Below are 55,792 nucleotides of genomic sequence, written 5' to 3' on the forward strand. Positions count from 1 at the left end.
CTCGTCCGCCGTCAGCGACCCCAGGTGATAGCGGGCGATCACGCGCTGCGCCAGCTGTTCGAGTTCGGGACGGGCCAGCATGGCGCGCAATTCCGGCTGGCCGATCAGTATGATCTGCAGCAACTTGCGCTCGCTCGTCTCCAGGTTGGTCAGCAAGCGCAGCTGCTCCAGCACGGCGGCGGACAGGTTTTGCGCTTCGTCAATGATCAGCACATTATTCTTGCCTTGCGCATGGCTGGCCAGCAAGTGCGCATTGATGGCGTCGACATAGCCTTTCACGCTGGCCACGCCGGGCGCCAGGGCGATGCGGAATTCCTCGCAGATCGACAGCAGCAATTCCTCGACGGACAGTTTCGGATTGAAGATGTAGGCGAGCTGGCAATTTTCCGGAATCTGTTCCATGAAGCAGCGGCACACGGTGGTCTTGCCGGCGCCGATTTCTCCCGTCAGCAGCACGAAGCCGCCGCCGCTGCCCACGCCATACAGCAGGTGCGCCAGCGCTTCGCGGTGGCGTTCGCTCATGAACAGGTAGCGCGGATCGGGGGCGATCGAAAACGGCGATTGCTTGAGCTGGAAATAATGCGTGTACATGGAGACCCTGCGGATGAAACGATCAAAATGCGCGGCGGCAAGCCGAACCCCTCATCGGGTGCGGGCGGGCGGCAACGGCTTGTATTTGGCGCAATACACTTTCGCCTTGCTGCGGAAGTAGACGATTTTACTGCCAGGCACGGAACCACGGACAGGAAAGGCGGAATTGTCGAGCTTATTGAAGCGCAGGCCCGAGACGCCGCGAATGGCCGGTTCCAGCTTTTCCGGCGTCGCGTCCGCCACCACGCCCATGAAGACGAGGGGACTGGTGTCGTCGCTGACGATCACGTCGGTAATCGGCGCGCCCCACAAGGTGGCGTCCGTGCGGAACCAGTAGGCGCCCCCTTCATGCTTGTAGGCGGGGCCGAAGGCCGTCAGCAGATACGCATAGAAGGCCTTGTTGTCGATCTGGTCGATGCACAGCACGGCATTGCCCACCACTTGCCCGAACGTGGATGGCGGCGGCTTTTGCTGCGCCAGCACGCCGGACACGGGCGTGCCCACGGCCAGCAGGGCGAACGCCGCCAGCAGGGCCGGCGCACGCCACGGGCGCGACAGTAGGCGACGCAGGCGCATGATCAGCGCTTGCGCTCTTCTTTCTTGACCTTCTTGGCTTCCTTCTTTTCCTTCATGGTCTTGGCCGGTTCCTTCTTGGCTTCCTTCTTGCTGTCCTGTGCCTTGCTCATTATCTACTCCATACCTGGGCGGAAATGCCTGGGCCATTATGACACTCCCCCATGAAAATGCCACCCGAAAAGCAAAACGGCCGCACAAGGCGGCCGTTCCAGTCGCGCGTCAGCGCACCATCAGTGCAGGCACAGGCGGCGGCGCGTCTTTTCGATCAGCGCCGCATCGTAGGGATACAGGTTCTCGATGAAGAACAATTCCGTTTCCGCTTCGTCTTCCAGGCACATTTCGATCATGACCGGGCCATCGCTTTCGCGGCCCAGGAAATCCTTCGGCCAGCGGTTCTTGCGGTGCGTGCGCATCATTTCCATGCCCAGCGCAGCCAGCGGCGCCGACACGCCAGCGGCCAGCGCCTCTTGCTGCCAGTCGTCCCAGTAATCGCTCTTTGCTGCCTTGTCGTTCATCATGCTCTTCCAACTCAGGTGTAAAAGGCGGACTTTACTCTTCATGGCGTCCCTTGCCAAGCATGCGCGGAAGCAACACTACCGCGCGCGGCGCAGACCAGTCTGAAAAAATTGGCATTAAACAAGGCCAATTTCAATACCATTCAGCAAGCACAAAAATCCCTTTATTAACAATCACTTGCAATCACGCCCTCGGGCATGCGGCGACAGCGCGCAACGCATTTGTTAATACCACTTAAATACCTGTTGACAAGCCATCGGGGCGACAATATAGTGCCTTCAGCTTTTTCGCCGCCCGACAAATAAAAGAACCGAGACAGGCGCAATCAACCAAACGCGGGACTGCACAACATGATCGAATACATAATCGGCGTCGACGGCGGGGGTAGCGGAACCCGCGTACGCCTGGCGCGCCTCGACGGCCAGGAACTGGCGCAGGGACAAAGCGGCCCATCCGGCCTGGGACTGGGCATCGAACGGGCCTGGACGTCCGTGGCGCATGCCGTCACTTTGGCCTTCCGCGCCGCCGGACTGGAACAGCCGCCGCTGCAGCGCATGGCCATCGGCCTGGGCCTGGCCGGCGTGCACAACAAGCAGTGGGCCGCCAGCTTCATCGAACACAATCCCGGCTATGCCGCCGTCGCGCTCGAATCGGATGCCCTGACCACCTTGCTGGGCGCGCATGCGGGCCAGCCGGGCGCCATCGTGGCCATCGGCACGGGCAGCGTGGGCGAAGTGCTGCACGCGGACGGCAGCCGCCATGAAGTGGGCGGCTGGGGCTTCCCGTCCGGCGACGAAGCGGGCGGCGCCTGGATCGGCATGCGCGCCATCAACCATGCGCAGCAGGTGGCCGACGGCCGCGTGCCCGGCAGCGCCTTCGCCACGGCCATCATCGATGCCTGCGGCGGCCAGCGCGACGCCATGCAAGTGTGGCTGGCGGCCGCCAGCCAGACCAATTTCGCGCAACTGGCGCGCCTGGTGCTCGAACACGCGGCCACCAATGCGGTGGCGCGCGCCATCCTGGTGGACGCGGGCCGGCAGATCGCCCTCATCGCCAGGGCCCTCGACCCGGCCGGCGCCTTGCCCGTGGCCCTGTGCGGCGGCCTGGCGGCGCCCTTGTCGGGCTACCTGCCGGCAGCACTGTTGCAACTGGTCGTGCCGGCACAGGGCGACTCGGCCGCAGGCGGCCTGCGCCTGATACGCAAGCACTTGCAGGAGCAATGACCATGCTGGCCAAACTGTCCGCCTTCAAACCCAATCCGGCCAGCGACACGCCGCTCTACATGCAGCTGGCGAACATGCTGTCGGACGGCATCGCCAGCGGCGACTGGCGCGCCAACCAGGCATTGCCTTCCGAGCGCGTGCTGTCGGACATCCTGGAAATCTCGCGCGTCACGGCGCGCAAGGCCATCGACATGCTGTGCGACCGGGGCATGCTGACGCGCAAGCGCGGCTCGGGCACCTACATCACGCCCAAGCTGGAACAGCCGCTGTCGCGCCTGACGAGCTTTTCGGAAGAATTGCGCCAGCGGGGCTTCACGGCCGGCTCGCGCTGGCTGCAGCGCGACATCGGCGCGGCCGCGCCGCTGGAACTGCTGTCGCTGGGACTGTCGCCGCACATGCCGGTGGCGCGTTTGCGCCGCCTGCGCACGGCCGACGAAGTGGTGATGGCGATCGAAACGACCACCATCCCCGCCCTGTACATGCCGGACCCGCAGCAGGTCACCGATTCGCTGTACGGCTACCTGGAGTCGCGCGGCACCATCCCGATGCGCGCGCTGCAGCATATCCGCGCCGTCAACGCCACGGCGGAACAGGCCAAGCTGGCCAATATCAAGACGGGTGAAGCCATGCTGCACATCACCCGTGTCAGTTATCTCGACAACGGCGCAGCGGTGGAACTGACCCACTCGTATTGCCGCAGTGATTATTATGAATTCGTAGCGGAGTCGCGCAGATGAGCAGCACTATCAAAGGCAATATCCTTACCCCCGGCGGCTGGATCCACGGCGCCATCGCCTTCGGCGAGCGGGTCGACAGCATCACGGGCGATTCGCTCCACCCGTCGGGCAACAGCGACGATTACATCCTGCCCGGCTTTATCGACCTGCACGTGCATGGCGGCGCAGGCAAGGACATCATGGAAGGCGGCGAAGCCGTCTACACCATCGCGGGCATCCACGCGCGCCACGGCACCACCAGCCTGCTGGCCACCACCATGACGGCGCCGCCGGAAGACATCGACATGGCCCTGACGGCCATCGGCATCGCCGCCAACCACCGCCGCCCGAACACGGCGCGCGTGCTGGGCGCCCACCTGGAAGGCCCGTACATCAATTCCGGCAAGCTGGGGGCGCAGCCGAACTACGCGCGCGCCGCCAACCTGGCTGAAATCGAGCGCCTGCAAACCCTGGCCAAGCTGCGCGTCATCACCGTGGCGCCGGAAATCGCCGGCCACCTGGACCTGGTGCGCGCCCTGGCCGACGCCGGCGTGCGCGTGCAGATCGGCCACACGCTCGGTTCGTACGAAGACGGCGTGGCCGCGCTGGAACACGGCGCCATGGGTTTCACGCATTTGTTCAACGCCATGAGCGGCCTGCATCACCGCGAGCCGGGCATGGTCGGCGCCGCCCTGGCGCACGCCGAATACGCGGAACTGATCCCCGACCTGCTGCACGTGCATCCGGGCGCTATCAAGGTGGCCCTGCGCGCCATCCCGCGCCTGTACTGCGTCACCGATTCCACCGCCGCCACCGGCATGCCGGACGGCGAATACATGCTGGGCCGCCACGCCGTGCAGAAATGCATGGGCGGCGTGCGCCTGCCCGACGGCACCCTGGCGGGCAGCACCCTGACCCTGGACCAGGCGCTGCGCAACCTGGTGGGACTGGGACTGGACCTGGCCGACGCGTCCAAGCGCGTGTCGACCAACGCCGCCGATTACCTGGGCCTGGAAGAACGCGGCCGGCTGGCCCCCGGTACTTACGCCGATCTGGTGGTACTCGATCGCGATCTCAAACTCAAAGCTGTGTATATAGAAGGAGAAATCTGTGACCTCAATGATGCTTAAAGAAGCCATTTCCGCCGCCGAATGCGTCGCCCTGCAACTGGCCAGCGACACGGAACGCTACGCGGAACTGGGCCGCAAATTGAGGAGCACCTCGTTCTCGACCGCGCTGACCATCGCGCGCGGCAGCTCGGACCACGCCTGCAACTACGTCGCCTACCTGATCATGGCGCGCCTGGGCCGTGTCGTCGCGTCCCTGCCGATGTCGCTGGTGACCCTGAACAAGTCGCCGCTGGTGACGCGCGACACGCTGGCCATCTCGATCTCGCAATCGGGCCAGAGCCCTGACGTGGTCGAGCCGATCCGCTACTTCCGCGACGGCGGCGCCACCACCGTGGCCCTCGTCAACGACATCGATTCGCCGCTGGCGCACGCCGCCGAGTGGGCCATGCCCCTGCGCGCCGGCAAGGAACAAAGCGTCGCCGCCACCAAGAGCTTCATCACCAGCCTGGTCGCCGGCGCGCGCATGGTGGCGCAGTGGCAGAACGACCCCGAGCTGCAGGCGGGCCTGGAAGCGCTGCCCGAAGCGCTGCTCGAAGCGACCCGCGTCGACTGGTCGCCCGCCATCGACGTGCTGGCGCCGGCCCGCAACATCATGGTCGTCGGCCGCGGCATCAGCTTCCCCGTGGCGCTGGAAGCGGCGCTGAAATTCAAGGAAACCTCGGCCCTGCAGGCGGAAGCCTTCAGCGGCGCCGAAATCAAGCACGGCCCGATGGCCCTGATCGAAGACGGCTACCCGCTGCTGATTTTCGCCACGCGCGGCCCGACGCAAGCCGGCCTGCTGCAGCTGGCAACCGAGATGCGCGGCCGCGGCGCCAAGGTCTTGCTGGCGGCCCCCGCCGACGTGGCCGAGCGCGACCTGACCCTCCCCGTGGCGGCCACGCCGGACCTCGATCCGATCGTCGCCATCCAGTCCTTCTACGTGATGGCGGCCAAACTGTCGGCCGCGCGCGGCATGGACCCGGATGCGCCGCGTCACCTGAGCAAGGTCACCAAAACCAATTAAGCAGCAAGCGGCAGCTGCGCCCCCGGCACGGGGCGCGGCTGCCGTCCGTAGCACCCGAATATAAGCGACGGCAAGGGCATGTACCCGCGCCGCGGACTCATGGACATTGGAGCCTCGCGCTCCAGGATAAAAATGACGATCAAGAGACTGTTGGCGGTTGTTGCCTGCGCGGGCCTGCTCGCGCCGCAGGCATGGGCTGCCGAGAAAATCGAATTCTGGACCTTCAGCATGAAGCCCAAGTTCACGCCGTATTTCAATGCGGTGGTGGCGCGCTATGAGGCGCAGAATCCCGGCGTCAAGATCGAATGGATCGACTTCCCGTGGGACGTCATCCAGACCAAGCTGGTCACGCGCATCGTGGCCGGCACGCCGCCCGCGCTGGTCAGCCTGAACGTGCCCTGGGCCGACGAATTCGCGCGCGACGGCTTGCTCACGCCCGTCGATGGCCTGATCGCAGAGGCGCGCGCCAGCTACATCCCCAGCGCCCTGGCGGACTTGCGCTTCAAGGGCGGCACCTACGGTTTTCCCATGTACAGCAATGTCGCGGTGATCGCCTTCAATACCGCCATTTTCAAGCAGGCGGGCCTCGTGCGCGGCCCCGCCAGCCTCGATGAACAGCTGGCGTTCGCGCGCCAGATCGCGCAACGCACGGGCAAGGCCGGCATCGCCCCCGCGCTGTCGAAAATCGATGGCCTGTTCATGCAGCAGGGCCTGGCCGTGATCACCGACAACCGGGCCGTCTTCAATTCGCCGCAGCACGTGGCGCTGGTGCAGAAGCTGGCCGACACCTATAAAGTCGGCGGCCTGCTGAAGGAAAGCCTGTTCGCCGAAGATAATTTTCCCGCCGTGATCGACGCCTACAAGGGCGGCCGCCTGGGCATGCTGCTGGCGCCGCCGACGGCCATGCAGCGCATCCGCGGCGACGCGAAAGACATCTACGCCATCACCGACGTGGCGCCCGCGCCGCTGGGCCCCACCGGCATCGCCGACGGCGGCTGGCTGGTGCACTTCGCCATTCCGAAAGGCGTGCCGGCGCGCCAGTTGCCATCGGTCGGCAAGTTCGCGCGCTTCCTGACGAACGACGAAAACCAGCTGGCGTTCGCGCGCCAGGCCAGCGTCTTCCCCACCACGGTGAAAGCGGCGGCCGATCCGTTTTTCCTCGCCACGCCGACCAACGCGGGCGCGGCCGAAAAAGCGGTCGCCGCCGGCGCCCTGTCGATGGGCCACTCGCGCACCCTGTACGTGGCCGGCATCGACGACTACGACGAGCTGCGCCGCTCGCTGGTAAAAGCCGTCGAGGCGGGCGTGACGGGCAAGCAGGACGTGAAGCAGGCGCTGGACCAGGCCGTCGCCATCTGGAACCGCAAGCTGGCCACCCTGCCGCGCCACTGAGGACACCATGACATTCTCCCACCGCCACACCCTGCAAGCCTGGCTGTTCCTGACCCCCGCCCTGCTGCTGCTGGCCGCCTTTTCCTTCTGGCCCGTCGGCTACGGCTCCGTGCTGGCCTTCACCGACTACAGCCTGATACGCGAGACGCGCTTCGTCGGCCTGGATAACTTCCGCTACATCTTCAACAACGAGATGTTCGTCTCGGGCCTGAAGAATTCGCTGATGTTCCTGCTGATGGTGCCCTTCGTGCAGGTGGGCGCCATCACCCTGGCGGTCTTGGTGAACAACCGCCTGCCCGGCATCCGCCTGTTCCGCGCCGCCTTCTACGTGCCCGTGGTGACGACCGTGTCCGTGGTCGGCATCATGTGGGGCTTCATGTTCCACGAGCAGGGCGCGCTGAACTACGTGATGCTGACCCTGAAACTCGTGAACGCACCCGTGGGCTGGCTGTCGAACGACAGCCTGGCCCTGTTTGCCGTCATGTTCGTCACCCTGTGGCGCGGCCTGGGCTGGTACATGGTGATGTACCTGGCGGCGCTGCAATCGATTCCGTCGGACATGCAGGAAGCGGCCATGCTCGATGGCGCCAACCGCTGGCAGCGCTTCTGGAAGATCACCGTGCCCATGCTGCGCCCCACCATCATGCTGTGCTCCATCCTGTCCGTGCTGGCGGCCCTGAAGGCGTACCAGGAAGTCGACGTGCTGACCCAGGGCGGCCCGATGAATTCCACCTTCACGGCGCTGTACTACGCGTACGACCAGGGCCTCAAGCACTTGAAACTGCCGCGCGCACTGGCCGCCAGCTTCGTCGTGTCCCTATTCTGCATCGGCATCGCCCTGCTGTGCCTGCGCTACCTCAAACCCAAGCACCGCTGACAGGGAATGACCATGCAAAAACGTTCCCGCCCCCTGAAAAACCGCCTGCAAATACTGGGCCACTATGCCGTGCTGTGCGCGATCGCCGTCGTCTGCGTCTTCCCCTTCTGGTGGACCCTGGTGACGGCCATTTCCACGGAGGGCAATATCTTCGCCTTCCCGCCCACCTTCTGGCCGAAGGCGCCGTCCTTCGACAACTTCATCGAAGTGTTCAGTGCGATCCCGATCTGGTCGTTCTTCAGGAACTCCGTGCTGATCGCCGTGTTCACCGTGTTCTGGAAACTGCTGCTGTGCTCACTGGCCGCGTATCCGCTGGCGCGCCTGAAATTCCGCGGCCGCAAACTGGTGTTCGGCCTGATCCTGGCCACGCTGGTGCTGCCGTCGGAAGTGAACTTCCTCGTCAACTTCATCACCATCACGCAAATGAGCCTGGTCGACACCTACACGGGCGTGATCCTGCCCAACGTGGTGACGGCCGTGGCCATCCTGCTGCTCAAGCAGGCGTTCGAGGAAGTGCCGCAAGACCTGATCGACGCGGCCAGGGTCGATGGCGCCTCCGAATGGGTGATCTTCAGCCGCATCATGCTGCCGCTGATTACGCCATGGCTGGCCACCGTCGGCATCCTGACGGCCGTCGAATCGTGGAATGAATACATCTGGCCGTCCATCGTCATGAGCAAGCCCGATGAATTCCCCCTGTCGGTGGGCGTGCTGTACTTGCGCGGCACCTTCGGCAGCAGCACGCGCGTGATTGCGGCCGGCACCCTGATCACCATCGTGCCGACCCTGCTCGCCTTCCTGTTTACCCAACGCTTCTTCATGCGCGGCATGGACGGCGCAGTCAAATGAAAACGTCTCTCGATAAGGAAGCCTCCATGCACGACAAGCGCACCAACATTGGCAAACGCAGCCCGATTTCCTGGGTGCCGACCTTGTACTTCGCCCAGGGCCTGCCGTTCTACGCCGTGGCCCTGGTGGCCGGCCTGATGTTCAAGAGCATGGGCGTGCCGAACGACCAGATCGCCCGCTGGACGGGCCTGATCGGCTTTGCCTGGGTCTTCAAGTCGCTGTGGAGCCCCTTCCTGGAACTGGCGTCGAGCAAGAAGACCATGGTGGTGCTGTTCCAGTTCGCCGGTGGCCTGAGCCTGGGCCTGATCGCGCTGGCCCTGCAAACGCCGCTGTGGTTTGCCGCCTGCATCGCCGTGCTGTTCGTCGCCGCGCTGGCCTCGTCGACGCACGACATCGTCTGCGACGGCCTGTATATCGCCAGCCTGTCGGACAAGCAGCAGGCGGCCTACGCGGGCTGGCAAGGCGCCTTCTTCAACGCGGGCAAATTCATCTCGCTGGGCGGCCTGGTGATCCTGGCCGGCTACCTGGAGAAAAAAATCGGCATCAAGCCGGCATGGTCGGTGATCTTCCTGATCATCGGCGCCATGATGCTGTCGCTGGCCGCGTACCACCTGTGGGCGCTGCCGCAGGTGCGCAATGCGGCCGTGGCCGACAAGAGCGTGGCCGGCATCAGCCGCACCCTGTGGGACGTACTGGTGGACTTCCTGAAAAAGCCTGGCATCTGGGGCATGATCGCCTTCATCATCCTGTTCCGCGCCGGCGAGGCGCAAGTGCAGACCATCGGCCCGCTGTTCCTGCGCGAAGCGCGCGAACTGGGCGGACTGGGCCTGTCGACGACGGAAGTGGGCGCCGTGTACGGCACGGCCGGCACCGTCGCATTCCTGCTGGGCAGCATCGGCGGCGGCTACTTCACGTCGTGGCTGGGCCTCAAGCGCGCCATGTTCTTCCTGATCCTGGCCATGAATTTGCCGAACCTGGTGTTTTATTACCTGAGCCACAGCATGCCCACCGATTTGACCCTGATCACGGCCGCGCTCAGCGTGGAGATGTTCGGCTATGGCTTCGGCTTCGTCGGCCTGATCCTGTTCATGATGCAGGTGGTCTCCGTCGGCAAGTACCAGACGGCCCACTATGCGTTCGCCACCGGCGTGATGCAGCTGGGCTTCGTGCTGTTCAAGATGATCAGCGGCGACATCCAGACGGCGCTCGGCTACAAGACTTTTTTCCTGTGGGTGCTGGTGTCGGCCGTGCCCGTATTGATCCTGTCGCGCTTCATGCGCATCGGACCGAAGGATGCCTCCGGCCAGACTGACACGGGCGCCACGTCCGCGCCGGCCAGCGCCAGCTAGGATAGAACCACTTCATGGCACATATCGCGTTAAAGAACATCGTCAAGCTGTACGACGACAAGCACCCGGTCATCCACGGCATCGACCTCGATATCCGCGACGGCGAATTCGTCGTCTTCGTGGGGCCGTCCGGTTGCGGTAAATCAACCCTGCTGCGCATGATCGCGGGGCTGGAAGACATCACGGACGGCGAACTGCATATCGGCGGCAAGCTGGCCAACGATATCGCGCCGGCCGAGCGGGGCCTGGCCATGGTTTTCCAGAGCTACGCCCTGTACCCGCACATGACGGTATTCGAAAACATGGCCTTCGCCCTCTCGCTGGCGGGGCACAAGAAGGCGGAGGTGCGCGCCGCCGTCGAGCGCGCGGCCGATATCCTGCAGATCACGCCACTGTTGAAACGCAAGCCGAAGGATCTGTCGGGCGGCCAGCGCCAGCGCGTGGCCATCGGCCGCGCCATCGTGCGCAAGCCGCAGGTATTCCTGTTCGACGAACCGCTGTCGAACCTCGACGCCTCGCTGCGCGTGCAGATGCGCGTGGAAATCTCGCGCCTGCACCAGGAATTGAAAACGACCATGATCTACGTCACGCACGACCAGGTCGAGGCGATGACCCTGGGCGAACGCATCGTCGTCTTCAACGGCGGGCGCATCGAGCAGGTGGGCAGTCCGCACGCGCTGTATAACAATCCCGGCAACCTGTTCGTGGCCGGCTTCCTCGGCGCGCCGAAGATGAACTTCATCGCCTGCACAGCCGTCGCCAGCGGCCCCGGTTCGGTGGCCGTGCGCCTGCCCGGCGGCGCCGTGATCGACGTCGAAGCGCAGGGCGGGAGCGTGGCGCCGGGCGACCAGCTGACCCTGGGCGTGCGCGCCGAGCACGTCGTCCTGCAGGACGGGGACGCTGCAGGCGAGAACGTCATCGACGCGGCCGTCAGCCATGTCGAATACCTGGGCGACGTGGCCATCGTTTACGCCAGCATGCCGGGCGTGACCGAGATGCTGGCCGTCAAGCTGCCGGCCGAGGAAGGCTTGCGCCAGGCGGGCGACGCCATGCGCCTGCATCTGCCGGCGCAGCGCTGCCTGCTGTTCGATGCCGCAGGGCAAGCCCTGGCGCGCACGTTTGCCGCACCCGCTCAGCCGTTTATGTGACAATAGCCGCTTCGTATCATGCCGCTTCTGTTTGACTTATGCAGGCAGACTGGCAGAATGTGTGTTTTTTCGAGCTTCCTTGCCCCTCTGGCAATGCCACTGCACGATGTTGCGGCTGCCAGTGCAGGTGCGTATTTTTGTTATTGATTGAAGGATTGACCATGTCCCAATTCCGTCTTGCCCGTCTTAGCCTGCTCCTGGCCGCCATCGGCCTGAATGTCCTGCCATCCCTGTCGCACGCGCAGGATGCCAAGCCAGCCGCTGCCGCTGCCGCTCCGGCCGACTCGGTGCGCCCTGAAGTGTTCAAGCTGCTCGATCCGACCGCCGTGAAGGCATCGATGGATGCCAAGAATTACGCCGACGTGCAAAGCCGCATCGACCAGGCTGCCGCCATGCCGGCCCTGACGCCGTATGAAACGTTCGTGCTGAACCGCCTGCGCGTGGCGCTGGCCTCGACCACCAACAATGCGCCTATGGCCATGACGGCACTGGAAGCGGTGATCGAATCGGGCAAGCTGGACAAGAAATCGGAAGGCGACTTCATCCAGGCGCTGGCGAACTATCACTACAACGCCAAGGATTACCCGAACGCCATCAAATGGTTTACCCGTTACCAGACGGCAACGGGCGACGTAGCCTCCGTGCGTCCCTACATCATCCGCGCGTATTACTTCAGCAATGATTTCGCGCGCGCCAAGCAGGAACTGATGGCCGACGTGACGGCCAAGCAGCAAGCGGGCAAGACGCCGACCATCGAAGAACTGCAATTGCTGGCCAACACGGGTTCGAAGAGCAAGGATCCGGCCACCTACCTGATCGCCATGGAAAACCTGGTGCGCTACTACCCGTCGGATGACTACTGGAGCGACCTGCTGGGCCGCCTGCAAGGCAAGGCCGGTTACTCCGACCGCTTCGCGCTGGACGTGCTGCGCCTGCAATTCAAGGCCGTCGACACCATGCCGCCACAGGACTACAGCGACATGGCTGAAATCGCCTTGCAAAACGCCTTCCCGACGGAAGCGAAAAAAGTCATCGACGCCGGCTTTGCCAAAGGCGTGCTGGGCACGGGCGCGAATGCTGCCAAGCACAAGAAACTGCGCGACCAGGCCAACAAGGCTGCCGCCGACGATGCGAAAAACATCGCCAGCGGCGAAGCGTCGGCCATGAAGAGCAAGGATGGCACGGGCTTGATCAACCTGGGCTACGCCTTCGTGACGATGGACCAATTCGACAAAGGTATCGACCTGATCCAGAAAGGCATCGCCAAGGGCGGCCTGAAACGTGCTGAAGACGCCAAGCTGCGCCTCGGCTACTCCTACGCCATGGCCGGCAAGAAAGACGACGCCATCAAGGTCCTGGAAACGGTCAAGGGCGGCGACGGCGTGGGCGACCTGGCCCGCTACTGGATCCTGTGGCTGAACCGTCCTGCCACGGCAGCGGCGGCGGCACCGGCAGCAGCGGCACAGTAATTCCTGCGCCCTCAAGCAGACGCAAGGCAGTTCCCGGCTCAGGCCGGGGCTGCTTTTTTTTTCGTCCATCCACCCAAGAATGGGTATCGCCGCCCTGGCCACGCGGCATGGGCTGACGTCAAGTTTCAGACCTTGATATAGATCTTGCGCTTGTCCATCGCGTAGGCGATCAGCCAGCACAGCAACATGAAGCTGACGGCAAACAGCATGGATCCCACGCGCGCCGGCGCCCAGCCCGTAAACCACTGCTGGTACAGCCACTGGTACAGGTTGACGCTGCCGATGCGCACGGTAAACGCGACAATCACCAGCACTTCCGACACCAGGTAGATGAACAGGGTGTTCTTGCCGAAGACTTCAAAGAAGTAGGTCCAGCCCGTCATTTGACGCACGTCAATGATGAACATCAGCAGCGCCAGCAGCAGCAAGTCCAGGCCGATGCCCAGCATCACGTAAGAGCTGGTCCACAGCTTCTTGTTAATCGGAAACACTTCATTCCAGCACAAAGCCACCGCCACGCAAATGGCGCCGGCCACGGCCAGCTGATACAAGCTGGAGCGCAGCCGCGCCGGCGCCGCCTGGCGCAGGAAACTGCCCGCCAGGTAGCCGGCGATCACATTGACAATCGAGGGCAAGGTGCCGAGGATGCCTTCCGGATCGAAGGCGATGCCTTCGCCGTGGTACAAATGGCTGTCGCCCAGCAGGATCAGGTCCAGCTTGGCCGGCGCGTTGCCGTGCAAGCTGTAGTCGCCAAAGCATGCCAGGATGGCCCAGTAGCCAAGCAAGGCGCAGGCGCTGAAGGCCAGCGCGCCCCGCGTCTTCCAGTAATGCAGGATCAGCGCGGCGGCCAGGTAGCATACGGCGATGCGCTGCAGCACGCCGGGGATGCGCGTGTGCGACAGGGGCGACCAGGCAAACTGGCCCGCGTCGTCGATCTTGAAGAAAGGGAACCAGTACAGCAGGAAGCCCAGTAAAAAGATCAGCGCGCTGCGCTTGCACAGCTTGGCCAGCACAGCGCCATGGCCCAGGTTTTCATACTTGCCCAACGCAAAGGCCAAGGCATTGCCGACGACAAACAAAAAGCTGGGAAAGACCAGGTCCGTCAGGGTAAAACCATGCCATTCGGCATGCAGGAACGGGGCATACACGCTGCCCCAGTCTCCAGGCGTATTGACGACGATCATCAGGGCCACGGTCAGGCCGCGCAAGACGTCGAGGGCGAGGTAGCGTTGAGGTGCAATAGTCATGATCAAACAAATCCAAATGAGAAAAACCGCCTTCCTGCTTGCGGCAAGGAGGCGGCAAAAAACCTTGCGCCGCAGGATACAAGCTTGGCGGCGCAAGTCATGCTGGCAACCGGCGGGGACAGCCCTGGCATGAACAAGCCAGAAGCCGCCCAGCCGGTGAGCGCAAAAAAAAAGCAAGCCCCTGAAGCAGGAACTTGCTTGAAAGACCGAGGAAGACCTGGCCTGACGCGGACGCATCAGGCCTGATCGTCTTGCTTACAGCTTGCCGCGCAAGCCCAGGTAGAAAGTACGGCCGTTGCTATAGAAAGCGCGTGGCTGTTCCTTGTTTTCGGCGTACATCTTGATGGTTTCATTGGTCAGGTTAAGCGCATCGAACGTGATCGTGAAGTGTTCGTTGATCTTGTAGTTGAGCGAACCGGCCAAAGAGCTGCTGTCGTCGACGTGCTGGCTGGCGCCACGGTCCACGCCGGCCTTGTAAGCCGAGCGATAGTTATAGGCCAGGCGCGCGCTAAAACCATGTGCTTCATAGAAAGCGGTCAGGTTATAGGTATTTTTTGATGCATTCAGCAGTTCACTGCCATCGTTCAACTTGCCATCGGCATAGGTGTAATTGGCCAGGACGCCGAAATCACCCAGCACCGGTTGCTGGTAGCTCAACTCGACACCCTTGTTCTTGCCCTTGGTATTGAAAGACTCGGTAATTTGATACAGGTTGTTAGCGCCGACCTTGGTGTTGAAATAGGTCGCATTGACGTTGCGCTGTGCCACGATCGAGTTCAAATCCATGTAGAAAATACCGGCCGACACCGCCGATTTCGGTGCGAAATACCACTCGGCACTGACTTCGGCATTATTCGAGCGCACCGGATTGAGATTCACATTCCCCTTGGTGCCGCTGATGGTATCGTCATTCAGCGCAACAGCGCCACCCAATGCGCTATAGTCGGGACGCGCAATGGTCTTTGCCAGGGCCGCGCGCACGACGATATCGCGGTTGACATCAAACTTGATGTTGGCGCTAGGCAGGAAGTCATTGTAGCTGCGCTCGTAGGTGTTTTGCGAGTAATCGCCAAATGCCGTGGAGAGCGGGCCACCGCTGGAGTTGACCGTCGTCGTTTGCTTGGTGTGCACGGCACGCACGCCGAAGTTACCACTCCAGTTATCGCCAGCCACATTGGCCATGCCATACACAGCCTGGGTTTTTTCTTGCAGTTTGAACTCATCCTTCCAGTTATGGCGCACCACGCGGTCTACGTTGCGGTTGCCTGGCACGGCACCCCAATTGGCCAGCGCCTGGCCATCGTACAGGAAGTAATTGTTTGGCACGTTTCCACCCAAATTGTTACCATAATTGCCTGGGAACATGGTGCCATTCCAGACGGGACCTGGATTGATAAAACCTAACTTGCCAGGGCCGGCTTCATACGGGTGCTCGGCGCTACGTTTATGATCAGTGAAGCGTGCGCCAAACTTGATGGAATCCCAGATGCCGCTCGACAGGCGCAATTCGCCATCGATCTGCGTGTAGAGTTCCTTGTCGACCGATTGCGATTCGCCGCCGCCGATCCAGCCGGTTCCCTGTGGCGAGGAAGTATTACCACCTGGATAGGAAACGGTCGCCGGGTTCATGCCGTTGAGTGCATACGCCATGCCGCCATTGACATTGTTTTGATAATAAACATCGTCGCGGTCGTAACCCACGCCGTGGGTCTTGCCCAGTTTCCCGGTAAAGGTCAGGTCCTTGCTCGCGCGGTACTTGAAATTGAAATCGAGATAGTACGTCTCGCCGCCGGCATCGGGACGGTAGGCATTGTCTACTTCCCCAGCATTGGAGGCGAACGTAGCGCCGACCAAGGTACCGTTCTTGACGGTGTAATTCGTCGGAACAAGGTTCGAACGATCCGCACGGACCGAATTGCCGGGCGCTGCCAGGAAATTGGTATTCTGGTTAGGCGCCTTCAACTGGGAGTAGAAGCCGTTAAAGTCCAGGGTCAAGTCTTTGTTGGGCTTGAATTCGACGTCAAACGCGCCGCCTTCACGCGTTTTCTTTTGGGTGAAATAGCTCGCGCCAATAAACGTAGGTACCCGCACGCCGACCAAGGACGGATCGGCCTTGGCCGCCGCGCTATCCGCAGTGATGCTGGTGTAGCCCAGGATTTCCTGGCCATCGCGGCGTACCGACGTCTTTTGCGAGAATCCCTGCAGCATGACGCCCAGGGTATTGGTATCATTTTTCCAGTTCACCAGACCGGAGAATTGCGGTTCTGTTTTGCTGGACAGGTCATTGTAGACAGCCTGTATCGAACCTTCGGCCGTGATCTGGTTCTTGAATTCCAACGGACGGCGCGTAATCACATCGATCGCACCGGACACGCCGCCTTCCACCAGATCAGCGGTGGCGCTCTTTTTCACCACTACCGAGCTCACCAGCTCGGACGGCAGCAAGGAGAAGCTGCTGCTGCGGCCCACGTTGCCACCGTATTGATTCAAGACAAACCAGTCGCCCGTGCTGATGGCATGGCCGTTGAACAGGGTTTGCTGCAGGCTGGGGCTGGTGCCGCGCAGGCTGACGCGGTCGTTTTCGCCGAAGCCGCCTTCGCCACCGGCCGACGATTGGGTATTCACACCTGGCAGGCGCTGGATCGCGTCAGCCACGTTACGGTCAGGCATCTTGCCGATATCTTCGGCCGTCACCACTTCCACCACGGAATCCGCATTGCGTTTTTGCTTCAGCGACTTTTCCAGCGAGGCACGCACGCCGGTCACGGTGACGGTCGTCACGTCGTCGGCGGGTGCTTCTTGCGCCTGCGCCGAAAAAGCCAGACCAGCGACCATCACGGCAACGGCCGCGGCGATCGGCGTACGGCTACGCGATCCGGATTTCACGACGGCAGCTGCAGGTGTCAAATTGCGTTTCATGTACTCCCCCTTGATTTAGGCTCCAGGATTGGAACCTTTTCATTTTTAACGTAGGTCTTCTTTCCAGCCCGCCCACTCTCGCCGGCATGCTGCAGACCCTTCGGCACAACCACTTACAAAACCAATTCAACGCCAATATACTACTATCCAATACCAGAACACTACCAGTTGCAACTTTTTTTTTATAACGTTGTTTGAATCACACAGACCACTTTATCTAAATCAATCCGTAGCCCGTATGCGCGGCTTAAATACGGGGGAAGCCAGGCATAAATTGTTGGCCTGATAATTCAAATTGGTTTTATAACGGCCTTTTTTGGTATTATCCAGCGACACAAAACAGATACAGAGCGCGTCTGCAACGCGCCGTAACGGAGACCCTCAGCGTATGACAACCCTCGCTCACATCATGCAAGGCCTGGGGCAGACGAGTAGCCTGCCCCTGTACCAGCAACTGCAGCGCGCGCTGCGCGAAGCGATCGACAAGCGCATCCTCGGCCCCGAGGAAGCCTTGCCGGCCGAACGCCAGCTGGCCAGCGACCTGTCCGTTTCGCGCATCACCGTGCGCAAGGCCATCGATGGGCTCGTCAACGAGGGCTTGCTGGTGCGGCGTCCCGGCTCGGGCAATTTCATCAATACGCGCATCGAGAAAAACTTCGCCAAGCTGACCTCGTTTTCCGAGGACATGCGCGCGCGCGGACGCACGCCCCGCAGCGTGTGGCTCAAGCGCGCAGAAGGCACCGTCACGCCGGAAGAAGCCTTGCGCCTGCGGCTGTCGCCGGGCGCGCCCGTGTACCGCTTCCACCGCATCCGCTATGCGGACGAGGTGCCGATGTGCCTGGAGTACGCGACCATCGTCGCCAGTTGCCTGCCGAACCTCGACGCCGTCGACGTGTCCATGTATGACGCGCTGGAACAGGCGGGCAACCGGCCCGTGCGCGCCTTGCAGCGCCTCAGCGCCTTGTTGTTGACGGGGGAGCAGGCCAGCCTGTTGCAGGCGGAGGAAGGCGACGCGGGCTTGTCGGTGGAAAGGCTGGGCTTTTTGCGCGATGGCCGCGCCGTGGAATTTTGCCGCTCCTACTTCCGCGGCGATATGTATGACTTCGTGGCCGAATTAAGTACCAATTAATACCGGATGCGCGAATTTCTCAATACCAGATAACACCACTTATTGCAGTGCAATATATATGCCGGTATCGCGCCTATATATGCACGGCAATGGTGCAATCATCGGCGGCGATTATGTGGCCGCCCGCGCAGAATATAAAAGAAAGTCGTGCAATACGGTTTTGCGCATTGCAGCAAAACGGGGCGTTATGCGTCAAACGGCGGGCGCGGCGCGGCGGCCCACGCCCAGCAGGATCACGCTTAGCGCCACGCACAGCCAGCCGAACAGCGGCCCCAGCCAACCGGCCCACGTGGCCACGGGCCGCGCCGCCGGCAGCGGCGCCAGCAAGGTGCTGCCCGGCATGGCGCTGCTGGCCCGCTCCGCCAGCACGTTCCCATACGCATCGCTGACCGTCAGCACGCCCTCGCGCGCCGCGCGCAGCACCGCATAACCGTTTTCCACGCCGCGCACCACGGTCATGCGCGCGCCCATCCAGGCGTCCAGCTGGAAATCCCAGGCCGGCACCAGCATCGCTTGCGCACCGACCGCGCCATACGCCTGCCCCAGGGGCGCAAAATGCATGTCCTTGCAGATGGCCAGCCCCATGGCCTGCCCCGCCACCGGCTGCACGGCATACGCGCTACCAGCAAGAAACTCGCGCTCGGGCGGCGCCAGATGATGCTTCTGATAGCTGACAGGCGCGGCGCCATCGGGCGCGAACAGCCAGGCCAGGTTGCGCCTGCCGGCAGCGTCCTGCACGCCGATACCCAGGATGATCCACGCGCCCGTGCTGCGCGCCAGCGCCTGGAAACGCTGCCGCACGGCATCCGCCTGCGCAGGGGCCAGCACGGCTATCTTTTCCGGCAACAGCACCAGCGTGGCGCCCTGCCCGGCCAGTTGCCCGACATGGCGCGCGTACTGGTCCCAGACGGCTTGCGCGCGTGCGGGCGGCGTGGCCGGACCGATAAAGTCATCGATGGCCACCAGTCCCGCCAGCGGCCCTGTCGGCGCCAAGGCCGGCGCGCCCTGCACGCGCCAGGCGCCGCCGGCGAACGCGGCCGCCAGCAGCAGCGCGGCCGCGCCAGCCGCTGGCGCATATGCGCGGCCGCCCGCCAGCAGCAAGGCCAGCGCGGATGGCGCCAGGCACAGCAAGAACAGCAGGCCGGGCACGCCCGCCAGGGCCGCCACCTGCAGCACGGCAAGATTATCCGCCTGCGAATACGCGAGGCTGCCCCAGTTACCGTCCGGCAGCAAAGCCGCCATCACCGTATCGATGGCCACCCACAGCACGGGATACGCCAGCACCGTCCAGCCGGAGCGGTAGCGCAGCACGAGGCGCCGCGTGGCCAGCACCACCAGCAGCCACAGCAGTGCCTTGACGAACATCACGGCCAGCATGGCCGGCAAGGGCATGAGCAGGCGAAAATAGGCAACGTTCGATGACAGGCCCAGCAGGGCGGCCAGGAACGTCATCCAGGCCGCATCGCGGCGCGACGAGCGCAGGGCCAGCCACAGCACGGGCAGCGGCGCGCACCAGGCCAGCCAGCCCAGCGGCTGCGGCCCCAGCACCCAGTACAGGGGCAGGCCCGCCGCCAGCGCGGCGGCGGTTTGCAACAGGCGCTGGCGCAGCGCGGTGCCGCCGGCAGCCGGCGCAGACAAGGTATGGAGCATGGTCATGCTTTCAAGGGAAGCCAGATTTCCACGCCGCCGCTGCCGCTGGCGGGATCGAAATGCTGGTCGTAGCGTTCAAAATCGGGCGCGTCGGCCACTTCCAGGCCGGACCCGGGCAGCCACTCGTTCCACACCGTGTGCCAGGTGGCGCGGATGGTGGAAATGTGGCCGCGGTGATGAAACACGGCATAGCGCCGCGGGGCGATGCGCAGCCGCGTCCAGCCGTCGGGGGCCTGGGAAAAGTCGTTCACGGGCATGGCGCACAGGTAATCGAAATTGCCCGCATCGTCATTGTTGCAGCACACGCCATACACGAGCTGGCCGGGCGCCGCATGGGGCAGGAAACGCTGCCACAGGGCGGGGATGCCGGCAGCCGTTTCTGCGCGATAACGTTCGACGAGGCCCGCCACCAGCAAGGCGGAGCCCTGCTCGAAACGGGGTGCTTCCAGCGCCACGCCAGGCTCCACATCCAGTTTGATGGCCTCCACCAGCGCGAGGTTGGCGACATGGCGCTGGGCCCGCACCATTTCCGGCGTGCGCTGGAACTGCTCACGGAAGGCCCGCGTAAACGCCTCGTGGGAACTGTAGCCAGCCTGCAGGGCGACGGCGAGGATGTCTTGCGCGCCCTGCGCCAGTACGCGCGCCGCCTCGCTGAGCCGGCGCGCCCGCACATAGCGCATCACGGAGTGGCCCGTGGCCAGGCCAAACGCGCGCGTCAGGTGACACGGCGAGGCGCCGCCCACGTGGGCGATGTCGCCGAGCGAGATATTCTCCGCATAATGCGATTCGATATACCAGAGTGCCTTGGCCAGATAGTGCATGGACGCTTCCCGTTGAACGAGCTGCGACTGTAGCATTTTCAAATCACGAGGATTTGACTGAAATTGCGCAATGCAGGCTTATTTGCGCGTGCGCTTTTCGTAAACCAGCTGGCCGCTGCTGATGCGCGCCAGTTCGGCCATTTCCTGGGCCAGGAAGGCAAGCAGGTCGTCGATGCTGACGACGCCGGAAAGCGCGCCTAGGCTGTTGACCACGGGCAAGCGGCGGATGCCGTTGACGCGCATGCGTTCGATGATGTCGTAGACGTCTTCGTCTTCGCTGGCCGTGAGCAGTTGCGCGCTCATGATGTCGCCCACCAGCAGGCTGGCGGGGTCGAGGCCCAGGGCGATGACGGAAATGACGATGTCGCGGTCGGTGAGGATGCCGATGGGGACGCGCTCGCCGTTCGGCTGTTCGGCCACGATCAGGTCGCCCACGTGGTGCTGGCGCATCAGCAGCGCCGCGTCTTGCACGCTGGTGTCACGCTGGCAATGGATGGTGTGCAGGGTACAGATGTCGCCGATGCGCATGTCGCCACTCCGTTTGAGGCAGAGTGTCCACGCTACGCCAGCCCGCCGTGGCGGGCTTGAGGCAAATCAATGGAGCGGTACTTACTTTTCTTCGGGGGGCGGCAGGAAGCAGGCTTCGACGATCTGCAGGTCGTTATCCTTGGCGAACTCGCGCACGAAGTGAAACGCCATCGGCTCGATTTCGCGCAGCTTGGTGTTGACGACCACCGACTTGACGCCGTTGACGACGGTCGGACGCACGTAGGGCGAATACTGGAGGTGCGCATTGCGCCCGCCGCCTTCGGGATTGAAACAGGACATCACTCCGCAAAGGCGCTCGGCCCAATCGCTGGGTCGGAATTGCTTGCCATTGCTGGTGAGACCAAGGATGAAGAACTCGTCTGAGAGTTCCCCTGTTTTTTGAGATAACTCGGCCATGTGGCTTGTCGGGACTGGATTGCGTGAATGGCCCCGGCGGGTAAGCCGGGCTGGTAATTCAACTACGTTTGCTGCGGTAAGCCAGTATTATATCTTATAGAAGACTTGGGTTCTACCTCGATCTGCCCTGACGATGCAAACAGGGGCCGGCACGCGTAACGCGCCAGCCCCTATTTTAACCTTGTTCCACGCGCCAGGCGCATGGATGGCGCGTGTGCGCCCGCGTCAGCCGAGGAAAACGGCGCCCGACATCAACAGCAGCAACAGCATCCACAGCAGCAAGGCGCGCCAGACCAGGCCCACCGTGCTCTGCAAGGCGCGTGCGCCCGGCTCTTCGCCCGGCAGGATATCGCTTTCGCTGTCGCTGTCATCGACGGCCATGTCGGGCGTGACGACCACGCGGGCCGCCGTTTCCGCCGGCGTGCCCAGGCGCACGCCCATGGCGCCGCCGCCGGCCGTCAGGATGATGCCGATGGCCTCGTCCTGCCAGCGCTGGGCGAAATTGCGCCAGGCGTAGATGGCATCCTCGAAATTGCCGACCACGGCAAACGCCACGGCCGTCAGGCGCACGGGAATCCAGTCGATCAGGTAAAAGGCGCGCGCGGCGAACTGGCCGAACGCTTCATTGCGCATGTGCTCGGGCTCGTTCCAGGCGCGCGCCAGGTATTCGGCCACGCGGTACATCACGGCGCAGGCAGGGCCCAGCGGCATGAGGAACCAGAAGAACACCCCAAACACATTGCGATGCGTGGTGATCAGGGCTTTTTCCACGGCGATGCGGGCGATTTCGCTCGCTTCCATGCCTACCGTGTCGAGCTTGGTCCATTCGGCCAGCAAGGTCCGCGCGGACGCCTCGTCGCCGGCGCTCAGGGCCAGCTGGATCGACGTGAAGTAATGGCTGTAATGGCGAAAACCCAATGTCAGGTAGACGATGAGGACATTCCAGACGAAGGCCAGGGGGGTCAGCTGGTAATGCCGCAAGAGCCAGTACACGCCGGCCGTCGGCACCATCAGCACGCCGATCATGAGGAACCAGCCCATGCGGCCGTGGTTGGCATGGCCGGCATTGAACCAGGTCTCCATGCGCATTGCCAGGCTCTTGATTTCGGCGTAGATCGGATTGTCCGCGCGCAAAGGTTTGAGCTGCTCGATCAGCAATGCGCAAAGTATGGAGAGAAATGTCATCAATGGTCCTTTTTGTCTTTTTCAGCAATACCGCAATGCCCGCTACGATAGCGCAGTGCAGTGCTGGAATCAAACTTATTACGTGCGGGGTGCCATTTTACGCGCGCAAGAGGTGAAACAGGTTGCGCAGCATGCCGGCGGTGGCGCCCCAGATGTAGAAGCGCTCGTAGGGCATGGCGTAGAACGAGCGCCGTCCGCCGGGCAATTCCACGGACAGGCGCTGGTGGTTGAGGCCATCCATGAGGAAGGCCAGCGGCACTTCGAAGATTTCCGCCACTTCCGACGGGTCGGCGCGCAGCTCGAACGGCGGCGTCACCAGGCCCACCACGGGCGTGACCTGGTAACCGGTGCCCGTCAGGTAGTCGGGCAGGCAGCCCAGCACTTCAATGTGTTCGCGCGCCAGGCCCACTTCTTCTTCCGTTTCGCGCAGGGCCGTGGCCACGGGCGAACCGTCGAACGGTTCGCTGCGCCCGCCCGGAAAGCTGACCTGGCCCGCATGGCTGCTCAGGTGGTCCGTGCGCATGGTCAGCAAGATGGTCAAGCCCTGTGGCCGTTGCACCAGCGGAATGAGCACGGCGGCGCGCACGGGCACGGCGCGGGCGGACAGGAAATCCTGGGTAATCTCGGGTTGCCAGTCCGGCTGTTCGGCCAGGCGCTGGCGCAGCCAGTCCGGCGTCAGGCGTTCGGCGTCCAGCGCCGCCTCGCCGGCGATCGAATCGATGGCGAGTTGTTTGGGATCAAATGCGACGGTGGCCATGGCAGCTTGCCTCAATAGCAATTCAGAATAAAAAAGGGGCGCCGAGAGGCACCCCTTTTCCCAACGCAGACGCTGATATTACGCGCTTGCTTTCGCCACAACGCGGCGATTTGGCAATTTTTCTTTGATACGCGCCGATTTACCCGAACGCTCACGCAGATAGTACAGCTTGGCGCGGCGAACATCACCACGGCGTTTCACTTCGATCGAAGCGATCAGCGGCGAGTACAGTTGGAACGTACGCTCAACGCCTTCGCCGGACGAGATCTTGCGAACGATGAAGTTCGAGTTCAGGCCACGGTTACGACGGGAGATAACGACGCCTTCGTAAGCCTGGGCGCGCTTGCGCGTACCTTCGACTACGTTGACGCTGACGATAACGGTATCGCCTGGTGCGAAGTCAGGAATCGATTTACCCAGACGGGCGATCTCTTCTTGCTCTAATTGTTGAATCAAGTCCATTTTTATAACTCCGAAAACCATCATGCCGGCGCACTGTGGATAGCGTGCTATCCGCCCGGTAGAGGATGGGTATTACCAATTTGGGCAACATGCCCGGCACTGCAAAGCCACCCTGCTGGCCGTCCGAGGACGGTTTACAGGCTGGCCAGGAATTTTTCGTCGGTCTTGCTGAGCAAGCCGGCGGCGCGCGCACTGACCAGCAGGTCAGGCCGCTTTGTCGCGGTCGCTTCCAGCATGCGCTGGCGGCGCCACTTGACGATCTCGGCATGATTGCCACCCATCAAGACGGGCGGCACGGCCATGCCTTCATAGCTTTCCGGCCGCGTGTAGTGCGGCGAATCGAGCAAGCCATTGACGAAGCTGTCCTCGATGGCCGATGCCTCGGTGTTCAAGACACCCGGCAACAGGCGGATCACCGCATCCATCAGCGCCATGGCGGGCAGTTCGCCGCCCGACAGGACGAAGTCGCCGACGCTGATTTCTTCGTCGACGCAACGGTCCAGCAAACGCTGGTCCACGGCTTCATAGCGGCCGCACAGGATCACCAAACCGGGTTCGGCTTTCAACTGCGTGACGCGCTCGTGCGTCAGCGGACGGCCTTGCGGCGACATGAACACCACGCGGGGCGCCGCCAGGCCGAGATCGGTCTGACGTTGCTTCGCGGCATTAATTGTCGCTTCGAGGGGACGGGCCATCATCACCATGCCGGGGCCGCCGCCATACGGGCGGTCATCCACGGTACGGTGATTGTCGGTGGTGAAATCGCGGGGATTCCACAGCGACAAGCCACATTTCCCCTGCTCGAAGGCGCGCCGGGTCACACCCGACTGCGTCAGCGCGGCAAACATTTCCGGGAACAGGGTCACGACATCAAATTGCATCGTTCACCATCCTGCAAAGTTTGCCCGGCGCAAAGTTAAGCGCAGGCGGTTTAATAATCGAGGCCCCAGTCGACCGTGATCTTGCTGGCAGCCTTGTCAACGTTAATGACAAACTGGCCAACAAACGGGATCAGGCGCTCAGGCGCCTTTTCAACGGTCTCATCGGCAGTGGCGACGGGCGTAACGCGCAAGATCGACTGCGGACCATTGCTCATCATGTCGTGCACTGTGCCGAGGCACTCGCCTTGCAAATTCTCGACTGTCAGTCCGATCAGATCGGACCAATAAAATTCATCGGCCGACAGCGTCGGGAAATGGCTACGCGGAATTTGCACAGAGACGCCTTTCAGCGCTTCTGCGGCATCCCGCCCGACCACACCCACCAGCTGGGCCACGACGTCGCCGCCGTGTAACTTCGCTTGCCTGACTTGAACATCATGCAAGGTCGGTTTATCAAACCACCAGGTTTTGACGCTTAATAATGCATCCGCGTCGTCGGAGAAAGGAGTGATCCTGACCCCGCCAGCAATGCCATAAGCACCGGAGACATAGCCTACCTGTACCAGGTCATCGGGGACTTTCACCCCGGATGCAGTCTTGACCGTCAAACCAGTGATCTAATTAAGCTGCTGCTTTGTTGTTGCTAGCTACCAGGCGAGCAACGGTTGGCGACAATTGTGCGCCAACGCCTTGCCAGTAGGCCAGACGGTCTGCGGTGATACGCAGTGGAACTTCGCCACCTTGCGCCATCGGGTTGTAAAAACCGATACGCTCAATGAAGCGACCATCGCGGCGATTGCGCGAGTCAGTAGCGACGATGTTGAAGAACGGGCGCTTCTTGGCGCCTCCACGAGCTAAACGAATAACGACCATAATATTTCCAAAAAGTGTGCTGAGGCGGAAAAAGCCGCAAATTATAGCGCGCTTTACCGCCAGGCAGCAAGCGTTATGATGACGGGCGTGTAATTTGGGCTAATCAAACATTATGACCAGTCATGGCCGAAGACGCAATAGGCGCGTGCGTCTATCGTGCCTGCCATGCCACGTCCAGGCGTTGATATTGCACGACAGCATCGCCTGAATGCCGCCTGAAAGTGCTATCGTTGCGGCAAGCAATGACCGATACTGGCAATCTTTACCGATGAGCAACTCTGGAGTCCCATGACCACCGCTACCATTTTGCAACAGTCGCACAAGAACAAGGCCTTCACGACACTGCTGGCCTTCCTGCTGGGCATGCTGGGCGCCCACCGCTTCTACCTGCACGGCGCCAAGGACCGCTGGGGCTGGCTGCACCTGGCCGCCCTGCCCGCCTCGCTGCTGCTGCGCCAGCTGTTTCCCGAAGCGGACTGGTTTTACCAGATATTGCCGCTGACCCTGTCCGCCCTGGGCGGCTTCCTGGAAGCGCTGGTGCTGGGCCTGATGCCGGACGACAAGTGGGACGCGCGCTACAACGCCTCCTCCAGCCGCCAGTCGGACACGGGCTGGCCCCTGGCCGTGGTGCTGGTCGCTACCTTGATGCTAGGCGCGGGCGTGCTGATCGCCACCATGGCGCGCCTGTTCGACTTGCTGTACACAGGCGGCGCCTACGGTTAATTTCCACCCGGAAATAGCATCGGATCGCGCCTGCCGCACGCACATGTAAGTGTTGGTAAGCAATCATGATTTTCCTCTATACTGCATTCACAATGCCGACATTACTGGCACATTCAACACCCCCTAGGAGAAGATCATGATTCGTCGCCCACTCATCCTCGCAGTCGCCGTCACGGCCCTGTTCAGCACCTCCGCCTTCGCGCAAAACCTGTCGCCGAAAGCGCAATACGCATACGACACCAAGCAAGCCAACACGCGCTATGCGGACGACAAGAAACTGTGCGCAGAAGAAACCAGCTCGAAAGCCCGCATGCAATGCCTGCGCGACGCCAAGGGCGAATACGACCAGGCCATCATCAATGCCAAGGCCGCGCAAAAGGCGGGCAATTCGTATGCGGGCCAGAACAGCAAACCAGCCCAGCAGCAGATCTGCGCCGAGTGCGGCAAGGTGCTGGCAGTCAACGTCGCTGAAAAAGCGGGCGAAGGCGGTGCACTGGGCATGATCGGCGGCGGCGTGGCCGGCGCCCTGCTGGGCCGCCAGGTTGGCGGCGGACGCGGCAAGGACCTGGCCACCCTGGCCGGCGCCGCCGGCGGCGCTTTCGCGGGCAAGCAAGTCGAAGGCCACATGAAAAACAGCAAGGTGTGGACCGTTACCGTGCAGTACGAAACGGGCGCCAAGGCCGACTTCGCGTTTGACCAGGACCCTGGCCTGGCCGCTGGCGACTTGGTACGCAATTCCGGCAACGGCATCGCCCGCCGTTAAGAACGCAGAGAAATCGCCCATGGCGGCGTTGCCTTGTCTTGCCGCACTAGCGTGCTGTCTGCGACAAGGCGCCTTGCCCTGAGCGCTTTCTCAGGCGTTCTTAATATAAAAAAGCGCTGGAGAGTGATCTCCAGCGCTTTTTTCCATTCAGCCGGCGGGCGCCGGCCAAGTTTCAACTTAAAACTGCTCTTCCGACAAGGCCATCACGCCGGCGCTGCCGTCGATGATGGTGGCGCGCAAGCCTGGCGCCTGTGACAGGATGTGGTCGACAAAGAAGCGCGCCGTGGCGATTTTTGCCTTGTAGAACGAAGCGTCGCCGCTGCCCTCACCCAGCTTTTGCTGCGCCACCACGGCCGCACGGGCCATTTGCCAGCCGCCCAGCACGATGCCGGCCAGTTTCAAATAGGGCACGCTGCCCGCGAACACGGCCTTGATGTCCGTCTTCATGTTCGCCACCACATACTCGACTACCGCTTCGAGGGCCGCGCTGCCTTCGGCCAGGTGGCGCTGCATGGCCTGGAAGTCGGCGCCGGACAGTTCGCCCAGCTGGGCTTCCGTGGCGCGCACCTGGGCGATGATGGCTTTCGCCACGGCGCCGCCGTCGCGCACCGTCTTGCGGCCCACGAGGTCGTTCGCCTGGATGGCCGTCGTGCCTTCGTAAATGGTGAGAATCTTGGCGTCGCGGTAATGCTGGGCGGCGCCTGTTTCTTCGATGAAACCCATGCCGCCATGCACTTGCACGCCGTCGCGCGTGACGTCTTGCGACATTTCCGTGGCCCAACCCTTGATGACGGGCACCAGGTATTCATACGTCGCCAGGCTTTCCGCGCGCACTTCCGCGTCCGGATGGTGGTGCGCCACGTCGCTGATGGCCGCGCCCACGTAGGCCAGCGCGCGCGCCGCCTCCGTTTGCGAGCGCATCGACATCAGCATGCGGCGCACGTCCGGGTGGTGGATGATGGAGACGGGACCAGGCGAACCGGCCAGGTCGCGCGACTGCACGCGGTCCTTGGCGAACGCCACGGCTTGCTGGTAGGCGCGCTCGGCCAGGCCGATGCCTTGCAAGCCCACGCCGAAGCGGGCCGCGTTCATCATGATGAACATGTATTCGAGGCCGCGGTTTTCCTCGCCCACCAGGGTGCCGATGGCGCCGCCGTGGTCGCCGAACTGCAATACCGCCGTCGGACTGGCCTTGATGCCCAGCTTGTGCTCGATGGAAACGCAATGGGCGTCGTTGCGCGCGCCCAGGCTGCCATCGGCGTTGACGAGGAATTTCGGCACGATGAACAGGGAAATGCCTTTCACGCCGGCGGGCGCGTCCGGCGTGCGGGCCAGCACCAGGTGGACGATGTTTTCCGCCATGTCGTGTTCGCCGTACGTGATGAAAATCTTCGTGCCGAAGACTTTATACGTGCCATCGTCCTGCGGCACGGCGCGCGTGCGCACGGCGGCCAGGTCGGAACCGGCCTGCGGCTCCGTCAGGTTCATCGTGCCCGTCCACTTGCCCGACACCAGGTTTTCCAGATACACCGCTTTTTGCTCGTCGCTGCCGGCCGTCAGCAGCGCTTCGATGGCGCCGTCCGACAGCAGGGCCACCAGGGCGAACGAGATGCTGGCCGAGTTGAGCATTTCGATGCACGGCGTGGCCAGCAGCTTGGGCAAGCCCTGGCCGCCGAATTCCGTCGGATGCTGCACGCCCTGCCAGCCCGCTTCGCCGTAGGCCTTGAACGCGTCCTTGAAGCCTTTCGACGTCGTGACTTGCCCGTCGTGCCAGAAGCTCGGTTCCTTGTCGCTGGGGCCGTTCAAGGGGGCCACCACGCCGCCGCAGAACTTGGCGTTCTCTTCCAGCACGGCTTCCGCCGTGTCGGGCGTGGCGTCTTCGCAGCCGGGTAAAGTGTGGATTTCGGCCAGGCCGGCCAGTTCGTTCATCACGAACAACATGTCTTTCAGCGGGGCTTGATAGCTCATCTTCTTTTCTCCAAGAAAAAAGCCACGCGCGGCTCGCCGTGTGGGGCGGGCCGGCGTGGCTTTGTCAGTAACAAAACCGGAAGGGGTGTGACTTAACCCAGTTCTTTGACCAGTTGCGGCACGATCTCGAACAGATCGCCCACGATGCCGTAGTCGGCCACGGCAAAGATCGGCGCTTCCGGATCCTTGTTGATGGCGACGATGGTCTTCGAATCTTTCATGCCGGCCAGATGCTGGATCGCGCCCGAGATACCGACGGCGATGTACAGCGATGGCGCGACGATCTTGCCCGTCTGGCCCACTTGCCAGTCGTTCGGCACGAAGCCGGCGTCGACGGCGGCGCGCGAAGCACCCATGGCGGCGCCCAGCTTGTCGGCCAGCGGTTCCAGGATGTGGAAGTTTTCCGCCGAACCCATGCCACGGCCGCCCGACACGATGATTTTCGCGGCGGTCAGTTCAGGGCGGTCGGACTTGGCCAGTTCGCGGCCCACGAAGGCGGACTTGCCCGCGTCGGCGACGGCGGCGACGGTTTCCGTGGCAGCCGAACCGCCGGTGGCGGCAGCGGCGTCAAAACCGGTGGTGCGCACGGTGATGACCTTGACCTTGTCGCCAGATTGCACGGTGGCAATGGCGTTACCGGCGTAGATCGGGCGCTCGAACGTGTCCGGCGAATCGACCTTGGTGATTTCCGAGATTTGCGCAACGTCCAGCTTGGCGGCCACGCGCGGCAGGATGTTCTTGCCGTAGGCGGTGGCTGGCGCCAGGATGTGGCTGTAGTTGCCGGCGATGGCCAGCACTTGCTCGGCCACGTTTTCGGCCAGGCCGTCAGCGAAATATGGCGCGTCGGCGACGATGACTTTCGTCACGCCGGCGATTTGCGCGGCGGCAGCGGCGGCAGCCGATGCGTTCGAGCCTGCGACGAGCACGTGCACGTCGCCGCCGCACTGGGCAGCCGCGGTCACGGTGTGGTGGGTGCTGCCCTTTAAGGTAGCGTTGTCGTGTTCAGCAATAACTAATGCGACCATGATATGTCCTGTAATTGTTCTGGGTAGACGGCAAAGCCGCTTAGATGACTTTGGCTTCGGTACGCAGCTTGGCGACCAGGGTAGCGACGTCCGGGACCTTGATGCCGGCCGAGCGCTTGGCTGGCTCGACGACTTTCAGGGTCTTCAGGCGTGGCGCAACATCGACGCCCAGGTCTTCCGGCTTGACGGTCTCGAGCGGCTTTTTCTTGGCCTTCATGATGTTCGGCAAGGTCACATAGCGTGGCTCGTTCAGGCGCAGGTCGGTGGTGATGATCGCTGGCAAGGTCAATGCCAGGGTTTCCAGGCCGCCATCGACTTCGCGGGTGACGGTGACTTTACCGTCTTCCAGCACGACTTTCGAGGCGAACGTGGCTTGCGGCCAACCCAGCAGGGCTGCCAGCATCTGGCCGGTCTGGTTGCTGTCGTCATCGATGGCTTGCTTGCCCAGGATGATCAGTTGCGGCTGCTCTTTCTCGGCCAGGGACTTGACCAGCTTGGCCACGGCCAGCGGTTCCAGTTCAGTCGTCGTTTCCACCAGGATGCCGCGGTCGGCGCCGATGGCCATGGCCGTGCGCAGGGTTTCCTGGCACTGCGTCACGCCGCAGGAGATGGCGACCACTTCAGTGACCTTGCCGGCTTCTTTCAGGCGCATCGCTTCTTCCAGCGCGATCTCATCGAAAGGGTTCATCGACATTTTGACGTTGGCGGTATCGACGCCAGTGCCGTCACTCTTGACGCGGACTTTGACGTTATAGTCGACCACGCGTTTGACGGGTACCAAGACTTTCATAGCTATGCCTTTGGGAAATTATAAAAATGACGGATCAAGTGCTGATTGTGCGTTCGATTATAAGAGAAATTTGAATCTTGAACCGAATTTAAGCACGATCGTGCGATTTTTTGTTAGAGCAATCCATCTAAACTGTCCAGCTTTGAAGATTTCAGGGGAGTCCGCCGCTACGCTGCAAGGCAGCAAAAGGGCACGAAAGTGAGGCACACGGCAGGGTATTCACCAGGCCGCGCCACGGCGGCCCCGGCTGGCAGAATTATTTGCGTTGCATCAGGAAGACGAATTCGGTACCCGTCTGCACATGCGACAGCAGGGCATTGCCCGTTTGCTTGGCAAAAGCCTGGAAGTCGCGCACGGAACCGGGATCGGTTGCCATGATGCGCAGCACTTCCCCGCTCTGCAGCTCTGACAAAGCCTTTTTCGCCTTCAGAATCGGCAAGGGGCAATTCAAGCCCCGCGCGTCGAGTTCTTTATGAAATTCCATAATCTCGGTATCAAGTAGTGTGTCGCTCATCATCAATATCCCGCCATTTTTGTTGTACTGATTTTCGACATACTACTCTAAATCAGGGGCATTGACGCGCTGCACCAAAATAGTTCATCGGCTGTTGTGGTGTCACAACGAGATTCCACACGGCAAAACGGCCCGCAAACACCGTCTGCGGGCCGTTTTCAAGGGGCTGTGGGGCGAAAACCCCGCATGGAGCCTAGCTTACGCCTTATTTCGCGCGTTCGCCGACCCAGGCCGGCACGCCGGCCAGGGCGTTCGCCAGGCCGCTCGGATCGGTGCCGCCCGCTTGCGCCATATCGGGGCGTCCGCCGCCTTTTCCGCCCACTTGCTGTGCAACGAAGTTCACCAGCTCGCCCGCTTTGACCTTGCCAGTCGCGTCGGCCGTGACGCCGGCGATCAGGCTGACCTTGCCGTCGGCCACGCTGGCCAACACGATGGCGGCCGTTTTCAGCTTGTCCTTCAGCTTGTCCATGGTTTCGCGCAGACGGGCCACGTCGGCGCCGTCCAGCACGGCTGCGAGCACCTTGATGCCGTTGACATCGACGGCTTGCGTGACCAGTTCATCGCCCTGGCCCGACGCCAGTTTCGATTTCAGCGCGGCCAGTTCCTTCTCCAGCGCCTTCACGTGGTCCTGCACCTGGCCGATACGGGCAGTCAGCTCTTCCGGCTGCGCCTTCAGGGCGTTGGCTGCCTCGACCAGGCGGCGGTTGATGGTTTGCACCAGCGCCAGCGCGCCCTCGCCCGTCACGGCTTCCACGCGGCGGATGCCGGCGGCCACGCCGCTTTCGGCGATGATCTTGAACAAGCCGATGTCGCCCGTGCGCTGCACGTGGACGCCGCCGCACAGCTCTTTCGAGCTGCCGATGTCGAGCACGCGCACTTCGTCGCCGTATTTCTCGCCGAACAGGGCCATCGCGCCATGCTTGACGGCATCGTCAAACGACATCAGGTGCGCTTGCGTGGCGCGGTTTTCCAGGATCTCTTTGTTGACGATGGTTTCCACGGCGGCGATTTGCTCTGCCGTCATCGGCGCATTGTGGCTGAAGTCGAAACGGGTTTTATCGGGGTCGACCAGCGAACCCTTTTGCGCCACGTGGCTGCCCAGCACTTCGCGCAAGGCCTTGTGCATCAAGTGCGTGGCCGAGTGGTTGCGGATGGTGCGCGCGCGCTTGGCCGTGTCGACTTGTGCCGAGACGGCGTCGCCCACCTTCAGCGCGCCCGATTCCAGCACGCCGTGGTGGCCAAACACGTCGGCCTGGATTTTCAGGGTGTCGCTGACGGCAAAGCTGCCCGCGCCCGAGGAAATCACGCCCTGGTCGCCCACCTGGCCGCCCGATTCCGCGTAGAACGGCGTCGTGTCGAGCACGACGATGCCCGCTTCACCGGCTTTCAGTTCCTGCACGGGCGTGCCGGCCGCGTACAGCGCGACGACCTTGCTGCTGAACGTCAATTGATCGTAGCCGACGAAGGTGTTTTTCTCGCCCGTGTACTCGACCTTGCTGTCCTTGTGCGTCTTGCCGCCCTTGCGCGACAATTCCTGGCTTTCCTTCAGGGCCGCGTCGTAGCCGGCCTGGTCGAACGTGATGTCGCGTTCACGGCAAATGTCGGCCGTCAGGTCCGGCGGGAAGCCGTAGGTTTCGTACAGGGTGAAGGCGGTGGCGCCGTCGATGCCCGTGGCATCCTTGGCCAGCTGCGCTTCCAGCACTTTCATGCCCGTTTCCAGGGTTTCGCCGAAACGCTCTTCCTCGGCCTTCAGCATGTTGGCGACGTTGTCTTTCGCTTCTTCCAGCTCCGGATAGGCGCCGCCCATCTCGATGGCCAGGTCGGCCACCAGCTTGTAGAAGAACGGTTTCGTCTGGCCCAGCTTGTGGCCATGGCGCAAGGCGCGGCGGATGATGCGGCGCAATACATACGCGCGGCCTTCGCTGCCCGGGATGATGCCGTCGACGATCATGAAAGCGGCGGCGCGGATGTGGTCGGCGATCACGCGCAGCGACTTGTTTTCCAGGTCCGTGGCGCCCGTTTCGCGCGCGGCAGCCTTGATCAGGTGCTGGAACAGGTCGATTTCATAGTTCGAATGCACGTGCTGCAGCACGGCGGCCAGGCGCTCCATGCCCATGCCCGTGTCGACGCATGGCTTCGGCAACTTGTGCATGACGCCCGCTTCGTCGCGGTTGAACTGCATGAACACCAGGTTCCAGATTTCAATGAAGCGGTCGCCGTCTTCGTCAGGCGAGCCCGGCGGGCCGCCAGGAATGTCGGCGCCGTGGTCGTAGAAGATTTCCGTGCATGGACCGCATGGGCCCGTGTCCGCCATCTGCCAGAAATTGTCCGACGCGTAGCGCGAACCCTTGTTGTCGCCGATGCGGATGATGCGCTCGGTTGGCACGCCAATTTCTTTCGCCCAGATATCGTACGCTTCGTCATCTTCGATGTACACGGTGACGGTCAGCTTATCGGCCGGCAAGCCATATACCTTGGTCAGCAGTTCCCACGCGTATTGAATCGCGTCGCGCTTGAAATAGTCGCCGAAGCTGAAGTTGCCCAGCATTTCAAAGAAGGTATGGTGGCGCGCCGTGTAGCCGACGTTTTCCAGGTCGTTGTGCTTGCCGCCGGCGCGCACGCAGCGCTGCACGGAAGTGGCACGCGTGTACGGACGGCTGTCCGTGCCCGTAAACACATCCTTGAATTGCACCATGCCGCTGTTCGTCAACAGCAAGGTCGGATCGTTGCCTGGCACCAGGGAGCTGGAACGGACGATGGAATGGCCCTTGGACTCGAAAAATTTGAGGAACTTGTCGCGGATTTCAGTTGATTTCATGTTTTTTTGGCAAAGAGTGGCGGCAGCTTTAAAGGGAAGATTATACGTGATATGGGGTGCGGCAATGACGGCGGGCACGGCCATTGTTGCGCCCGTGCCAACATCGACAACCTGCCCGCTCAGGCCGGGTCGTGGTGGCTGGCGCAGGCGTGCACAGTGGTGGCAACTACGGCGCTCCCCGCTGTGGCCGTGCCGCCGGCGGCCGCATTGCAGTCGGCGCAGCGGCCGTACAGGGTCAGTTCGTGGCGCTCGACGACAAAGCCTTGCGGCGCCATGCGCTTCAAGTCGCCCGGGCAATCATGCACGTCGAACACGCGCTGGCACGTGGTGCACTGGAAATGGTGGTGGTGGTGATTGGCGGCCGTGTTCGACTCATAGCGCGGGTTTTCGCCCGGCAAGGTCACCACGTGCACCTTTTCTTCCAGCACCAGCGATTTCAAGTTGCGGTAAACGGTGGCAATGCCCAGCTGCGTCACTTGCAAGCTGGCCTGTTCGAGGATTTCCTGCGCCGACAAGGGGCGCTGGGCCGACTCGATGGCGGCTTGAATAGCGGTTTTTTGACGTGTTGTGCGTTCCATAGCCGACAGAATACACCATCCGCCTGACTCCCCTGCCCGGAAAAACTGTCACACAGTAATGATAATGGGTTATCATTATCATCTTCTGGCAGCCACCCCATCCGGCAATGGCCTGCCCCGACCCGTCAAACCGATCGCCGATAAAGGAATTCTTGCCCATGTCCGTCCGTCCTCACCAACCCACTCCCCTCGCGCTGGCCATCATGCTGGCCTTTGCCGCCCCTGCCAGCGCCCTGGCGCAGCAAGCGACAACCTTGCCCGCCGTGACCGTCTCGGCCAGTGCCCTGGCCCTGGGCAGCGACGACATGAGCACGCCCGTCACCGTGCTCGAAGGCGAGGAACTGGTGCGCGCCCGCGAAGCGACCCTGGGCGAAACCCTGGCCGGCCAGCCGGGCATCACGTCCAGCCATTTCGGCGCCGGCGCCAGCCGTCCCATCATCCGCGGCATGGATGGCCCGCGCGTGAAAGTGCTGTCCGATGGCGCGGAAGTGCAGGACGCGTCGACCATCAGCCCCGATCATGCCGTCGCGGCCGAACCGATGCTGTCGGAACAGATCGAAGTCTTGCGCGGCCCGTCCGCGCTGGCCTACGGCGGCGGCGCCGTCGGCGGCGTGGTCAATGTGATCGACAAGAAAATCCCCACGCGCGTGCCAGCGAAAGGTTTTGAAGGAAGCGCGGAAGTGCGCGCCAACTCGGCCGCGCGCGAAAAGGCGGGCGCCTTTGAAGTGACTGGCGGCTCCGGCAACATCGCCTTCCACGCGGAAGGCGTCAAGCGCGACGCGAAGGAATACAAGGTCGGCAGCGGCTGGGAAGGCGGCTCGAAAGTAGGCGGCAGCTACAACAAGACGGACACGGGCAGCGTGGGCGTGTCGTGGGTGGGACAGCGCGGCTTCCTGGGCCTGGCCTTCACGAGCCAGCATGCGGAATACGGTTTGCCTGGCCACAACCACGAATTCGAAAGCTGCCACCCGCACGGCACGCACCTGCATTGCGGCGGCCACGAAGGCCACGGCCATGGCGATGAAGAGGAACACGACCACGATCACGAGCATGAAAGCGTGCCGTACGTGAAGCTGAAGAGCGAGCGCTGGGACGTGCGCGGCGAATTGCGCGACCCCGTGCCCGGCTTCGCCAAGCTGCGCCTGCGCGCTTCGTTCACCGATTACAAGCACGATGAAATCGAAGGCACGGAAATCGCCACCACCTTCAAGAACAAGGGCCACGATGCGCGCCTGGAAATGGAACACCATCCCGTCTTCGGCTGGCGCGGCGTGGTCGGCCTGCAAACGTCGAAGCGCGATTTCTCCGCCCTGGGCGAAGAAGCGTACGTGGCGCCGACGGTAACGAAGAAACACGCGGCCTTCCTGGTCGAGGAATACAAGCTCGACCAATGGCGCTTCGAAGCGGGCTTGCGCCACGAATGGCAAGACATCACGGTCGACAGCGCCACCCTGCAAGACCGCAGCGCCAAGGGCACGTCCATCTCGCTGGGCGCCGTGTGGAAATTCGCGCCGCAGTATTCGCTCGGTTCGACCATTTCCCGCACGCACCGTTTGCCCAGCGCCGAGGAACTGTATGCGCACGGCGTGCACATGGCGACGGCCACGTATGAGCTGGGCAATCAAAACCTGGGCAAGGAAACGTCGAACAATATCGACTTGACCTTGCGCAAATACGCGGGCGCCACGACCTTCTCGGCCAGCGCCTACCGCAACAAGGTGGACAATTACATCTTCGGCAGCACGCTGGACAGCCACGAAGGCTTCCAGCTGATCCAGTACGCCCAGCGCGACGCGACCTTCACGGGCGTGGAAGGCCAGATCCGCCAGCAATTGAACCCCATGTTCGGCGCCAGCGTGTTCGGCGACTACGTGCGGGCCAAGCTGGCCGACGGCGGAGGCAACCTGCCGCGCATCCCGGCCCAGCGCGTGGGCGTGAAGGTCGACGCCAACTGGCAGGCATGGAGCGGCGTGGCCGAGTTCTACCGCGTGGGCAAGCAGGATAAAGTGGCAGCGTTCGAAACGGCCACGCCGGGCTACAACATGCTGAACCTGTCCGCCAACTACGACACGCGCATCGGCACGACGCCGGCCCAGTTCTACATCAAGGCGAACAACCTGACGAATGAACTGGCGTACAGCCACACCTCGTTCATCAAGAATGCGGCGCCTTTGACGGGGCGCAACTTGACGGTCGGCATGCGTATCACCTTTTAATGTTTGACTAGACGGCAACTGCTGGGGTCAGCCCCGTCCGGGGGAATTTTTTCCAATGGGGAAAATTCCACTCCCGAAGGGACTGACCCCGGATTTCCGCTGAGTATGCATCGCATTATTCCGTCGCTCCGATCAGATCGATCCTGTCCGTACAAAACCCGTCCACACCCCAGGCCAGCAGCTCGCTGGCCCGCTCGGGGGTGTTGACGGTGTAGCAAAACAATCCCAATCCCTCTTCCTTCACGGCAGCCGCCAACTCCGGCGTCAGCTGCTGGTGGTCGCAATGCAGCGCCACCACGCCCAGTTCGCGGGCCGTCCGCGCCCAGCCATCCGGTATCTGTTCGACCAGCCAGCCGCGCGCCAGTTCCGGGGCCGCCTGGCGCGCCGCCTCCAGCGCCGCAATGCTGAACGACGATAGCAGCGGCAATAATTCCCCTGCAGCAATTTCCTTCGAAAAATGATCGCGCGTGGCCAGCGCCACGGTCTTGCCCGTCGGCACGTCGAAGCCGGGCGCCGGCTTGATTTCGATATTCATCCAGATGCGCTGCGCCTTGCAGTAATCCACCACGGCGGCGAAGGTGGGCACGCCTTCGCCCGCGAAAGCGGGGCCGAACCAGGCGCCCGCCTCCATCGCCCCCAGCTGCGCGGCCGTGTAGTCGTTGACAAGCCCACTGCCGGCCACGGTGCGGCCCAGTTCGGGGTCGTGCACGACGACGGGCACGCCATCGGACGCCAGCATGACGTCGAATTCCACGGCGCGGTAGCCGTAGGCCAGGCCGCAGCGCAGGGCGGCCAGGGTGTTTTCAGGCGCCAGGGTGCCGCCGCCGCGATGCGCCAGGGTGCGTGGATAAGGCCACATGATGCTTCCTTTATAGCAATTCCATGGATATGGACTGTCTTGCCATACTATTGCGTGCCTGCCCTGAAAAGTAAAGCGGCCCCGTTTGGCGATCCTCCGCCGCGAATGGCGGCGCGCCAGCCCCGTTTCGTCGCAGCCCGGTTGCGCCCAGGCTTGCGCTGGCACACAATGCCCCATCGCTACCAGCAGACACCACCATGAAAACCGACGCTCCATCCGCCGCAGCCCCAGCAGCCAAGGCCAGGTCTCCGTACTACCGCATGCTGCCCGACGCGCGCTATGCGCTGGCGCTGAACGTGATTTGCGCGCTGGTCATTACCTTCATCCTCAATCCGGGCAGCCATTTCGGGCAAAACCTGATCGCCTCGATGTGCATCGGCACGATCGCCTTCTTGCTGATCGACGGCATGCGCCTGACCCTGTGGGGCGAAGGCCAGCGGCCGAAATTCCTGCCTTTCATGCTCATCATCCTCATTTCCGTGCCCGTGGCGCAAATGCTGGGCCTGACCCTGTTCAGCTGGCTGACGGGCGTGGACGTGGGCGGCTTCGAAAGCCTGCTGCCTACCCAGATGATCAGCACGCTCGTATTCACCCTGCTGGCCACGGGCGGCGCCGTGCTGTTCTTCTCCAGCCGCGAAAAAATTGCCCGCCTGCAAATGGAAGCCGCCCAGGAAAAAGCCCGCGCCGAATCCGTGGCGCGCCAGGCTATGCAAGCCCAGCTGCAGCTGCTGCAGGCGCAGATCGAGCCGCACATGCTGTTCAACACCCTGGCCAACCTGCAGGGCCTGATCAGCTTTGACCCGGAGCGCGCCCAGTTGCTGCTCGACCAGCTGATCCAGTATCTGCGCGCCACCCTCTCTTCCTCGCGTGCCGGGTCCACCACCCTGGAGCAGGAATTTTCCTTGATGCAAGCCTACCTGGGCCTGATGTCGATACGCATGGGTGCGCGCCTGCACTTTACGCTGGACTTGCCCGACACTTTGCGCCAGATCAAGGTGCCCCCCATGCTGCTGCAACCGCTGGTGGAAAACGCCATCCAGCACGGCCTGGAACCGAAGATAGAAGGCGGACACATCCACGTGCAGGCATCCACGGACGCTGGCGTGCTGCTGCTCACCGTCAGCGACGATGGCCTGGGCCTCGACCATCCGGGCCAGACCAAGGGTACCCACCTGGGCGTGGCGAATATCCGCGAACGCCTGCACGGCATGCATGGAGATGCCGCCAGCCTGTCGCTGACCGCCAACCATCCGGCAGGCGCGACCGCCCGCCTGACACTTCCCCTTCCACCCACCATCACGAGCCACCTCGCATGAGTCCACATACCCCACGCGCGCCGCGCGCCCTGATCGCCGAAGACGAACCCATCCTCGCCGCCGCCCTCGCACACGCCTTGCAACGGCTGTGGCCGGAGCTCGACATCGTTGCCACTTGCCCCAACGGCGTGGAAGCCTTGCGGCAAGGCCTGGCGCTGCAACCCGACATATTATTTCTCGACATCAAGATGCCGGGCAAGACGGGCCTGGAAGCGGCCGAGGAACTGGCGGAACAGTGGCCGGACGGCGTGCCTTTCCCCCACATCGTGTTTGTCACCGCCTACGACGAATATGCGCTGGCCGCCTTCGAACACGCGGCCGCCGATTACGTCTTAAAGCCCGTCAACGATGCGCGCCTGGGCAAGACGGTGGAACGCCTGCAGCAACGCTTGCGCGACAGCGCTGGCGGCAACGGCAACGCTACAGCTACGGCAAGCCCAACGCCAGCGACGTCGGCAGCCGAATCCGCCAGCGACGGCAACATGGCCCGCCTGCTGAGCCAGTTGCAAGCCATGCTGCCGCCAGCGCCGCGCCTGCAAATGATACGGGCCGCCGTCGGCAACAGCGTGCGCATGATCGCCCTGGCCGATGTCGTGTATTTCGAAGCGCTGGACAAATACATCAACGTCGTGTGCCAGGACAGCGAAGCGCTGATACGCACGAGCCTGAAAGAGTTGCTGCCCCAGCTGGACCCGCAACAATTCTGGCAAATCCACCGGGGCACCATCGTCAACGCCAGCGCCATCGCCACGGCCGTGCGCGACGAGGCCGGCAAGCTGTCGCTGACCCTGCGCCAGCATCCGGCGCAACTGCGCGTCAGCCCTTTATATGCCCATTTGTTCCGCCAGATGTAGCACGCCTAATGCAGCTGGTGCTTCAGGTCCGATAATTCATCATGCACCTTGAGCACGGCGCTCTTCATTTCCGGCGTCACGCTGGCCGCCGTGCCGCATGCCCGCTTGGCGCGGTCGCCCAGCGATTCCATCTGGTCGACGGCTTGCCGGATGCGCGCATCGTCCTGCGTGTCGATGGCTTGCCGCACGGCGTTCTTTTGCTGGTCCAGCTGGTTTATGCAATCCTTCAAGTCCATCGGCATGCCCTGCTGCTTGCCGCACAGCTGGGCCGCCTGGCCGATCGCATGTTCAATGGCGCCAAAGCGCCGTGCCACTTCCTTTACTTGCATCATGATGATCTCCTGTTCGCGTGGTGTCCGGGTTGGATCACCAGACTGGCGCAGGGTTCCCCGCCAGCCGCCATGGCATCGAAATTTCCATGTGGCACTTTTTTGTAAGCACTGGTGACATTTTAGATAATTATCAAATCCTTCAGATACATTGACGTACCTGAACCACCATGCCCTCCATGACCTCGCCAACTACCCTGCCCCGCCGTGCTCCCGGCCTGCTGCTGATCGTCCTGCTGCACCTTGGCTTTGCGTATATCGTCTTGCAGTCGCGGCCCCGCGCCGTCATGGATGAACACTTGCCGCAAGGCCCGGCCATCACCTGGCTGCGCCACACGCTCCCGGCGCCGCCCAAGCCGGTCCCCGTACCGTTGCCCGACGCAAAACCGGCCGCCGCACGCCCGCCGCGCCTGCCCGTACCGACGCGCGTCAGCCGCCCCTTGCCCGCTCCCGCCACCGAACAGGCGCCGGCGCCGGCAATGCCGGAAGCGATCACGCTCGTCGCGCCGCCCAGCGCGGCCGACATCCTGGCGCAAGCCAAGCGCGACGTAGGCAAGATCGACAAGGAGCTGCGCAAGGAATTCCCGCAACGGGGTGGGGAGAAATTCGACGACACGGGTTTCAAGCGCATGCAGCAGGGATTTGCCGAGGCCTACGCGGCCGTGCCGCCGAAATGGTACGAGGCCTCAAAAATCGAGGAAGTGGGCGCGAACGAGGCCAAGGGCAGCCGCACCTATAAAATCACCAGCGCGCTGGGCACCTTGTGCGTGACCACGCGCGCCGGCAAGCAGGGGGAAACGATGATCGGCAACTGCCCCAAATAACCGCTCAGCCCACGGCTTCGCGCGCGCCCAGCGGCTGCAAATGGCGCAGGCGCAAGGCGATCAGCACGCCGCCGCCCAGGCACAGGCCCAGCATGACGACCACGCCCGTCCAGCCGTCGAAGCCCCACATCATGCCCGAGGCAGACCCGATCAGGCTGGAACCCAGGTAATAGAACAGCAAATAAAAGGCCGAGGCCAGCGCCTGCGGCGCGCGGGCGCGGCGGCTGACCCAGCTGCTGGCGATCGAGTGCGAGGCGAAGAAGCCGAACGTGGCCAGCGCCATGCCGATGACGATCAGCGGCAGCGAGTCGAACAGGGTCAATACAATGCCGGACAGCATCACCGACAGCATGATCCACAGCACGCCCCGGCGCCCCAGGCGGTCCACCAGGCGGCCCGCCCAGACGGAACTGAAGATGCCGATCAGATACAAGAAGGCCAGCAAGCCGACCGTGCTCTGGCGCAAGCCGAAGGGCGCGGCCAGCAGGCGGTAGCCGATGTAGTTATACAGGCTGACGAAACAGCCCATCAGCACGAAGGCCAGGCAGAACAGCCACGGCAAGCCCTTATCCGAAAAATGCTGCTTGATGGCATGCGGCAAGGCATTCCAGCCCTTGGTGCTGGGCACGAAGTTCTTCGACGCGGGCAGGCTGCGCCAGAATTCCGCCGCCGCCAGCACGCCGGCCACGCCCAGCACGCCCAGGGCCCAGCGCCACGACAGGAAATCGCTGAGCATGGACGCCACCAGCCGCCCCGACATGCCGCCAAACGCGCTGCCGGCGATATACAGTCCCATCGACAGGCCCAGCGACGGCCCTTCGATTTCCTCGCCCAGATACGCCATGGCCACGGCCGGCATGCCGCCCAAGGCCACGCCCAGCGCGGCGCGGATCGCCAGCAACTGCGCATAATCCTGCGCGAACGCGGACAAAATGGTCAATATTGCGGCGGAAAACATCGACGCCACCATCAGCGGCTTGCGTCCCACCCTGTCCGACACGGCGCTCAGCAGCACCAGCGAGATGGCCAGCAAGCCGCTCGACACGGACAGGGACCAGCTGCTTTGCGCCGGCGTCAGATGGAACTGGTGCGACAGCAGCGGGAACAGGGGCTGGATGCAGTACAGCAAGCTGAAGGTGGAAAAGCCGCCAAAGAACAGCGCGCGGTTGCTGCGCTTGAATTCGATGGAACCCTTGGCGATGGCCGTGCGGGGAGCGGGAGCGGCAGGCGAAAGCGCCGGCGTGGCGGCGGAGGCATAAGCGAGCGATGAATCAGACATGGCCGTGTTCGTGAAAGAAGCGAGTCTTCATCTTAGGATTGCCAACTCATATCGTCCAATATATATTTAAGGCCCAACTCATACTTTAAAACGATTACTGGACGAATATGGAACTGCGCCACCTGCGTTATTTTGTCGCCGTCGCCGAGGAGTTGCACTTCACGCGCGCGGCCGAGCGCCTGCACATCGGCCAGCCGCCGCTGAGCCAGCAAATCCAGGCGCTGGAAGCGGAATTGGGCGCGCAGTTGTTCGAGCGCAACAAGCGCTCCGTGCGGCTGACGCAGGCGGGCACGCTGTTCCTCGACGATGCGCGGCGCATCCTGGCCCTGTCGGAACAGGCGGCCGTGACGGCGCGCCGGGCCCAGCGGGGCGAAGCGGGCGAATTGCGCATCGGTTTTACCTTTTCCACGCCGTTCACGCCGTATTTCGCCACCGTCATCAACCGCTACCGCCAGCTCTTTCCGCACGTCACATTGACCCTGCACGAGATGGCAACATTGCATCAACTGGAAGCGATCTCGGGGCGGACCATGGACCTGGGTTTCGTGCGCCCGCCGGAAACGACGTACCCCTCCGATATCAAGCTGACGCAACTGCGCCAGGACCCGCTGTTCCTCGTGCTGCCCGTCGCCCACGCGCTGGCGGCCAAGGAGGCCATCGCGATTGCCGACATGGCGGGCGAAGGTTTTGTCATGTATCCCAAGGATGCGGGCACGGGGATTTATCCGCAGATCTTTCGCCTGTGCAAGGCGGCCGGCTTCGTGCCCCAGGTGGCGCAGGAAGCGGGCGAGGCGTCGACCATCATCGGCCTGGTGGCGGCCGGCTGCGGCATTTCCGTGCTGCCCGCCTCGTTCGACCGCATCCGCATGGATGGCGTGTGCTACCGCCCGATCGACGACCCGCAGGCGACGACCAGTCTGTTACTGGCGCAAAGGGAAGAAGAAACGTCGCCGCTGGTGGCGGCATTCGTGAAACTGGCCGAGGAAGCGGCGCTGGAAGGGGGAGCGTAGGCCGGCAGGCGCCGGCCCACGTACTGCATTACGAGTAGTCGGCGTCCAGCTCCGAACCCGCATAGTTTTCCAGGTCCTCGAACAGGCTCTTCATGCTGGCCCGCGTGAGGATTTTATGCACGACGGTGCAGCTGCGGCGGTACGAAGCGATGCGGTCGAGCAACACCGGGTGATGCTGCACGGGCACCTTGGCCACCAGGGCGGCCCAGCCTTCCTCGAAGTCGGGCTTGTTCTTGCGCACGGAACGCACGAAGCGCTCGAACTCCTTCTGCCCCGTGCGCGCGATGACGCGCCCGCCGCCTTCGATGGCGAAGATGATGGCCAGGGCGATGACGCCCTCGGCATTCAAGTCGCTGTCGCTGACGGGGCCATTGTCGTGGTGGCGGCGCAGCCAGCCGGCCAGGCGCACGACGGCTTGCACTTCCTTGCGCTGTTGCAACTGCAACGCATACTTTTCATAGCCGGCCCAGTTCTGGTTCGGGTCGGCCTGGCAAATATCGATGAACAGCTCGCGCAGGCGCCGCTGCAGGTAGACGGGGTCCTGGTCGTATTCACCGACGAGGGCGTCTTCCGGCAGCTGCGACAATTCCTTGATCAGGCGAAAGCCCACCTGGAACGCGTGCTCGGCGCCGTGCTCGACGAGGAAATCGAGCGCGGCCTGGTCGCCTTCATGCGTGACGGCCTGCTCCAGGCCCAAGGACACGCCGCCCACCGTCAGGTACAGCGCTTTCTGGATGCCGTCGGCCGTGCGTTCATTCGTGAACTTCTCGGCCACCATGGCCGTGATGCCCGTCAATTCATCGGCCAGGTTCAGGGCCGCGTCTTCGCGCGGGTCGCCCGGCAACAGTTTGATGGCGCGCACCAGGCGCGGAAGATTCTCTACAACAATTGCTGGCAGCATTAGACGTTCCCTGCTTTCATCAAGAGAAAATGCCCGTGCCCAGGCTGCGGCGCGTGCTGGAACGCGGCGCGCTGCGCGTGCTCGGCACTTGCTTGCGCAGGCGGTACAGCAATTCCTTGGTACTGCGCTGCAACATGGTCGGCTCTTCGTCCGGGTCGTCCGAGTATTCCGCGTCGGCCAGGTCGGCGCTGTGGCGGAAATCGGGGAACAGTTCGAACAGCGAACGGTCCCAGCCGTCTTCATTCGCTTGCGCCAGCTCAATGGCCAGCGGCACGACGTCGTTGTCGGACGAGGTCACGCCCGTCACGTACGGTCCCTTGATGACGATTTCGCCCGCCACTTCGAGGATTTCCTTCGGCGCCATCGAGAACAGGATGGCGAACGCCGTCGCGCCCCAGTCGGTAGCGGACGCTTCGAGCAGCAGCTCGCGGCGGCGCTCGGCGTCGTCGGTGGAAAACACCACGCCGTGGATGTGCGCGAACAGCGCTTCGGCGATGCGTTCCGGATCATCCTCGATCTGGTCGTCGCTCCAGGTGGCGGCGATGAAGGCCAGGCTGTCGGCCCAGGCTTTCGGCGGTACCAGCAAGGTCGCCAGCGACATCTTGCCGCCATCGAAGCCGGCCAGGTGCAGGGCCGTCACTTGCGGCGGGATGGCATTCAGCACTTCCACCACGGCAAGATCGCCGTACTGGTCGGCCGCGTCGGCAAACGCCTGCTCGGCGTGGCCCAGCGAACCGGACAGCACCAGCTCCGTGACCTGTTTCGTCAGCGCGGGAAGATTGCTCTTTTGATCCGCATTTTGCTTGTCATTATCGGCCATGGTCATCTCCATCCTGGTCAAACATCTGGGCGAAATCGTCGGTCGCTTCGTCTTCATCGTGCTCGTCGTCGCCGTCGTCATTGGCGGCCAGCTGGTCGAGCGACTGGTCGTCGTCGTCCCACAGGCGGGGATTCTTGTGCAGGAAGGCCGTGATGATGGCCTGGCGCGCCAGGTCGGGGAAGCTTTCCTCGATGGCGGCGTACATCTTGGCCGCTTCCGGCGCGGCGCAGGCGGCCATGGAAAACACGCGGGCCGTATCGCCGAATTCGTAGTCTTCGCTTTCGGCCAGCAAGCCCTTCGGGTCGCTGAAGGTGATGTGGTCGACCAGCGCGAAGGCCAGCATGTTCACGTCTTCGATGCCGCCGCCGCTCGCGTATTCACCGACCAGCGCATCGACCATGCTTTTGTAGTTCTTGCGGTTCGGCGGGTCGCCGAGGATGCCTTCGATCTGGCCTTCCAGCTCGCGCGACTGATACGCGAATTCAGGGTGTACTCTTCTCATGCTGTGCTTTCCAATGTGGTGCGCGGCACTTTTACTTAAAAGCAAAAGCACCATTGTTTGTTGTTTTTCAAATCATTCAGGCTGGCCGGACAGCCGCCAGCAGGCTTAATCTGCCGGTAGGACGGTGCCATGCAGGCGGAACACGCCGCACCACAGGGCATAGGCTTCCGCTTCCGGATCGATGATGATGCGGTGGTTCACGCTCTGGTCGTATTCGGCGCGCTTGGCCGGGTCGGCCAGGATTTCATACGCCTTGGTGACGCTCTTGAAGCGCGCCTCGGCGCCGGGGGCCTGGTTGCGGTCGGGGTGGAAGCGCATGGCCAGCGAACGGTAAACCTTCTTGATTTCATCGTCGCTGGCATTGGGCGCGACACCGAGGACGTTATATAAATTTTCCATAAAAGGCTCCGGGGTCACGTTTTTCTACTAATTAAAGGCGAATTATCCTATAGAACGGCGTCCGCGTCGCTTGCATGCCGGGAAATGGGGGCAAATACGTGCTTATAAAGCGCTTGCGGTACGGTAAAATGCTTTTTACTGTCACTCTTCCGCATTGATCAATGAGCAACGATAAACCGAATAACGCCGCGCCGGCGCTGGCGCCCAATTTCTTGCGTAACATCATCGAAGCCGACCTGGCTGCCGGCGCCCATGTGCGTCCCGGCCTGCCCCAGGTGATCACGCGTTTCCCGCCGGAGCCGAACGGCTACCTGCACGTGGGCCACGCCAAGTCGATCTGCGTCAACTTCGGCCTGGCGCGCGATTACGCCGGCCAGTGCAACCTGCGTTTCGACGACACCAACCCGGCAAAGGAAGAGCAGGAATACGTCGACACCATCATGGACAGCGTGAAATGGCTGGGCTTTGACTGGGAACCGAAGCAGGCCGATGGCCAGAGCCACCTGCATTACGCGAGCGACTATTTCGACCAGTTGTACGCGATGGCCGAGTACCTGATCACGGCCGGCTTAGCCTATGTGGACAGCCAGAGCGCCGAAGACATGGCCGCCAACCGGGGCAATTTCGGCCAGGCGGGCAAGAATTCGCCGTTCCGCGACCGTCCGCGCGACGAATCGCTGGCCCTGTTCCGCGCCATGAAGGCGGGCCAGTTCAAGGATGGCGAACACATCCTGCGCGCGAAGATGAGCGAAGATGCCATGAGTTCGCCGAACATGAACTTGCGCGACCCGGCCATCTACCGCATCCGCCATGCGCACCACCACCGCACGGGCGACGCCTGGTGCATCTATCCGATGTACGACTACACGCACCCGATCTCGGACGCGCTGGAAAACATCACGCATTCGATCTGCACCCTGGAATTCCAGGACCACCGCCCATTCTACGACTGGCTGCTGGAAACCCTGTCGGCCGGCGGCTTCTTCCAGCAACCGGTGCCGCACCAGTTCGAATTCTCGCGCCTGAACCTGACCTACATCGTCACCAGCAAGCGCAAGCTGCGCCAGCTGGTGGAAGAAAAAATCGTCGACGGCTGGGACGACCCGCGCATGCCGACCCTGGTGGGCATGCGCCGCCGCGGCTACACGCCGGAAGCGATTCAATTGATGTGCGAACGCACGGGCGTGACGAAATCCGACGGCTGGATCGACTACAGCGTGCTCGAAGGCTGTTTGCGCGAAGACCTGGACCCGAAGGCGCCCCGTTCGGTGGCCGTGCTGCGTCCGTTGAAACTGATCATCGACAACTTCCCTGAAAACGACAGCGTGGAATGCACGGCGCCCGTGCACCCGCACTTCCCGGAGCGCGGCTTGCGCACCTTCCCCATCTCGCGCGAGCTGTGGATCGAGGAAGACGACTTCATGGAAGTGCCGAACAAGGGCTATTTCCGCCTGTATCCGCCGATCGACGACAAGCCGGGCAGCAAGGTTCGCTTGCGCTACGGCTACGTGATCGAGTGCACGGGCTTTGACAAGGATACGGACGGCAAGGTCATCGCCGTGCATTGCACCTACTTCCCGGACAGCAAGTCGGGCACGGAAGGCAGCGCCAATTACAAGGTCAAGGGCAATATGCACTGGGTCAGCGCGCCGACGGCCATTCCCGCCGAAGTACGCCTGTACGACCGCCTGTTTACGGACCCGCAGCCGGACGCGGGCGGCAAGGACTTCAAGCTGGCCCTGAATCCGCTGGCCAAGGAAGTGGTGCAAGCGTGGCTGGAACCGGGCGCGGAACTGGCCCAGCCGGAACAGCGCTTCCAGTTCGAACGCCACGGCTATTTTGCGGCCGACCGGGTCGACAGCCAGCCGGGCAAGCCCGTCTTCAACCGCATCGTCACCCTGAAAGACAGCTGGCAGCCCGCCAAATAAGGGCTGGACGGCACACGAAAAAAACCGCTGCGGCGGTTTTTTTTCGTTTCAAAGAGAAATATTGCCTGTTGACTATATTCACGATAGTTTTGTATATTAGGCAGCTATTGAGCAATTTGCAATTTCGATAGTCCTTGTGCAACTGAGTACAGCCACCACCACACAGGCGGCACCCGATTCCTCTTCCTGATGCGGATGGCGATGTCTTCTACTGCCGGCGAACACCCCTTAGCTGCTGAAAAAAGACCGCTGTGGCTGTTCGGCTTTGTCGTGTCGACGATGGTGGGCCTGCTGTTCTACATGGCCGCTTCGCTGTCGATCGAAAGCGATGCCAGCGAACAATTCAACAATCTGGCGCGCAACACCCAGAAAAACATCGAATCGCGCACCAAGTCGTATGCCAACCTGCTGCGCGGCACGGCCAGCCTGTTCCAGGCCAACGAACACGTGAGCCGCGAGCAATTCCACCGCTACGTGGCCAACATCGCCCTGCAACAGAACTATCCGGGCGTGATGAATCTCAATTACAGCCAGGAACTCGACGAGACGCAGCGCGCCGCTTATGAAGCGGCCATGCGGCGCGACTATCCGCCCGGGCGCGACGGCTATCCGGCGTTTGCCATCCACCCGCCCGGCCCGCGCGCCCAGTATTCCGTGCTCGTATACATCGAGCCGATCGCCAGCGCCCCGGAAAAGTATGGCTACGACATCGCCTCGCGCCCGCAGATCGCCGAAGCGCTGGCGCAGTCGCGCGATTCCGGCCACATCAGCAATTCCGGCGTGCCCGTGCCGATGGACGGCCGTCCTCAGCTGACGGGCATGGCCATGCGCCTGCCCGTGTACCGCTTCGGCATGCCCGTCGAGACGGTGGAGCAGAGGCGCGCCGCTTACCAGGGGTCCGTCGGCATCGGCTACGACCTGGTGACGATGATGCGCAGCGCGCTGGCCGACATGCCGGTACGCAACGTCCGCCTGACCCTGTTCGATATCGGCCCGCAGGCGCTGCAACAGCGGGACGTGCCGCTGCAGTTGCCGCACGACATGCGCCCCATCTTCGACAGCACGGCGGCGGGCATGCATGCGCCATGGTGGCAGCCCGGCAGTTCGGGCCGCTACCTGAGCAGCACGCTGCTGATCGAGCACAATGGCCGCGCCTGGCAAGCGCTGTTCAGCGTGCGCAAGAGCGACCTGTATTCGCGCTTCGACGCCTTCCTGCCGTGGCTGGCCCTGCTGATCGGCTTTGCCAGCACCATGCTGCTGTACGTGCTGTTCCATACCCTGGCGTCGTCGCGCCGGCGCGCCATCCAGATGGCGACGGGCATGACGGAGGAATTGCGCGCCAGCCAGATCCGATTGCAACTGTCGCACCAGAAACTGCGCCGCCTGGCCGCGCACGCCGACCAGATCAAGGAAGAAGAGCGCAAGCGCATCGCGCGCGAGATTCACGACGACCTGGGACAGAATCTGCTGGTCCTGCGCATCGACGCCGACATGCTGGCCTCGCGCACGCAGCGCCGCCACCCGCGCCTGAACGCCCGCGCCCGTTCGACCCTGGAACAGATCGACGCCACCATCAAGAGTGTGCGGCAGATCATCAACGACTTGCGCCCTACCGTGCTGGACCTGGGCGTGAATGCGGCCGTCGAATGGCAGGTGGCGCAATTTCGCCAGCGCACGGGCATCGCCTGCGAAGTGAGCGAAAGCCATGACGACATTTGCCTCAGCGACCAATGCGCGACGGCCCTGTTCCGCATCCTGCAAGAGTCGCTCAGCAATATTTCCCAGCATGCGAATGCCAGCCGCGTGCAGGTCAAGCTGGAAAAATGCCGCGATACGGTGTCGATGAGCGTCAGCGACAACGGCGTGGGCGCGGCCATCGACGGGCGCAACAAGCTCGGCTCGTTTGGCCTGGTGGGGATAGAAGAACGCATCAAGTTGCTAGGTGGCACTTTTTACATCGAAAGCAGCCCCGGCGCCGGCATGAGCGTGCACGTCAGCGTGCCGCTGGGCGCGGACGCCACCGCGTTTCCCTACGAGGAAGAAAGCCGGGCCAGCGGCTGACCGGCACGCGCCCCGCATGAATCAAGCTCAGCTTGCATATTTCGTAATAAGATGCAATATTGATGTAGAACAACTTAGCGCCTGCCCGCCATGGGCAAGGCATTCCTTGACTACTTGCCAGGAGTACGCACGCGCCGCTTTCCCTTGTTTCACCGTATTTCCCACAACGCTCTTTACCAAAGGACATTCATGGATACGAACGACAGTTTCAAGGCTATTGCCGATTTGAATTTGGACGCGATCAAGGTCAAACTGATGCACCGGGAGTCAGGCGAAGGATGGAGTCTGGAGAAGGCCAACGCGGTGGAATTCGAATACCGCCGCTTCCTGATCCTGATGAAACAGTTTCCGCAAGAAGAGACGGCGCCCCTGATGGACGTCGATACCTTCTGGCACTACCACATCCTCGATACCCTGAAATATGCGGCCGACTGCGAACAGGTGTTCGGCTACTTCCTCCATCACTTCCCCTACATCGGCTTGCGCGGCGAGGACGACGAAGCGGCGCACCATCGCGTGGGCGAGCGCATGAAGCAGTTGTATGAACAAACGTTCGGGGAAGATTATATCCGCGCTGAAACCGCGTATTCGGGGCGCGCCGTACAGGCGGCGTATTCGGGACGTGCGGTGCAGGAGACGGCTTACTCCGGCCGCGCCGTGCAAACGGCGTTTTCCAGTGCGGCGGTGCAAGCGACGGCTTACTCGGGCCGGGCCGTGCAAACGGCGTTTTCCAGTGCGGCAGTGCAGGCGACGGCGTATTCGGGCCGCGCGACCGGGGCTGCCAACACCGCATTTTCCAGCGCCCCTGCCTCACTGGCCGCAGCGGTGGTCAAGTCGTCCTCGACTGGCCTGGAAATGGGGCGCTTCTATGTCGATCGTCCGGTGCTGAACCGCGACCCGCAATAGAAAAGCGGAAAACAGATGTGGCTGCCGCACGCGGCAAGCCTGACGTACCCAGACGGCACCTCTCAGTTTGCCGTCTGTCAGGCGCTCTTAGGCAGCCATCAACTCGCGCAGTTCACGAATGCTGAAATCGCTGATTTCATGCATGCGGATGAGGATCGTGGCGCCGATCGGCAAGGTATTGTGACGAATCTTGCTGATGACCGGTGGCGCCACTTCCAGGGCTCGCGACAAGGCGGCATCGTTTTTCAGTTGCAGCTTGTCGATGATCGCATCGAGGACGCGATTCGGGTTGTAGGTAGGCAAAGAGGTAATTTGTTTGAGAGACATGATCGAAAATCCGTACTTGTTGTATTAGAGCAAAAAGAAACCGAATGTCTCTTCTGCAATAATTCAGGGTAAACACACTAAAAAGCGCCATCACTTATGCGGCTTTTACGCCGCAAACAATATAATACACGCTATTGTTGATTTTTGCGTAACTTAACGCAAAATTGTGATAATTGAAGAGAATTGACGCACTTGGAATGTGCTAGAGGATAACTCAAATTGGAAAAATTTGCTGCAAGTCATCAATTTTTACGATGAGCAACACCGCTATGCATGAGCCAAGCTATGGCCATGAGGGCGCTCAGGCGCGCCATTTCGGCAGATAGATGCCAGCCTTCCGCGGCCACGCCGGCCGGGGTGGCAAGCGGGCACGTACCCGGAACGGCATCCACGCGGCACCAGGCCAGTTGCCGGCGGATTTCATCGGGCGGCGGCGGCGGCTGCAGCGCACGTTCGCGACGGCGCATGTAAGCGCGTACCTGTTCCTTGCTGGGGTGACTCGTAGCTCGCATGGCTCGCTCCTGCTGACGGGAAACAGCGTCACGCTATGCAGAGCCCGCCACAAGAGCCCAGACGCGTGACGACATTGCTCACCATATCGCCAGCGCGCCATGACGCGTTTGCGCTGCGTCAAAGGTCACGGCCCCGGTGTTGCGCCGAGACCCGTACTGCGCCATGGCCCCAGCGGCCAGGCCCATATTCTTATTTCTTTTGCTGGCGCACGCGCTGCTGCTGCTTTTCCTGCGTTTGCTGGCGATTCTGCTTGCGCTCGAACAAGGTGACCGCATCTTTCTTGGCTTGTTCGACGGTACGCATTTCCTCATGCGCATCGTGCGGGACAAAAAATTCGGCGTCCTGCGCGGCCACGACGAGCTTGATGGCGGCCTCGTCGTCGAGGTCGTACAGTTCCGTCAGGACGGTGGTGACCTCGTCCAGGTATTCTTCGTAAGTGAGGGTGCTCATGCTGTAGTCCTTAAGTGAGTGGCGCAGCGCGGGAACGGCGCGCTGCGCGCCGGCCCAGCAAAGTGCGCAGATAACCGGCCATTTTACCCGATGCCGGCGCCATCGGCTGCCATCGCCTGCAAGGCATCGGCCACGCGCGCGTAGCGCAGGCGCACGCCCAGCTCGCGCTTGAGGCGGGTATTGTGCAGGCGGCGCGATTCGGACATGAACGACAGCAGCATCGGCGTGACCACTTGCCGCAGCTCGGCCCGCGGCAGGCGCGGCGGGCGCGGCAAGCCGAACGTATCGGCCACGGCATCGAAATACTCGGCCATCCTGAGTTCGCTGTCATCGCTGGCGTGATACACGCGTCCCGGCTTGCCCCGCCACAAGGCCCGTTCGATGACGCGCGCCAGGTCATCGGCATGGATATGGTTGGTGTACACATCGTCGCTGGCTTCCAGGGCCGGCGTGCCTTCGCGCAAGCGCTTCAGCGGCAGGCGGTCTTGCGCATAAATGCCCGGCACGCGCAGGATGGCCACGCTGGCGCCGCGGCGCGCGCCCCAGCCGCGCAAGACCTGTTCGGCGTCCACGCGCCGCTTCGCGCGCGCATTCGCCGGCGCCGTCGGCCGCGTCTCATCGACCCAGGCGCCGCCGCAATCGCCATACACGCCGCTGGTGCTCACATACACCATGCGTGCATGCTCGGGTAAAATGGCGACCAGATTGCGCGTGCGCCGGTCCAGCAAGCCCGACGACATGGGCGGCGCCAGGTGCACGACCATCGTCGCCAGTCCCGCCAGCCGTTTCAGGCTGGCGCGCTCGTCGAGGTTGGCCACGATGGGCACGGCGCCGGCCGCCCGCAACTGCGCGCAGCGCGCCGGCTGGCTGGTGACGGCAAAGACGCGAAAGCGCGCGCGCAGCAGGGGCAGCAGCCGCATGCCGACGTCGCCGCAGCCCAGGATCAGCAAGCGCGGCAAGCCTGACGGCTTGCGCAAAGAGTGCATTAACATATTTTTCATCTCAAGGATTGTATGACTTTTCAAATTACTGTTCAGCCCAGCGGCCACCAATTCAGCTGCGAAGCGGACGAAACCGTCCTGTCGGCGGCGATACGCGCCGGCGTCGGCCTGCCGTACAGCTGCAAAAGCGGCGCCTGCAGTTCCTGCAAGGGCAAGATCGTGTCCGGCAGCGTACAGCATAAGCCATACCAGGCCCGCTCCCTGACGGAAGATGAAGCGGCGGCCGGCTACTCGCTGCTGTGCTGCGCCGTGCCCCAGGGCGACCTGGTGGTGCAGGCGCGCGAAGTGGCGGGCAGCAGCGACTACCCGATCAAGAAAATGCCGTCGCGCGTGACCACCATCGAGAAAATCGCGCCCGACGTCGTCGTGCTGACCCTGCAATTGCCAGCCAGCGAGCGCCTGCACTACCGCGCCGGACAGTATATCGAAATCATGCTGCGCGACAACAAACGCCGCAGCTACAGCATGGCCAGCGCGCCCGTCGAAGGCGGCCCCGTGAGCCTGCACGTCCGCCACATGCCGGGCGGCCTGTTCACCGACCAGGTGTTCGGCAGCATGAAGGAGCGCGACATCCTGCGCTTCGAAGGCCCGATGGGCACCTTCTTCCTGCGCGAAGATTCCGACAAGCCCGTCGTGCTGCTGGCCTCGGGCACGGGCTTTGCCCCCTTGAAAGCCATCGTCGAGCACATGATCAACGAGCAGTCGCCGCGTCCGATCACCCTGTACTGGGGCGGCCGCCGGCCGCACGACCTGTACATGGACGCCCTGTGCCGCCAGTGGGCCGCCGACTTGCCGCAGTTCACCTATGTGCCCGTCGTGTCGGACGCGCTGCCGGAAGACGCGTGGCAAGGCCGCACGGGCTTCGTGCACCAGGCCGTCATCGCGGACTTGCCGGACATGTCCGCGTATCAAGTGTATGCCTGCGGCGCACCGATCGTCGTCGAGTCGGCCAACCGCGATTTCGTGCAATTGTGTCAATTGCCGGCCGACGAGTTTTACGCGGACGCCTTCACCACGGAAGCCGACCTGGCCAAGTAAGCATCCAGACAGCGGGGTGCTGCTGGCGCGGCATCCGCTGCCGCTCCACCCCGCTGTTTCCTGGAAATTTCATGTCTCTCGCCTCTGCCGGCAACGGCTTCAGTATCCTGCGTCACCGCAACTTCGCCTGTTATCTTTCCGCCCGCGTGCTGGGCACGGTGGCCGTGCAGATGCAAAGCGTGGCCATCGGCTGGCAGGTGTACCAGATCACGGGCAGCCTGTTCGACCTGGGCCTGATCGGCCTGGCGCAATTCGCCCCCTTCCTCGTGCTCATCTTGCCGGCCGGCCACGTGGCCGACCGCTACAACCGCCGCAACATCATCGCGTGGTGCCTGGCGGCGCAACTGGCGTGCGCGCTGGCCCTGCTGGCGTTTACGTTAAGCAATATTTCCATCGTCTGGCCCGTGTTTGCCGTGCTGGTGCTGTTCGGCAGCGCGCGCGCCTTCATGATGCCGGCCACGCAAGCCGTGCTGGTCAACATGGTGCCCACGCAACACTTCAGCCGCGCCGTCGCGCTCAGCTCGTCCAGTTCGCACGTGGCCATCATCCTCGGCCCCACCCTGGGCGGCTTGCTGTACTACTTCGGCCCCAAGGTCGTGTATCTGATCTCGTCCGCGCTGCTGGTCGTGTCCGTCCTGCTGATGCGCGCCACCACCCCGGCGCCGCAAGTGGTGAAACGCGAACCCGTCAGCTGGCATACCCTGCTCGAAGGCTTGCGCTTCGTCTGGTCGAAGCCCATCGTGCTGGGCGCCATTTCGCTCGACCTGTTTGCCGTGCTGTTCGGCGGCGCCACGGCCCTGCTGCCGGCGCTCGCGCATGACGTGCTGCATGCCGGACCCAGCGGCCTGGGCTTGCTGCGCACGGCGCCGGGCGCCGGCGCCGCCCTGTGCTCGATCGCGCTGGCCATGTTTCCCATCACGCGCCGCGTGGGCGCGTGGATGTTCGGCGGCGTGGCCGTCTTCGGCCTGGGCACCCTGGTGCTGGGCAGCACCAGCTATTTCCCGCTGGCCCTGACGGCGCTGTTCCTGATGGGCGCCGGCGACATGGTCAGCGTCTACATCCGCCACCTGCTGGTGCAGTTCGAGACGCCGGACGAGATCCGCGGCCGGGTCAGCGCCGTGAACGCCGTCTTCATCGGCGCCTCGAACGAGCTGGGCGAATTCGAATCGGGCTTGACGGCCGGCTGGTTCGGCCTCGTGCGCGCCGTGCTCTTCGGCGGCGCCGCCACCCTGGCCGTGACGGGTATCTGGGCCGTGCTGTTCCCCGTACTGTCGCGCATGGACCGCTTCCCCCACCACGAGAAGGAAGCGGCCGCCAGGACGGCCACCGCGACAAGCGCATAAGGTCTAAGATGCGCTATCCCCACTGACGA

The 55,792-nt window shown here is 62.8% G+C and carries 54 protein-coding genes (1 of these 54 only partly in view); 23 read left to right on the forward strand and 31 right to left on the reverse strand.

Features of this window, described 5'->3' with window-relative positions:
• The 3 genes from CLU94_RS07555 to CLU94_RS07565 form a co-directional block, all read right to left on the reverse strand.
• Positions 1–591, reverse strand: the beginning of a protein-coding gene (locus CLU94_RS07555; RefSeq protein WP_099665197.1) for an AAA family ATPase. Its footprint begins 1,044 nt before the window's first position; 591 of the gene's 1,635 nt are visible here — the first part of the coding sequence; the start codon lies at positions 589–591; its stop codon lies off the left edge, out of view.
• 51 nt (positions 592–642) lie between these two features.
• Positions 643–1,167: a hypothetical protein gene (locus CLU94_RS07560; RefSeq protein WP_099665198.1), complete on the reverse strand. Its 525-nt coding sequence runs from the start codon at positions 1,165–1,167 to the stop codon at positions 643–645.
• Between the two features lie 230 nt (positions 1,168–1,397).
• A complete protein-coding gene (locus CLU94_RS07565) occupies positions 1,398–1,685 on the reverse strand; it encodes a hypothetical protein (protein WP_029496217.1) in 288 nt (95 codons plus the stop codon).
• 348 nt (positions 1,686–2,033) lie between these two features.
• Between CLU94_RS07565 and CLU94_RS07570 the strand changes: the two genes are divergently transcribed.
• The 10 genes from CLU94_RS07570 to CLU94_RS07615 all read left to right on the forward strand — a co-directional run bounded on the left by CLU94_RS07570 (position 2,034) and on the right by CLU94_RS07615 (position 12,839).
• A complete protein-coding gene (locus tag CLU94_RS07570; protein ID WP_099665199.1) occupies positions 2,034–2,906 on the forward strand; it encodes a BadF/BadG/BcrA/BcrD ATPase family protein in 873 nt (290 codons plus the stop codon).
• 2 nt (positions 2,907–2,908) lie between these two features.
• The gene (locus tag CLU94_RS07575) at positions 2,909–3,643 is read left to right on the forward strand and encodes a GntR family transcriptional regulator (protein ID WP_070282815.1); all 735 of its coding nucleotides are present in this window, start codon (positions 2,909–2,911) and stop codon (positions 3,641–3,643) included.
• On the forward strand, positions 3,640–4,752 hold the full coding sequence (nagA, locus tag CLU94_RS07580; protein WP_099665200.1) for an N-acetylglucosamine-6-phosphate deacetylase: 1,113 nt from the start codon (positions 3,640–3,642) through the stop codon (positions 4,750–4,752). The genes CLU94_RS07575 and nagA overlap by 4 nt, the downstream gene beginning before the upstream one ends.
• Positions 4,742–5,755: an SIS domain-containing protein gene (locus CLU94_RS07585; RefSeq protein WP_071079063.1), complete on the forward strand. Its 1,014-nt coding sequence runs from the start codon at positions 4,742–4,744 to the stop codon at positions 5,753–5,755. The genes nagA and CLU94_RS07585 overlap by 11 nt, the downstream gene beginning before the upstream one ends.
• A gap of 132 nt (positions 5,756–5,887) precedes the next feature.
• The gene (locus CLU94_RS07590) at positions 5,888–7,147 is read left to right on the forward strand and encodes an ABC transporter substrate-binding protein (protein ID WP_099665201.1); all 1,260 of its coding nucleotides are present in this window, start codon (positions 5,888–5,890) and stop codon (positions 7,145–7,147) included.
• A 7-nt stretch (positions 7,148–7,154) separates the two neighbouring features.
• Entirely contained in the window at positions 7,155–8,024 is an 870-nt protein-coding gene (locus tag CLU94_RS07595; protein ID WP_099665202.1) for a carbohydrate ABC transporter permease, read from the forward strand.
• 12 nt (positions 8,025–8,036) lie between these two features.
• Positions 8,037–8,873, forward strand: a complete 837-nt coding sequence (locus CLU94_RS07600; protein WP_099668201.1) for a carbohydrate ABC transporter permease — start codon at positions 8,037–8,039, stop codon at positions 8,871–8,873.
• A 26-nt stretch (positions 8,874–8,899) separates the two neighbouring features.
• Complete coding sequence (locus tag CLU94_RS07605) at positions 8,900–10,222, forward strand: MFS transporter (protein WP_077400590.1); 1,323 nt, start codon at positions 8,900–8,902, stop codon at positions 10,220–10,222.
• Between the two features lie 14 nt (positions 10,223–10,236).
• A complete protein-coding gene (locus CLU94_RS07610) occupies positions 10,237–11,370 on the forward strand; it encodes an ABC transporter ATP-binding protein (protein ID WP_099665203.1) in 1,134 nt (377 codons plus the stop codon).
• Positions 11,371–11,531: 161 nt separating this feature from the next.
• Positions 11,532–12,839 (forward strand): tetratricopeptide repeat protein, encoded by a 1,308-nt coding sequence (locus CLU94_RS07615; protein WP_099665204.1) that lies wholly within the window; start codon positions 11,532–11,534, stop codon positions 12,837–12,839.
• A gap of 125 nt (positions 12,840–12,964) precedes the next feature.
• Here CLU94_RS07615 and CLU94_RS07620 read toward each other — a convergent pair whose 3' ends face one another.
• Positions 12,965–14,086, reverse strand: coding sequence for an acyltransferase family protein (locus CLU94_RS07620; protein ID WP_099668202.1), 1,122 nt, complete (start codon positions 14,084–14,086; stop codon positions 12,965–12,967).
• 255 nt (positions 14,087–14,341) lie between these two features.
• Positions 14,342–17,005, reverse strand: coding sequence for a TonB-dependent receptor (locus tag CLU94_RS07625; RefSeq protein ID WP_099665205.1), 2,664 nt, complete (start codon positions 17,003–17,005; stop codon positions 14,342–14,344).
• 388 nt (positions 17,006–17,393) lie between these two features.
• On the opposite strand from CLU94_RS07625, the gene CLU94_RS07630 reads away from it, so the two are divergent.
• On the forward strand, positions 17,394–18,134 hold the full coding sequence (locus CLU94_RS07630; protein ID WP_099665206.1) for a GntR family transcriptional regulator: 741 nt from the start codon (positions 17,394–17,396) through the stop codon (positions 18,132–18,134).
• Positions 18,135–18,326: 192 nt separating this feature from the next.
• On the opposite strand, the gene CLU94_RS07635 is transcribed toward CLU94_RS07630, so the two are convergent.
• From CLU94_RS07635 to rpsP, 10 genes are all read right to left on the reverse strand, one after another.
• A complete protein-coding gene (locus tag CLU94_RS07635) occupies positions 18,327–19,790 on the reverse strand; it encodes a nitrilase-related carbon-nitrogen hydrolase (protein ID WP_099665207.1) in 1,464 nt (487 codons plus the stop codon).
• On the reverse strand, positions 19,787–20,605 hold the full coding sequence (locus CLU94_RS07640; RefSeq protein WP_099665208.1) for an AraC family transcriptional regulator: 819 nt from the start codon (positions 20,603–20,605) through the stop codon (positions 19,787–19,789). Before CLU94_RS07640 ends, CLU94_RS07635 begins: the two co-directional genes overlap by 4 nt.
• 78 nt (positions 20,606–20,683) lie before the next feature.
• Complete coding sequence (locus tag CLU94_RS07645; protein ID WP_035825422.1) at positions 20,684–21,133, reverse strand: CBS domain-containing protein; 450 nt, start codon at positions 21,131–21,133, stop codon at positions 20,684–20,686.
• A gap of 81 nt (positions 21,134–21,214) precedes the next feature.
• Positions 21,215–21,550, reverse strand: coding sequence for a DUF3579 domain-containing protein (locus CLU94_RS07650; RefSeq protein WP_029496213.1), 336 nt, complete (start codon positions 21,548–21,550; stop codon positions 21,215–21,217).
• A gap of 225 nt (positions 21,551–21,775) precedes the next feature.
• Positions 21,776–22,735, reverse strand: coding sequence for a CobD/CbiB family protein (locus CLU94_RS07655; RefSeq protein WP_099665209.1), 960 nt, complete (start codon positions 22,733–22,735; stop codon positions 21,776–21,778).
• A gap of 97 nt (positions 22,736–22,832) precedes the next feature.
• On the reverse strand, positions 22,833–23,492 hold the full coding sequence (locus tag CLU94_RS07660; RefSeq protein WP_099665210.1) for a CoA pyrophosphatase: 660 nt from the start codon (positions 23,490–23,492) through the stop codon (positions 22,833–22,835).
• Positions 23,493–23,570: 78 nt separating this feature from the next.
• Entirely contained in the window at positions 23,571–23,954 is a 384-nt protein-coding gene (gene rplS, locus CLU94_RS07665; RefSeq protein ID WP_035825414.1) for a 50S ribosomal protein L19, read from the reverse strand.
• A gap of 134 nt (positions 23,955–24,088) precedes the next feature.
• Positions 24,089–24,835 (reverse strand): tRNA (guanosine(37)-N1)-methyltransferase TrmD, encoded by a 747-nt coding sequence (gene trmD / locus CLU94_RS07670; RefSeq protein WP_099665211.1) that lies wholly within the window; start codon positions 24,833–24,835, stop codon positions 24,089–24,091.
• A gap of 50 nt (positions 24,836–24,885) precedes the next feature.
• On the reverse strand, positions 24,886–25,443 hold the full coding sequence (gene rimM / locus CLU94_RS07675) for a ribosome maturation factor RimM (protein WP_077400554.1): 558 nt from the start codon (positions 25,441–25,443) through the stop codon (positions 24,886–24,888).
• A 13-nt stretch (positions 25,444–25,456) separates the two neighbouring features.
• Positions 25,457–25,708, reverse strand: a complete 252-nt coding sequence (gene rpsP, locus CLU94_RS07680; protein WP_010395524.1) for a 30S ribosomal protein S16 — start codon at positions 25,706–25,708, stop codon at positions 25,457–25,459.
• A 288-nt stretch (positions 25,709–25,996) separates the two neighbouring features.
• On the opposite strand from rpsP, the gene CLU94_RS07685 reads away from it, so the two are divergent.
• Both CLU94_RS07685 and CLU94_RS07690 read left to right on the forward strand, forming a co-directional pair.
• Entirely contained in the window at positions 25,997–26,431 is a 435-nt protein-coding gene (locus tag CLU94_RS07685; protein ID WP_099665212.1) for an NINE protein, read from the forward strand.
• Between the two features lie 136 nt (positions 26,432–26,567).
• On the forward strand, positions 26,568–27,194 hold the full coding sequence (locus CLU94_RS07690) for a glycine zipper 2TM domain-containing protein (RefSeq protein ID WP_099665213.1): 627 nt from the start codon (positions 26,568–26,570) through the stop codon (positions 27,192–27,194).
• 177 nt (positions 27,195–27,371) lie between these two features.
• Here CLU94_RS07690 and CLU94_RS07695 read toward each other — a convergent pair whose 3' ends face one another.
• From CLU94_RS07695 to CLU94_RS07720, 6 genes are all read right to left on the reverse strand, one after another.
• On the reverse strand, positions 27,372–29,162 hold the full coding sequence (locus CLU94_RS07695) for an acyl-CoA dehydrogenase (RefSeq protein WP_099665214.1): 1,791 nt from the start codon (positions 29,160–29,162) through the stop codon (positions 27,372–27,374).
• 92 nt (positions 29,163–29,254) lie between these two features.
• Positions 29,255–30,187 (reverse strand): electron transfer flavoprotein subunit alpha/FixB family protein, encoded by a 933-nt coding sequence (locus CLU94_RS07700; RefSeq protein ID WP_077400542.1) that lies wholly within the window; start codon positions 30,185–30,187, stop codon positions 29,255–29,257.
• A 40-nt stretch (positions 30,188–30,227) separates the two neighbouring features.
• Positions 30,228–30,977, reverse strand: a complete 750-nt coding sequence (locus CLU94_RS07705) for an electron transfer flavoprotein subunit beta/FixA family protein (RefSeq protein ID WP_034759884.1) — start codon at positions 30,975–30,977, stop codon at positions 30,228–30,230.
• Between the two features lie 256 nt (positions 30,978–31,233).
• A complete protein-coding gene (locus CLU94_RS07710) occupies positions 31,234–31,461 on the reverse strand; it encodes a sulfurtransferase TusA family protein (RefSeq protein ID WP_010395510.1) in 228 nt (75 codons plus the stop codon).
• A 235-nt stretch (positions 31,462–31,696) separates the two neighbouring features.
• On the reverse strand, positions 31,697–34,309 hold the full coding sequence (gene alaS / locus CLU94_RS07715; protein WP_099665215.1) for an alanine--tRNA ligase: 2,613 nt from the start codon (positions 34,307–34,309) through the stop codon (positions 31,697–31,699).
• A 119-nt stretch (positions 34,310–34,428) separates the two neighbouring features.
• Entirely contained in the window at positions 34,429–34,887 is a 459-nt protein-coding gene (locus CLU94_RS07720) for a Fur family transcriptional regulator (protein WP_257218716.1), read from the reverse strand.
• A 158-nt stretch (positions 34,888–35,045) separates the two neighbouring features.
• Between CLU94_RS07720 and CLU94_RS07725 the strand changes: the two genes are divergently transcribed.
• Complete coding sequence (locus tag CLU94_RS07725; protein ID WP_180278613.1) at positions 35,046–37,103, forward strand: TonB-dependent receptor domain-containing protein; 2,058 nt, start codon at positions 35,046–35,048, stop codon at positions 37,101–37,103.
• Between the two features lie 115 nt (positions 37,104–37,218).
• Here the strand turns inward: CLU94_RS07725 and ugpQ are convergent, their stop codons facing one another.
• Positions 37,219–37,962 carry a glycerophosphodiester phosphodiesterase gene (ugpQ, locus tag CLU94_RS07730; protein ID WP_099665216.1) on the reverse strand — a complete coding sequence of 248 codons (744 nt, stop codon included), beginning with the start codon at positions 37,960–37,962 and terminating at the stop codon, positions 37,219–37,221.
• Between the two features lie 197 nt (positions 37,963–38,159).
• Here ugpQ and CLU94_RS07735 point away from each other — a divergent pair, with 197 nt between their 5' ends.
• The gene (locus CLU94_RS07735) at positions 38,160–39,278 is read left to right on the forward strand and encodes a sensor histidine kinase (protein ID WP_099665217.1); all 1,119 of its coding nucleotides are present in this window, start codon (positions 38,160–38,162) and stop codon (positions 39,276–39,278) included.
• On the forward strand, positions 39,275–40,132 hold the full coding sequence (locus tag CLU94_RS07740) for a LytR/AlgR family response regulator transcription factor (RefSeq protein ID WP_099665218.1): 858 nt from the start codon (positions 39,275–39,277) through the stop codon (positions 40,130–40,132). The genes CLU94_RS07735 and CLU94_RS07740 overlap by 4 nt, the downstream gene beginning before the upstream one ends.
• Before the next feature lie 5 nt (positions 40,133–40,137).
• Here CLU94_RS07740 and CLU94_RS07745 read toward each other — a convergent pair whose 3' ends face one another.
• Positions 40,138–40,464: a hypothetical protein gene (locus CLU94_RS07745; protein WP_070257487.1), complete on the reverse strand. Its 327-nt coding sequence runs from the start codon at positions 40,462–40,464 to the stop codon at positions 40,138–40,140.
• A gap of 176 nt (positions 40,465–40,640) precedes the next feature.
• On the opposite strand from CLU94_RS07745, the gene CLU94_RS07750 reads away from it, so the two are divergent.
• On the forward strand, positions 40,641–41,285 hold the full coding sequence (locus CLU94_RS07750; RefSeq protein WP_143451370.1) for a hypothetical protein: 645 nt from the start codon (positions 40,641–40,643) through the stop codon (positions 41,283–41,285).
• A gap of 4 nt (positions 41,286–41,289) precedes the next feature.
• Here the strand turns inward: CLU94_RS07750 and CLU94_RS07755 are convergent, their stop codons facing one another.
• Complete coding sequence (locus tag CLU94_RS07755; RefSeq protein WP_257218717.1) at positions 41,290–42,564, reverse strand: MFS transporter; 1,275 nt, start codon at positions 42,562–42,564, stop codon at positions 41,290–41,292.
• A 107-nt stretch (positions 42,565–42,671) separates the two neighbouring features.
• Here CLU94_RS07755 and CLU94_RS07760 point away from each other — a divergent pair, with 107 nt between their 5' ends.
• On the forward strand, positions 42,672–43,574 hold the full coding sequence (locus tag CLU94_RS07760) for a LysR family transcriptional regulator (protein ID WP_077400521.1): 903 nt from the start codon (positions 42,672–42,674) through the stop codon (positions 43,572–43,574).
• A 28-nt stretch (positions 43,575–43,602) separates the two neighbouring features.
• On the opposite strand, the gene CLU94_RS07765 is transcribed toward CLU94_RS07760, so the two are convergent.
• The 4 genes from CLU94_RS07765 to CLU94_RS07780 all read right to left on the reverse strand — a co-directional run bounded on the left by CLU94_RS07765 (position 43,603) and on the right by CLU94_RS07780 (position 46,196).
• Entirely contained in the window at positions 43,603–44,475 is an 873-nt protein-coding gene (locus tag CLU94_RS07765) for a hypothetical protein (protein WP_077400518.1), read from the reverse strand.
• Between the two features lie 19 nt (positions 44,476–44,494).
• Positions 44,495–45,295 carry a hypothetical protein gene (locus tag CLU94_RS07770; RefSeq protein ID WP_034781755.1) on the reverse strand — a complete coding sequence of 267 codons (801 nt, stop codon included), beginning with the start codon at positions 45,293–45,295 and terminating at the stop codon, positions 44,495–44,497.
• Positions 45,285–45,797: a hypothetical protein gene (locus CLU94_RS07775; RefSeq protein ID WP_034781751.1), complete on the reverse strand. Its 513-nt coding sequence runs from the start codon at positions 45,795–45,797 to the stop codon at positions 45,285–45,287. The genes CLU94_RS07770 and CLU94_RS07775 overlap by 11 nt, the downstream gene beginning before the upstream one ends.
• Before the next feature lie 105 nt (positions 45,798–45,902).
• Positions 45,903–46,196 (reverse strand): DnaJ domain-containing protein, encoded by a 294-nt coding sequence (locus CLU94_RS07780; protein ID WP_010395442.1) that lies wholly within the window; start codon positions 46,194–46,196, stop codon positions 45,903–45,905.
• Positions 46,197–46,357: 161 nt separating this feature from the next.
• Between CLU94_RS07780 and CLU94_RS07785 the strand changes: the two genes are divergently transcribed.
• The 3 genes from CLU94_RS07785 to CLU94_RS07795 all read left to right on the forward strand — a co-directional run bounded on the left by CLU94_RS07785 (position 46,358) and on the right by CLU94_RS07795 (position 51,091).
• Positions 46,358–48,124 carry a glutamine--tRNA ligase/YqeY domain fusion protein gene (locus CLU94_RS07785; protein ID WP_099665220.1) on the forward strand — a complete coding sequence of 589 codons (1,767 nt, stop codon included), beginning with the start codon at positions 46,358–46,360 and terminating at the stop codon, positions 48,122–48,124.
• Between the two features lie 201 nt (positions 48,125–48,325).
• A complete protein-coding gene (locus CLU94_RS07790) occupies positions 48,326–50,185 on the forward strand; it encodes a CHASE domain-containing protein (protein ID WP_257218718.1) in 1,860 nt (619 codons plus the stop codon).
• A 189-nt stretch (positions 50,186–50,374) separates the two neighbouring features.
• Complete coding sequence (locus CLU94_RS07795; RefSeq protein WP_099665221.1) at positions 50,375–51,091, forward strand: glycine-rich domain-containing protein; 717 nt, start codon at positions 50,375–50,377, stop codon at positions 51,089–51,091.
• 87 nt (positions 51,092–51,178) lie between these two features.
• Here CLU94_RS07795 and CLU94_RS07800 read toward each other — a convergent pair whose 3' ends face one another.
• The 3 genes from CLU94_RS07800 to CLU94_RS07815 all read right to left on the reverse strand — a co-directional run bounded on the left by CLU94_RS07800 (position 51,179) and on the right by CLU94_RS07815 (position 53,382).
• A complete protein-coding gene (locus tag CLU94_RS07800) occupies positions 51,179–51,418 on the reverse strand; it encodes a hypothetical protein (RefSeq protein WP_029496207.1) in 240 nt (79 codons plus the stop codon).
• Positions 51,419–52,120: 702 nt separating this feature from the next.
• Positions 52,121–52,381 (reverse strand): hypothetical protein, encoded by a 261-nt coding sequence (locus tag CLU94_RS07810; protein WP_034759943.1) that lies wholly within the window; start codon positions 52,379–52,381, stop codon positions 52,121–52,123.
• A gap of 83 nt (positions 52,382–52,464) precedes the next feature.
• Positions 52,465–53,382 carry an SDR family oxidoreductase gene (locus CLU94_RS07815; protein ID WP_099665223.1) on the reverse strand — a complete coding sequence of 306 codons (918 nt, stop codon included), beginning with the start codon at positions 53,380–53,382 and terminating at the stop codon, positions 52,465–52,467.
• A gap of 12 nt (positions 53,383–53,394) precedes the next feature.
• Between CLU94_RS07815 and CLU94_RS07820 the strand changes: the two genes are divergently transcribed.
• Both CLU94_RS07820 and CLU94_RS07825 read left to right on the forward strand, forming a co-directional pair.
• On the forward strand, positions 53,395–54,420 hold the full coding sequence (locus CLU94_RS07820; RefSeq protein WP_099665224.1) for a CDP-6-deoxy-delta-3,4-glucoseen reductase: 1,026 nt from the start codon (positions 53,395–53,397) through the stop codon (positions 54,418–54,420).
• 71 nt (positions 54,421–54,491) lie between these two features.
• Positions 54,492–55,763, forward strand: a complete 1,272-nt coding sequence (locus CLU94_RS07825) for an MFS transporter (protein WP_099665225.1) — start codon at positions 54,492–54,494, stop codon at positions 55,761–55,763.
• The last annotated feature ends 29 nt before the right edge of the window (positions 55,764–55,792 follow it).

Origin of the sequence: Janthinobacterium sp. 13, from assembly GCF_002749695.1 — a bacterium.
Taxonomy (GTDB): Bacteria; Pseudomonadota; Gammaproteobacteria; order Burkholderiales; family Burkholderiaceae_D; genus Janthinobacterium; species Janthinobacterium kumbetense.

What these genes read in the sequence shown, in the direction of transcription:
- CLU94_RS07560 (WP_099665198.1), bottom strand. Translation starts at nt 1,167, where the DNA reads ATGCGCCTGCGTCGCCTACTGTCGCGCCCGTGGCGTGCGCCGGCCCTG.
- CLU94_RS07565 (WP_029496217.1), bottom strand. Translation starts at nt 1,685, where the DNA reads ATGATGAACGACAAGGCAGCAAAGAGCGATTACTGGGACGACTGGCAG.
- CLU94_RS07570 (WP_099665199.1), top strand. Translation starts at nt 2,034, where the DNA reads ATGATCGAATACATAATCGGCGTCGACGGCGGGGGTAGCGGAACCCGC.
- CLU94_RS07575 (WP_070282815.1), top strand. Translation starts at nt 2,909, where the DNA reads ATGCTGGCCAAACTGTCCGCCTTCAAACCCAATCCGGCCAGCGACACG.
- nagA (WP_099665200.1), top strand. Translation starts at nt 3,640, where the DNA reads ATGAGCAGCACTATCAAAGGCAATATCCTTACCCCCGGCGGCTGGATC.
- CLU94_RS07585 (WP_071079063.1), top strand. Translation starts at nt 4,742, where the DNA reads ATGATGCTTAAAGAAGCCATTTCCGCCGCCGAATGCGTCGCCCTGCAA.
- CLU94_RS07590 (WP_099665201.1), top strand. Translation starts at nt 5,888, where the DNA reads ATGACGATCAAGAGACTGTTGGCGGTTGTTGCCTGCGCGGGCCTGCTC.
- CLU94_RS07595 (WP_099665202.1), top strand. Translation starts at nt 7,155, where the DNA reads ATGACATTCTCCCACCGCCACACCCTGCAAGCCTGGCTGTTCCTGACC.
- CLU94_RS07600 (WP_099668201.1), top strand. Translation starts at nt 8,037, where the DNA reads ATGCAAAAACGTTCCCGCCCCCTGAAAAACCGCCTGCAAATACTGGGC.
- CLU94_RS07605 (WP_077400590.1), top strand. Translation starts at nt 8,900, where the DNA reads ATGCACGACAAGCGCACCAACATTGGCAAACGCAGCCCGATTTCCTGG.
- CLU94_RS07610 (WP_099665203.1), top strand. Translation starts at nt 10,237, where the DNA reads ATGGCACATATCGCGTTAAAGAACATCGTCAAGCTGTACGACGACAAG.
- CLU94_RS07615 (WP_099665204.1), top strand. Translation starts at nt 11,532, where the DNA reads ATGTCCCAATTCCGTCTTGCCCGTCTTAGCCTGCTCCTGGCCGCCATC.
- CLU94_RS07620 (WP_099668202.1), bottom strand. Translation starts at nt 14,086, where the DNA reads ATGACTATTGCACCTCAACGCTACCTCGCCCTCGACGTCTTGCGCGGC.
- CLU94_RS07625 (WP_099665205.1), bottom strand. Translation starts at nt 17,005, where the DNA reads ATGAAACGCAATTTGACACCTGCAGCTGCCGTCGTGAAATCCGGATCG.
- CLU94_RS07630 (WP_099665206.1), top strand. Translation starts at nt 17,394, where the DNA reads ATGACAACCCTCGCTCACATCATGCAAGGCCTGGGGCAGACGAGTAGC.
- CLU94_RS07635 (WP_099665207.1), bottom strand. Translation starts at nt 19,790, where the DNA reads ATGACCATGCTCCATACCTTGTCTGCGCCGGCTGCCGGCGGCACCGCG.
- CLU94_RS07640 (WP_099665208.1), bottom strand. Translation starts at nt 20,605, where the DNA reads ATGCACTATCTGGCCAAGGCACTCTGGTATATCGAATCGCATTATGCG.
- CLU94_RS07645 (WP_035825422.1), bottom strand. Translation starts at nt 21,133, where the DNA reads ATGCGCATCGGCGACATCTGTACCCTGCACACCATCCATTGCCAGCGT.
- CLU94_RS07650 (WP_029496213.1), bottom strand. Translation starts at nt 21,550, where the DNA reads ATGGCCGAGTTATCTCAAAAAACAGGGGAACTCTCAGACGAGTTCTTC.
- CLU94_RS07655 (WP_099665209.1), bottom strand. Translation starts at nt 22,735, where the DNA reads ATGACATTTCTCTCCATACTTTGCGCATTGCTGATCGAGCAGCTCAAA.
- CLU94_RS07660 (WP_099665210.1), bottom strand. Translation starts at nt 23,492, where the DNA reads ATGGCCACCGTCGCATTTGATCCCAAACAACTCGCCATCGATTCGATC.
- rplS (WP_035825414.1), bottom strand. Translation starts at nt 23,954, where the DNA reads ATGGACTTGATTCAACAATTAGAGCAAGAAGAGATCGCCCGTCTGGGT.
- trmD (WP_099665211.1), bottom strand. Translation starts at nt 24,835, where the DNA reads ATGCAATTTGATGTCGTGACCCTGTTCCCGGAAATGTTTGCCGCGCTG.
- rpsP (WP_010395524.1), bottom strand. Translation starts at nt 25,708, where the DNA reads ATGGTCGTTATTCGTTTAGCTCGTGGAGGCGCCAAGAAGCGCCCGTTC.
- CLU94_RS07685 (WP_099665212.1), top strand. Translation starts at nt 25,997, where the DNA reads ATGACCACCGCTACCATTTTGCAACAGTCGCACAAGAACAAGGCCTTC.
- CLU94_RS07690 (WP_099665213.1), top strand. Translation starts at nt 26,568, where the DNA reads ATGATTCGTCGCCCACTCATCCTCGCAGTCGCCGTCACGGCCCTGTTC.
- CLU94_RS07695 (WP_099665214.1), bottom strand. Translation starts at nt 29,162, where the DNA reads ATGAGCTATCAAGCCCCGCTGAAAGACATGTTGTTCGTGATGAACGAA.
- CLU94_RS07700 (WP_077400542.1), bottom strand. Translation starts at nt 30,187, where the DNA reads ATGGTCGCATTAGTTATTGCTGAACACGACAACGCTACCTTAAAGGGC.
- CLU94_RS07705 (WP_034759884.1), bottom strand. Translation starts at nt 30,977, where the DNA reads ATGAAAGTCTTGGTACCCGTCAAACGCGTGGTCGACTATAACGTCAAA.
- CLU94_RS07710 (WP_010395510.1), bottom strand. Translation starts at nt 31,461, where the DNA reads ATGGAATTTCATAAAGAACTCGACGCGCGGGGCTTGAATTGCCCCTTG.
- alaS (WP_099665215.1), bottom strand. Translation starts at nt 34,309, where the DNA reads ATGAAATCAACTGAAATCCGCGACAAGTTCCTCAAATTTTTCGAGTCC.
- CLU94_RS07720 (WP_257218716.1), bottom strand. Translation starts at nt 34,887, where the DNA reads ATGGAACGCACAACACGTCAAAAAACCGCTATTCAAGCCGCCATCGAG.
- CLU94_RS07725 (WP_180278613.1), top strand. Translation starts at nt 35,046, where the DNA reads ATGTCCGTCCGTCCTCACCAACCCACTCCCCTCGCGCTGGCCATCATG.
- ugpQ (WP_099665216.1), bottom strand. Translation starts at nt 37,962, where the DNA reads ATGTGGCCTTATCCACGCACCCTGGCGCATCGCGGCGGCGGCACCCTG.
- CLU94_RS07735 (WP_099665217.1), top strand. Translation starts at nt 38,160, where the DNA reads ATGAAAACCGACGCTCCATCCGCCGCAGCCCCAGCAGCCAAGGCCAGG.
- CLU94_RS07740 (WP_099665218.1), top strand. Translation starts at nt 39,275, where the DNA reads ATGAGTCCACATACCCCACGCGCGCCGCGCGCCCTGATCGCCGAAGAC.
- CLU94_RS07745 (WP_070257487.1), bottom strand. Translation starts at nt 40,464, where the DNA reads ATGATGCAAGTAAAGGAAGTGGCACGGCGCTTTGGCGCCATTGAACAT.
- CLU94_RS07750 (WP_143451370.1), top strand. Translation starts at nt 40,641, where the DNA reads ATGACCTCGCCAACTACCCTGCCCCGCCGTGCTCCCGGCCTGCTGCTG.
- CLU94_RS07755 (WP_257218717.1), bottom strand. Translation starts at nt 42,564, where the DNA reads ATGTCTGATTCATCGCTCGCTTATGCCTCCGCCGCCACGCCGGCGCTT.
- CLU94_RS07760 (WP_077400521.1), top strand. Translation starts at nt 42,672, where the DNA reads ATGGAACTGCGCCACCTGCGTTATTTTGTCGCCGTCGCCGAGGAGTTG.
- CLU94_RS07765 (WP_077400518.1), bottom strand. Translation starts at nt 44,475, where the DNA reads ATGCTGCCAGCAATTGTTGTAGAGAATCTTCCGCGCCTGGTGCGCGCC.
- CLU94_RS07770 (WP_034781755.1), bottom strand. Translation starts at nt 45,295, where the DNA reads ATGGCCGATAATGACAAGCAAAATGCGGATCAAAAGAGCAATCTTCCC.
- CLU94_RS07775 (WP_034781751.1), bottom strand. Translation starts at nt 45,797, where the DNA reads ATGAGAAGAGTACACCCTGAATTCGCGTATCAGTCGCGCGAGCTGGAA.
- CLU94_RS07780 (WP_010395442.1), bottom strand. Translation starts at nt 46,196, where the DNA reads ATGGAAAATTTATATAACGTCCTCGGTGTCGCGCCCAATGCCAGCGAC.
- CLU94_RS07785 (WP_099665220.1), top strand. Translation starts at nt 46,358, where the DNA reads ATGAGCAACGATAAACCGAATAACGCCGCGCCGGCGCTGGCGCCCAAT.
- CLU94_RS07790 (WP_257218718.1), top strand. Translation starts at nt 48,326, where the DNA reads ATGTCTTCTACTGCCGGCGAACACCCCTTAGCTGCTGAAAAAAGACCG.
- CLU94_RS07795 (WP_099665221.1), top strand. Translation starts at nt 50,375, where the DNA reads ATGGATACGAACGACAGTTTCAAGGCTATTGCCGATTTGAATTTGGAC.
- CLU94_RS07800 (WP_029496207.1), bottom strand. Translation starts at nt 51,418, where the DNA reads ATGTCTCTCAAACAAATTACCTCTTTGCCTACCTACAACCCGAATCGC.
- CLU94_RS07810 (WP_034759943.1), bottom strand. Translation starts at nt 52,381, where the DNA reads ATGAGCACCCTCACTTACGAAGAATACCTGGACGAGGTCACCACCGTC.
- CLU94_RS07815 (WP_099665223.1), bottom strand. Translation starts at nt 53,382, where the DNA reads ATGAAAAATATGTTAATGCACTCTTTGCGCAAGCCGTCAGGCTTGCCG.
- CLU94_RS07820 (WP_099665224.1), top strand. Translation starts at nt 53,395, where the DNA reads ATGACTTTTCAAATTACTGTTCAGCCCAGCGGCCACCAATTCAGCTGC.
- CLU94_RS07825 (WP_099665225.1), top strand. Translation starts at nt 54,492, where the DNA reads ATGTCTCTCGCCTCTGCCGGCAACGGCTTCAGTATCCTGCGTCACCGC.